The organism is Metapseudomonas resinovorans DSM 21078 (assembly GCF_000423545.1).
Lineage (GTDB): Bacteria > Pseudomonadota > Gammaproteobacteria > Pseudomonadales > Pseudomonadaceae > Metapseudomonas > Metapseudomonas resinovorans.
The window spans coordinates 1-55920 of record NZ_AUIE01000023.1 but is presented as its reverse complement, the minus strand read 5'-3'; the positions used below and the strand labels follow the sequence as shown (position 1 = coordinate 55920).

The following is a 55920-nucleotide window of genomic DNA, read 5'->3' as shown; positions in this document are numbered from 1 at the left end:
ATGACGCCCGTGCTGTTGGTGGCGGCCAGCACCACGAAACCCACGGCGAACCAGGGCAACAGCGGCGGCCGCTTGCTGCCGGGTTCGGCGCCACGGAGTCGGGTGATCATGGCGGCGCAGAGAATCACCGGCAGCAGCATGGCGACCCGCATCAGCTTGACCACCGTGGCGCTGTCGCCGGTTTCGTGGGACATGCTGTAGCCAGCGCCCACCACCTGGGCGACATCATGGATGGTGCCGCCGATGAACAGCCCGGCGTGCAGCGGCGACAGGCCAAGGGCCTCAGCAATCATCGGGTAGAGGATCATCGCCAGGGTGGACAGTGCCGACACACCGATCACGGTGAACAGCGTGGCGCGCTCTTTCTGCGGATGGCTGGGCAAAGCCGCGGCCAAGGCCAGGGCCGCCGACGCGCCGCAGATGGCAGTGGCGCCACCGGTGAGCAGGCCGAACAGGCTGTTGAAGCCAAGCAGACGCGCCGCCGCGACTGACACGAGGATGGTAACCACCACCAGTGCCACCACCATGGCGACCGGCTGCCAGCCGAGGGACGCGATCTGTTCCAGGGTGATGCGGATACCCAGCAGCGCCACCCCCACCCGCAGTACTTCGCGGGCGGTGAATTCGATACCGGCTTTGCACGCGCCTTCAGTCGCCAGGAAGTTCACCGAGAGACCCAGCAACAGGGCGAAGAGCATCACCGGAGCACCGTAGTGCTCGGAAAGGAAGGTGGCCGCCGCGGCGACCATGGCGCTGACGATCACACCGGGCATCAAGACCCGGGTACGCGATCCCAGCGCGGCTATTGCAGTTGCAGACATGCGAGAGTTTCCTGCGGCCGGGGCCGCGACAAATCGATAAAACAACGGCCTTGCTGCTGCTCCACCGCATAGGTGGCGACACCAAAACCGCTCACACCGGGGACGCAGCCCGTGACCAGGTCGAAGCGCAGGCCGTGGGCCGGACAATGCAGCAGGCGCCCGTCCAGCCGGCCCGAGAACAACGAGGCGCCTTTGTGCGGACAGCCTTCGTCGATGGCATAAAGCTCGCCGCCCAGGTTGAACAGCACCAGGGACTTCCCATCATGGCGAAACAGGCTGCGTCCACCGGCCGGCGGTACCTTTTCCGCTGGGACTTCCACCCGCTGGTTCATGCCGGGCAGGCCTCCGTCGTCTGACGCAGTTCCAGGGCGCGCTGCAGCTGGGCCAACATCAGCCACGGCGGCTGGGCACCGGCCAGGGATGGGCGCTGGTCGATCAGGAATGAGGGCACCGCCTGGTTCGCCGGGACAGCCTCGCGGCCGACGTAGGGACGGCCATCGTCATACAGCGCGCTTTCCAGACGCCGCGGGTCGTAGCCGCACTGGCTGGCCAGGCGCAGCAACAGCTCGCCCTGGCTGAGGTCCTCGCCCGCCTCGAAGTAACTGGCGAACAGGCGCTCCAGCAACGCGTCGACCTGCCGGGCACTGCCCTGCCCCATCGCCAGCTCCAGCAGGCGGTGGGCATTGGCGGTGTTGGGCATGGTCGTGATGCGGCGCAGGTCCATGTCCACATCAGCGTGGTACGCGGCTTCCTGCACCTGCTCCTGGCGCGCCCGCACCGCCGCCTCGCTACCGAGCCGCTGCACATAGAACTCCATGAAGGGCACGCCCTGCGCCGGCAGGTCCGGCAGCAACTGCACACCCCGCCAGCGGAGCTCGACGGGAACGTCCGGCCGGCTCTTGGCCAGGGTGCCCAGGGCCCGCTCAAGGTTGCGTTTGCCGATCAGGCACCAGGGGCAGATAAAGTCGAAGGTCATCTCGACTAACAGCGGTTTCATGGGCGCTCCTCGCTGGCCATCATCGGTGCCAGCTTCTGAATGTCCCGGTGGTAGTGACGCTTGCCGTACCAGAACACCAGGGCTGCAGCGACGCTGATCAGCGGAACGAACTGGAAGGCGCGGTCGAGGCCGACACTGTCAGCCAGTACACCGGTGATATACGGCCCCGGCGCCAGGCCCAACAGGTTGTTGGCCAGGGTCAGGGTGGCGAAGGCCGTACCGTGGATCGAATAGTGCGTGAGGTTGGCAACCATCGCGCCGGCCGGGCCGGATGTGCCGGTCGCCACCAGCATGGCCAGGCCGATGATCACCAGTTGCGGCAAGCCGGGCGCCATGCGGAAGGCCACGGACAGCAGCACGCAACTGATCAGGCAGTAAGCGATGGCCAGGGCGATCTTGCGGTCCGGGGCGTTGCGGCACAGACGGTCGCTGAGGATGCCGCAGACGATCATGCCGGCGCCGCCGGTGAGCACGATGATGGCCGAGACCACGCCGGCCTGGTCGGTACCCATGTGGTAGTAGCGGTTCAGGTAGCTGGGGAACCACACCATCACCGCCGCCCCCACAAAGAGCTGCAGGCCGCTGCCGACGTAGGCGCAGATCACCGAATGGCTGGCGAACAGTGTCTTGAGCGGACGACGGCACGGGAACTCGTCCGTGGCGCTGGCTGCCGGCAGCGGATTGCCGAGGCGCGACTGCTTGACCACCAGCGGATAGATCACCGCCAGCGCCATGCCGAAGAACGCCATGCCGGCAAAGGACCAGCGCCAGCCCAGCTTCTCGGCGAGGATGCCGCCGAGCGCCATGCCCAGCACCGAGCCAAACATGCCACCCGCCATGAAGGCACCGGTAACGGTGGCGCGCAATTGCCTGGGGAAGACGGACAGCACCACGGCGATGCCAACGCTGCCATAGGCCGCCTCACCCACGCCCACCAGGAAGCGGGCAATGAACATGTGCTCGTAGTTCTCCGCCAGGCCGCAGCCCAGGGTCGCCAGGCTCCAGAGCATGGCCATCAGCACGAGGCTCTTTACCCGTCCAAAACGGTCGGCCAGGAGTGACAGCGGGAAGGTCAGCAGGCCGACCATCAAGGCGACGATGCCGCTGAGCAGACCAAGCTGGGAGTCAGTCAGCGTCCACTCGGATTTGAGCAGCGGGAAGACCGCATTGAGTACCTGCCGCGACATGTAGTCGGAAATCAGCAGGCCAAACGTCAGGGCGAACACCACCCAAGCGTAGGTACGGGGGACGTTCACGGCCGAATCGTCGAACTCGGCGGTGGCAGTAGCATGGAAAGCCATTGGATTACCTTGAGTGTGCGTATTGTTGTTCTTGTCACGCTGAGTTCAGTAGGAAAACGGCCTTCGCGCGGCGCTTTTTCCTACTGAACCAAACTGGCGGAACGGCGGATCGCCGCTCCACCTGGGCCGACCTTGTGGGCCGGCCCTTGGTCTACGCAGGTCAGGCACGCATCGGGACGTGCTTCTGGCCCGGCTGGCGGTTCGGTGCCATGCCGTTCATGCGCAGGGTTTCTTCCACGTCCTTGTACTCCACGCCGATCTTGTAGATCTCGCGCGCTTCCTTGCCGCTGGCGATTTCGCGACCCAGCTCGTGGGCGATGCGCACGGTCTGCTGGATCTGCTGCACCGAGGTGAAGCGCTTGCCGTGCTGGTCGATGATGGTGTCCTCGATGCCGACGCGCGGGTGCAGACCCATGGCCAGGGCCATGGTGTTGAACGGCAGCACGTTCTTCAGCAGCGATTCGGCGGTGAGGGTGCCGCCATTCGGGGCGCGATGGATGAAGTTGAAGAAGTTGAACGGGTTGGGGCCGTCGAAGCCGCCGCCGATACCGATCCAGGTCAGGTTCAGCGGGCCCTTGTAGACGCCCTTGCGCACCAGGCGCTCAAGGGTTTCCAGGGCATGCATGCCGGTGAGCTGGAAGTGCGGCTGGATGCCATTGGCCATCAGGCGCTTGAGGTGCTCCTCGACCCAGGCCGGGCCGGCCGGCACGGTCATCTCACTGTAGGCGGCCTGGTAGACCGGGTTCTCCAGGGAGGTGCCCTTCAGGTACTCCGGATAGAGCAGCTCCATGATATTCATCTGGGTGGTGTTGATGGCCACGGTGACCTGGTCGGGCTTCGGCGTCAGCTCGGCCAGCATGTGGCGGGTATCGTCGGACAGCCACTTGGCCGCCTCGCCTTCACCCTCGGGGGCGAAGGAGATGGAACCGCCCACCTGGATGATCATGTCCGGCACGGCTTCGCGCACACCGGCGATCAGCTCGTTGAACTTCGACAGGCGCTTGGAGCCTGTGCCATCCAGCTCGCGTACGTGCAGGTGCAGCACGGTGGCGCCCGCTTCATAGCAGTCCACGGCCTTCTGGACCTGTTCGTCCATGGTCACCGGGATGTCTTCCGGGAAATCCGCCGGCATCCACTCGGGGCCATAGGGCGCCACGGTGATGACCACCTTTTCCATATTTTCCGGGTGCAGGGAATCGTCGAAGAATTGCATGGGAATGTCCTCGGTATGTTCTTGTTCAGTAGTCCCGGCCGGGTGATGTCCGGCCGGGCGGATCGGTGGTCAGTAAGGCGTGTCGCCGATGATCCCGGCACGTTCCATCTTGCGAACGCAGGGCGGGTAATCCATCACCGCGTAATGCTGGGTGGAGCGGTTGTCCCAGATGGCCACGCTGTTCTTCTTCCAGCGCCAGCGCACCTGGTACTCCGGGATGTAGGCCTGGCTGACCAGGTAGCGCAGCAGGTCGCTGCCGCCCATGCTGAAGTCCTGGCCGTAGCGGACATGTTCCGGCGTATGGAAGTTGGTGAAGTGCGTGGCGAAGGCGTTGACGAACAGCACCTTCTCGCCGGTTTCAGGATGGGTGCGCACCACCGGGTGTTCGGCATCCGGGTACATGGTCTTGAGGGCCAGACGCTTTTCAGCGGGCATGGCCGCACCGAAACTGGCCTCGATGCTGTGGCGGGCGCGCAAGCCCTCGATGCGCTGTTTCACATCCTCAGGAAGCTTCTCGTAGGCCAGCGCCATGTTCGCCCACATGGTGTCGCCGCCCACTGGCGGGCACTCCACGCAGCGCAGCACGCTGCCCATGGGCGGTGCGTCGCGCCAGGTGGCGTCGGTGTGCCAGGAGTTCTCGTAGCGGTCGTTGGGCTTGTCGGGGGTCTTGTAGATGCGCACCAGGCCGGGATGCTCCGGGTCGCTACCGGCCACCGGGTGGTCCTCCAGCTCGCCGAAGCGACGGGCGAAGGCCACATGCTCGGCGCGGCTGATGTCCTGGTCGCGCAGGAACAGCACTTTGTGCTGGAGCAGCAGCGCCTTGATCTCGGCGAACAGGCCGTCGTCGCGGGACGCATGACCCAGGTTCACACCGCTGATCTCGGCACCGATGGCGCAGGTGAGTTGCTCGACTTTCATGGTCAGCGGCCTCAGATGACGAAAATGGACGAACCGGTGGTCTTGCGCGACTCCAGGTCCCGATGGGCCTGGACCGCATCTTCCAGCGCGTAATGCTGGTTGATGTCGATGTTGATGCGGCCGTTGCCGACGTGGTCGAACAGCTCGCCCACCAGATCGGCCTTCTCAGCCGGATCGGCGATGTAGTCGGCCAGCGCCGGCCGGGTGATGAACAGTGAGCCCTTCATGGCCAGCAGCACCGGGTCGAAGGCCGGAATCGGGCCGGAGGCGGTGCCGACGCACACCAGAAGGCCGCGACGCTTGAGCGAATCCAGGGAGGCGTTGAAGGTGTTCTTGCCCACGCTGTCGAAGACCACATCGACACCGCGCCCGCCCGTCAGCTCACGTACGCGCTTGGCGATGTCTTCGTCGCTGTAGTTGATCACGTGGTCGCAGCCGTGGGCCCGGGCGACTTCCGCCTTGGCTTCGGTGGACACCGTACCGATCACGGTCAGGCCGAGCAGCTTGGCCCATTGCGAAACGATCAGCCCCACACCGCCAGCGGCAGCGTGCAGGAGGATGCTGTCGCCTTCCTTGAAGTCGTGGATGCGACGCATCAGGTAGGCCGACGTGAGGCCGCGCATGGTCATGGCGGCAGCCGTCTCGAAGGCGATGGTTTCGGGCAGCTTGATCAGCGGCGCCGCCGACACCAGACGCTCGGTGCTGTAAGCCCCGAGGGTGTTGAGGAAGCCGGTGTAGGTCACGCGATCCCCCAGGGCGACGTTGCTCACGCCCTCGCCCACTGCCACCACCACGCCGGCGGCTTCCACGCCGATGCCGTTGGGCAGCGGAATGGGATAGGTGCCATTGCGGAAATAGGTGTCGGCGTAGTTCAACCCTACGGCAACGTGCCGGATACGGACTTCACCGGGGCCCGGGTCAGCGACCTCGACCTCTTCGTAGCGAAGTACTTCCGGACCCCCGGTCTCATAGAAACGAACGGCTTTGGCCATGCCTTATTCTCCAATCTCAATTCTTGTAGGCGGGTCACGGACCCATGGATTGGACTCTAGGCATCCCCCCTATTGGCTGCTTCTCATAGGGCGTCAGGCGCTTCGCATTTCATGACAGGCCTGTCAGGCCGGCGAGGAAGCTGCGAGGCCCACGGCGGATTATTCGGCAGGAATCACTCGCGGCAGCGGCTGGAACTGGATGGGCTGGGTCCTGGTCTGCGTCAGGCTGTTTTCCACCTGCCCGGACAGGTGGATCACCCCGGCCATAACACCTACTTCCGGGTTGCGCATCAGCTCCAGCCACTCCTCGTCGAAGGCTTGGTTGAGGCTCTTGCGCAAGGTCGCTTCACGGTCAGTCCGCCCTTCTTCATTGAGCATCGCGCTGATGCCGGTGAAGCCGAGGGACAACACCGGGCCAGCCACGCGCCCCATGAAGCTGGTGGCGAAACTGGCGGCACCGCTGGTCGCCAGTTCCGATTCCAGTTGCTGGCTGGTGTCCCGGGTGATGCGCGACAGGCCGTCATCGGTGGCCCAGGCCCCGGCGCCACCCGGCGCATTGCGAATCCGCTCCATGAGCGAGGAATAAGCGGGCAGTTCCTCCAGCGGGTCAGCCTTCAGCACCTGGTAGAGGGATGCGCTATGGCCCGGTGGCGGCAACTCGATGGCTGGGATCTTCTGCAAATGCAGGGCGAACTGATCGCCGGGCACGCCGAAACGCTGGGGAATAACCTGCAGGCGCTCATCGAGCTGCTGGATGTAGGTTCGCGTGGCCTGCTCCATGATGTCGTCCGGATCGAGCTCCCGGGAAACCGGTTCCAGCACCTGTTCGTCATATTCCTCCTGCAGGTAGGCGGCCAGCCGGTTCACCGTTTCCTCGCGCTTGCCGTCGGAACTCAGGCGATACCAGCCCACCTTCATGCTCAGCCACTTGCGGGTCCAGAAACTGGAGAACCAGGGGAGGAATTCGCTATCGGTTTGCCGGTAGACCAGGTCCATCCAGCGTTCCATGGATTGCTCGGCATAGCGGCGAGCCTGGCTGGTGGCCGCCAGGGAAGCGGCGGCGATATCCCTGTCCACCCGGTTCCAGGTGGCCTGGGATACCAGCACGGGAGGTGGTTCGGGTTTCGACGCGCACCCGCCGACCGTCAGCGCAAGGATGACGATCAGCATCGAAAGCAGCGTACCCGGAGTTCCGAGGAGCCTGCCGGGCACCTGCTCCACTCGGATTCCAAGGGAAACTTGCGCAGCGCTCATGAGGATTCGCCCACCCGTGTGCCTTTCGGCCCAGGTTCTTTGAGTATAGGTACCCCGTCCCTCCCCCGTCCCGTTGTCGGACACGCTGCACCACGGAGCAAAAATGCCGCCGCGCGGTCTTAAGCGTCGCCAGGTCGAGCATCGCGATGAGCGCGTGGGCACTGGCCAACTCCAGCCGTATCGGAATCGAGGTAATGAAATGAAAACAGGCCCGTTCGTGGGTGTGTTTGTTCTGGTCGCAGCCCTTGCCGGCACTGTGCAAAGTGCCCAGGCCGACCACAGATGGGACAGGGACGACGGCAGGGTCGAGCAGTATCGCGATGGCCCCTGCCGGGTAAAGGAAATCACCGACCGCGGTTATTTCAGGAAAGTCATCCGTTGTCCGAACGGTCGTGGCAAGACCTGGCGACGCGGTGACTGGCACCGCGACTACCGCGACGGCGCCTGCCGGGTCCGCATCAGCGCCTCGCGCGAAGTATTCGACAAGGAAAAGGTCTGTCGCGGGCGGAACCATTACGACGACTGATCGCTCCGGGGCCGGCCAATCGCGCCGGTCCCATTCCCGCCTCAGATCACGAACAACTCCACGAATTGCTCCACCGGCATCGCCTCGAGCGCGGCCTGGTCCTTGCACTGGGCGAGGACCCCGGCGCAACGCTGGGGCGCGAAGCGGGTCGCCAGGCTGGCTTTGAACTTCTCTTCCAGCAAGGGCATCCCTTCGCTGCGCCGCCGGCGGTGGCCGATGGGGTACTCAACTTCTACCTTCTCCGTGCTGCGGCCATCCTTGTAGAACACCTGCACGGCATTGGCGATGGAGCGCTTGTCGGGTTCCAGATATTCGCGGCTGTAGCGCGGGTCCTCGATCACCTCCATGCGTTCGCGCAGGCGGTCGATGATCGGGTGGGCCTGATGGAATCCGTCTTCATAGTGCTCGGCGGTCAGGTCGCCGAAGGCCAGGGCGACCGCTGTCATGTATTGCAGGCAGTGATCGCGGTCGGCGGCATTGGCCAGGGCACCCTCCTTGGCGATGATGCGGATGGCCGACTCCTGGGTATTGATGACGATACGATCGATTTCGGTGACGCGGTTGCGTACCAGCGGATGCAGGCGCACCGCTGCCTCGCAGGCCGTCTGCCCATGGAACTCCGCCGGGTAGCTCACCTTGAACAGGATGTTTTCCATCACATAGCTGCCGAAGGGCTGGGGCAGGCTGAAACGGTGCTGTGCCGAGGGTTTGGTCGCCAGGTCCTTGTTGGTGTGGCTGAAGGACACGTCGTAAAAGCCCCATTGGGGCGCCCCCAGCACACCGGGAACGCCCATCTCGCCGCGCAGGGCGATATCCGCCAGGCGCACGCCCCGGCTGGTGGCATCTCCCGCCGCCCAGGATTTGCGCGAGCCGGCGTTCGGCGAATGGCGGTAGGTGCGTAGGGCCTGGCCATCCACCAGGGCGTGGGAAATGGCCGAGAGCAGTTGCTCACGGGTCGCTCCCATCAGCCAGGCGCACACTGCGGTGGAGGCCAGTTTGACCAGCACCACATGGTCCAGGCCGACGCGATTGAAGGAATTCTCCAGGGCCATGACGCCCTGTATTTCATGGGCCTTGACCATCGCTTCAAGCACCAGGCGCATGCTCAGCGGCGGCTCGCCACGCGCCACACGACGCTGGGACAGATGGTCGGCAACGGCGAGGATGCCGCCGAGGTTGTCCGAGGGATGCGCCCACTCCGCCGCCAGCCAGGTGTCGTTGAAGTCCAGCCAGCGGATCATGGCGCCGAGGTCCCAGGCGGCCTTCACCGGGTCCAACCGATAAGAGGTGCCCGGCACCCGCGATCCCTGGGGCACCTGGGTGCCCTCCACCAGCGGGCCGAGCAGTTTGGTGCACTCGGGGAAGCGCAAGGCCAGCAGCGCACAGCCAAGGCTATCCATCAGGCAGTTGCGCGCGGTATCCAGCGCCTCCGCCGACTCCACGCGGTAATCCAGTACATAGTCGGCGATGTCCTGGATCACCTGGTCGTAGGGCGGTCGCTGGTTCAGGTCGACGTTGCTGCTCATGGCCCAGCCTCCCGCTTGCCAAGTGGTCTGGACCTAGATTCCACCATCGCGCCATTCACCGATACCCGAGGCGACCGACGGCCAGCGCATCCTTCGCCGTTGTGCTGGGCTCAGGGGGAAGGCGCAAACCGGAGAGACCCCCGATGAGCAGCGATCCGAATGTCCGCACACCCGCCCCCAGGCCACAGGGGCCCAGCCAACCACCGGAACAGGTGCCGGCAGCAGACGTGAAACGCATCAGCGACAAGGCACCGAGCAAGGACAAGAAGCCGGATGATTGGGAGTGAAAGTTGGGGTAGCCCCTGATGGGTTTCGCTTCGCTCTACCGCATCCTACGACTGCCGATTCGGGGGGACCGGGCTTCACCGGTCCATCGGACACCGCGCCTCTGATGGGTTTCGCTTCGCTCTACCGCATCCTACGGCTGCCGGTTCGGGTGGGCTGGGCTTCACCGGTCCGCCGGGCGCCGCGCCTCTGATGGGTTTCGCTTCGCTCTACCGCATCCTACGGCTGCTGATTCGGGTGGGCTGGGCTTCATCGGTCCGCCGGGCACCGCGCCTCTGATGGGTTTCGCTTCGCTCTACCGCATCCTACGACTGCCGATTCGTAGGGTGGGCTTCAGCCCACCAACCAAGGTCAGTCAGCAGCCCGGGCGTTAGAACCCCACGCTGGCCTGCACGTACCAGGTACGCGGCTGGCCGACGTAGATGCCTGCGTTGTTGTCGCTGGAGCGGGTGAAGTACTGCTTGTCGAAGATGTTCTTCACACCTACCCCCAGCTTCAGATTGGACAGCTGCTCACCGAAGTCATAAGCGCCGCGCAGGTTCCAGGTCACGTAGCCGGGAATGTCACCGAACTGGCCGTCGGCGGTCGGCTCGGTGATGTAGTCGCCGGTGAAGTTCCCATTGGAGTCGATACCGGTGCCCGGTGCGCGCTGGCCGGACTGGGCGTAGCCATCGAAGTTGTAGGTCCAGCGCTCGACCTGATAACGCAACCCGACGTTGGCCACATGGCGCGAGTAGAACGGCAGGTCGCGGGTTTCGAAGCCCGGGATGTCGCCCTCGTAGGTGGCACGGGTGAAGGTGTAGGTACCGGTCAGGCTCAGGCCGGCGAGAATTTCGTCCAGGTTGTAGTGGCCCGACAGTTCCAGGCCCTGGTGCTTGGTGGCGCCCAGGTTGGTCCAGCCCACGTCGTTGCTGATGTACTGCAGTTCATGGTCGAAGTCGATGTAGAACAGCGTCGCTTCGCCGCCCCAGGTATCGCCGTTGTAACGCGTGCCCACTTCGTAGGTCTTGGCCTTCTCCGGCTCCAGGCCGTTGGCCGTGTTATCACCGATGCCGCCCTGGCCGATCTGGAAGTACTGCAGGCTGCCGAAGGAGGTTTCGTAGTTGGCGAACAGCTTCCAGGCGTCGGAGAGGTGGTACATGACGCTGATGGCCGGCAGCGGCTCGTTGTAGTCCTTGCTGCGGTTCTTCTCCTGCACTGGCAGGCCGTTGGTGCCGCGCACCGGGCGGTCATGCCAGTCGGTGTTGATGCTTTCGAAGCGGACGCCGGGGGTGATGGTCCAGTTGCCGACATCGATCTTGTCGTCGAGGTAGAAGGCGTTGGCCTCGGTGCCGCCGGTGCGGTCCTGATAGACATGGCCATCCGCCGACGGACCGGTGGTCGGCGTCGGAACGTTGTTCACCAGCTGCACCCGACTGGTCTCTTCGTGCATGGCTTCCTTCAGGTAGCGGTAACCGACGCCCACTTCATGGGTGCTGTCGCCGGCGAAGAAGATGCGCGAAACGCGCGGCTCGAAACCGTAGGTGTAGTAGCTGCGCGGGAAGGAACTGAGGAAAGCCTGGTCGCGGCTGGCGAGGTTGCTGCCCCGGAAGCTGTCGCTGTAGTAGGTCAGCACCTCGACCTGGGTAACGTCATCCACTTGGCGCAGGTACTTCAGCGAGACGTCCTTGCGGCGGCCGCTGAAGTTGTCCCAGTCGCGGTCGGACTGGAAGGGATTGTCGTCGTACTGCGCCTGGGTCAGGCCGCCGGGCATGTCGGCCGTGGCGTCGTAGTAGTGGAAGTTCAGCGAGATATCGTCCTGCTCGGTGGGCGCCCAGTGGGTCTTGAGCATGACGTCGTCGATATCGTTGCCGTTGTTGCTGTCGCGGTAGCCGTCGCCATTGACGCCCGAGTAGAGCAACGCGGCGCCGATGCCGTTGTCGGCAGTGCCGCCGATGAAGGCGCTGTTGAGGTATTTCCAACCACCGTGGGCGGTGTCTTCCATGGTGGTGGACACATCGCCGGAGAATTTCTCCGGGATGGCGCGGGTGACGAAGTTGATTACGCCACCGACGTTCTGCGGGCCATAGCGCACGGAGCCGGCACCGCGTACCACATCGATGCTGTCGAGGTTGCCCAGGGAGATGGGCGCCATGGACAGCTGCGGCTGGCCATAGGGGGCGAAGGCTGCCGGGACGCCGTCGATCAGCACGGTGGAACGGGGCGACAGGCGCGAGGTGAGGCCACGCACGCCGAAATTCAGGGCGATGTCGCTACCGCCGGTGCCGTTGGACTCCTGCACCTGGACGCCGGGGACCGAACGCAAGGCGTCGCGCACGTTCATCGCGCCCTTCTCGATCATGGCTTCACGGCGCACCACGGTGCGGGCGCCGGGGTGGTTCTGTACCACGGCATCCTCGGCCGTACCCAGCCAGTCACCGACGACGCTGATGCTGGACGCCGGGAGTTCCATGGCCGAGGCGCCTTCTTCGCTGGAAACCCGGCGCAGGATGGCGGTGCCGTCCGCCAGGTCGAAGGTCAGGCCGCTGCCGGCCAGCAACGCAGCGAGGACCTCTTCCGGCAACAGGGTGCCGTCGACAGCCGGGGCCGCCTTGTCGGCCACCAGATCGGGACTGAAGAAGAGCTGCAGCGAGGTCTGCTGGCCAAGCTGACCAAGGGCACCAGCCAGGGACTGGGCCGGGATGTGTACTTCCTTGCGCTCGGAGGCCGCGGCGCCGAGGCTGCCCACCGCCAAGGCCACCGCCAGGCTCAGGGACAGCCAGGGTTGGCTACGAAGGGGCTTGCGAGAGGAGGCTGGCGATACCGCGTGGTGCTGTACTTCGTTATTCACGTTCGTCCGGTCCTGAAAGAAAGCGCCCAGCCATGCGCTGGGCGTGAAGAGTCGGACGAGAAGACGAACGAGACGAAAAAAACCTGAATCTAAAACGGAATAATTTCGTTTGAGCCGTCAGAAAGGGTTCTGACCTTGACCGGCAGGATGCGCGGCAAGGCCGTCAGCAAGGCATTGGTGTCGTCCGAGCGGAACACGCTGGAGAAGCGCAGGCTCGCGACTTCCGGGGCAACCCGCAGCGGTCTTTCCCGGTAGCGGGACACCTCTGCCGCGACCTCGGCCAAGGGCACATCGTTGAAAATCAGCTTGCCCTCGCGCCAGGCAGTGATGGCCTGGACGTCGATGCGCTGCACCGGTCCGATGCTGCCGTCTGCCCCTACCCGCACGCCATCTCCGGCCAGCAACGGCCGGCTTGCCGCGCCCTGCCCGCCTGCCACCAGCACCTGGCCCGACTCGACTGCCACGCGCATCTCCTGCGCGTCATGGCGGACGTTGAAGCGGGTGCCGGTGACCGTCACACGGCCGGGCCCGGCTTCCACCACAAAGGGCCGCGCTTTGTCCGGTGTCACGCTGAACATCGCCTCTCCGGCATCCAGCTGCACCAGGCGGCGGTCATCACCGTAGAGGACGGTGACGCGGGTCCGGCCGTTGAGGTCGAGCGTCGAACCATCCGCCAGCGTGACCTGGTGGCGCTCACCAAGTTGGGTGACAAAGGTGTCGCCGCGCAGAGAAAAGGGATCGAACAGGTAGGTCGCCCCACCCGCCAGCACCACACTGGCTGCAGCCGCCAGCGCGCCCTGCAGGAAACGCCGGCGCGACGCTACCGGCAAGGCTCGAACCTCCGCCGTGCAGAGCGCGCGCAGGCGTTGCTCGGGGATCAGGTCGGCAGCGCTCCACATCTGCTCGAGCAACCGGTACTCCTCACGGTGCAACGTATCCGCCTGCAGCCAGGCTTCGAAGCGGCAGCGCTCCCCGGCGCTCTGCTCGGGGTCGCGATTGCGGCTGAACCAGTGGGCAGCCTCGTCTCGTACGTTGCAGGCGTGCGTCATCGTTGCGCCGTCCAGGTGGCGGGAATCAGGCTGCGGTGGTTGTCCATGGATCGGGTCTTGGTGCCCTGTCTGGTAGGTCCGGCTCATGAAGCGCTCAAGTCCAGGCGCTCACGCAAATGGCGAAGGGTGCGGATCATATACCGCTCCACCATATTCTTGGATAACCCCAGGCGCTCGGCAATTTCCGCCTGGCTCAGCCCTTCCAGCTTCTGCCAGATGAAAACCTGCCGGCAGTTCACGGGCAACTCGGCCAGCACCTTCTCGATGGAATCGGCAAGCTGCACGGCGTGCATATAGGCCTCGGGGTCGTTCCTCCCCTCCTCGTCCTGCCCGGCCATGCCCAGCTCCAGCTGGGCGCGGCGCTCCTCACGGCGGAACTGGTCCACGGCGATATTGCGCGTGGTCTGGTGCAGGTAGGCGCGGGGTTGCTGGACGTTGCCCTGGTCGGTCTCCAGGACGCGCACGAAGGCGTCGTGGGCCAGATCCTCGGCGCGATGGCGATTCCTCAGCCGGCGCGTCCACGTGCCGATGAGTTCTTCATAGTGTTCGAAGAAGCCATGATTGCGCTGAGGCATCTGGGGATAGGAAGGGTCGGAAATCGAAAGGCGCGAATGATAATAGCTTGCAAGTATTCCCGCAATTTCCCCTTCCCCGCTTCCAGTCGCCAGCCGACGAAACCACCTTGCCTGCCCATATGGAGCCCATGCACCTTTGCGGGTATCTTCTCCTGCCGTCGCCAACTGCCCCACAGGAAGTGCCTGTTCCATGAGCCGTACCACCCTCCAGGCCGCTGTCTTCTGTCTTGCCGCTCTCTGTTCGGCTGCCACCTTTGCCAAGGTGGAAGTCCAACCCGTCCAGCACACCAAGGCGGGCCGGATTCTCGCCGTGCAGATTTCAGAAGACATCGCTCCCGGCGACTACGAAGCCCTGATGAAAGGTTTGCGCGCCAACGCCGGCAAGTTCGACCGCAAGCTGGTGTTGCTGGACAACATCGGCGGCAGTGTGACCGAAGCCATCCGCATGGGCCGCCTGCTGCGGGAAACCGGCTTCGATGTGATGGTCCCTACCGACGGCGTGTGCCAGGGCAGCTGCGTCTACCTCCTGGCCGCCGGCCGCAACAAGACCGTGCGCGGCTACGTCGGCCTGCACCGCCCCTACTTCCCCCACGGCGATTCCGCCCAGGTTGCCCCCGTCGGCAGCCGCTACAGCCCGACCGCCTACCTCAGGGAAATGAACGTCCCCTTGAGCCTGCTGGACGAGATGAACAGCATCGAACCAACGCGCATGCGGGTGCTGACGAATGATGAGCTGGCGAAATACCGGTTGAACTGACGGCGGCCACCCTATGGGGCTGCTGCGTGGACTTGCCTATGCCCCCTATAAGGTGGCATCGCGGATGCAGCTAGCCAGGTCGACGTGTAGGAGCGAGCTTGCTCGCGAAACATCGTGCTCGGGCTGTTCGCGAGCAAGCTCGCTCCTACAAACAATCCGATTTCATCCTGCAAATCAGCGGACGACCCAGTCCACCAGGGCAGCGGCAAGGAACAGGCCCAGGCCGAAGACGCTGTGATTGGCCAGGCTGCGCAGGCAGTTCTTCATCGGTATGGGTGTTTTGCTGGCGAAGAGGCCGGCGCCCATGGCCGGCTGCATCACCAGCAACGGCGCGGCGACGGTGCCCATGCCTACCAGCACGGCGGGCAGCAGGGTTGGGCTGGCGGTCCAGCCGATGCCGACGAGCGCCACCAGCAAGCCCGCGAAGCCAACGCCGATGGCGTAGTGGGTGAACCAGCCCAGGGCCAGCTCACCCGGAATGGGTTCCGCCCTGGCGATGGCTTCGTGGGAAAAGCGACCACGGAGCAGGTGGCCGACCCAGCGACCGATGAAGGCGAAGTTGAGGGTCTGCACGCCCATGCGCTTGAGAACGATCAGCCAGATGTCCATGACGGCGGTGGCGCCGATACCGATGCAGGCCACTGTGATGATGACGTTGGGAATATTCATGTGAGCCCCTTGTGCGTTGACGATGGGAGGTGTCGGGGCCACTCTAGAAGTTGAAGTCAACTTCAAGTCAAGGGATCACAGATGGACATTGCCGAGGTCGCCAGACGAACGGGCTTACCGTCATCGACACTGCGCTACTACGAGAAGAAAGGGCTGATCACCTCCCTCAGCCAGCAAGGGACCAGGCGCTGGTTCGCCCCCGGCATCCTCGACCAGTTGGCGCTGATTTCACTGGGCCAGGCGGCTGGGTTGTCGCTAGATGAGATCCGCTCGATGTTCTCGCCCAACGGCACGCCGAACATCGACAGGCACCTGTTGCTTACCAAGGCCGATGAGCTCGACGCCCTGATCAAACGCCTGAAGGCCATGAGCAACGGCTTGCGCCATGCGGCGGCCTGCCCCGCTCCGAGTCATTCGGAATGCCCGACCTTCAAGCGGCTGCTGCAGGCGGCCTCCTCGGGGGCCATCGAACGTCGCTGGAACAAGCCTGCACCCACAAGCCGGTAGGCGGCTCGTCGGCGGACTGTTTAGATCAACCCAAGCGTCAGCGCCTTCAGCGTCGCCGCCGCGCGGGTCGAGCAATTCAGCTTGCGGAATACGCTCTCGACATGGGTTCGCACCGTGCTCGGGCTGATGCCGAGATCGCGCGCCACTTCCTTGTTGCTCGCACCCGAACTGATGCGCCGAAGTATCTCTGTCTCCCGCTCGGACAAGGTGCCGCTGGCGGTCTTGCACAAGGCAGCAGAGCGCTCTCCACGGGCGGCGGCAATCACCGCCTGGCATGCCCTCGGATCGAAACGCCCCTGCCCCGCTTCAGTCTCCAGCAACCGTGCAGCCTCGCCGTCGCTGAATGCCGGCCGCCATGGACGTTCGGCCCGCAAGGCCTGCCAGGCCAGCGCCGCAGCCAGCAGGCGGTGGTCAGGCTGCAAGGAGTCACCACTGAAGGCGCGGAAGTAGCCACTGCCATCCAGCCGTTCATAGGCATGGGCGGCCAGTTGGCCGGGGACTGCCAGTCCGCCGATCTGACTGCACGCGCGCAAGGTCCAGTAGGGCACCAGCCGCACCTGTTCCTGGTCGCCAGCAAGCAGCGGGCCCGGCGTGTTCCAGATACGGTTGGGCACCGCCGCGCGGCCGATGCCGTGGATGAGCGCGGCCCGTCCCAGCTGCTCGACGCTACCCGACGGCAATCCCCACAGCCTGGCGGCTTCGCGCACCAGATCGGCTGCCTGGCGTGAATAGCCGGTAAGCCAGGGCAGCTTGAGGTCGATCACGTCCCCCACCAGCGTCAGCGAGACCTGTGCGTCGCTGCCCAGTGCATCTGACGGGAAATCTTCGGGTAGATGCAGGGCCTCCAGCCAGTCGGCGGCATGGCGCAGCAGTTCAGCCGCCAGGGATGCCGGGTAGCGGCGATCCCCCTGGGAAGCGATCCACTCCAGCGCCGAGTCCAGGCCATGAACCCGGGAGAGAATTTCCAGGTCACCCGCCAGCACCACCTGATACACCACCTCCGGCACGTCGGGATGGCGCAGACCAAGCGGATTGCCCTGGCCATCGAACTGCTCGAATACGTGGCGCAACCCCAGCTCGACATCGGCGTTCAAGCCCAGCGTGCGGGCGATATCACCGGACACCTCGCAATGCACTTCGGCCAGGGGCGCGGACTTGCGCATCGCGCGAAGCCCGGACGGCCCCAGCGTCTGGCTGAGCATCGCACGGCGACCGCCGACATCATCCCCCAGCAGGTGCATGAAGCCCTCGGCGTTAGCCGTGCAGCCTGACCAGCGCAGCAGCGCCACCTGACGCGCGACGTCCGCCCGTACATCGTCGCCACCACAGGACTGCGCCAGGAGGCCAGCGAGGCGTGCGGTACGTCGGGATTGGTCGATGGGCTGGCCCATGCTCAGATCCCCCACCATCGCCAGGGCCAGGATGGCGTCCCCCAGTGCAACGCAGTCGGTGTCCATCAGATTCCTCTCCACGGATTCGCTCGCATTCTCGCCGACCTGCCTCGGATAAACGACCGATACCGGCACACTCGGGCAATCCCGACACTAGGCACTCCCAAGCACAGGAGATCCCACCATGTCCAAACCCAAGACCCTCGCCCTGGCACTCGCCATGGCCACCTCCCTCTTCACGCTCGGCAGTCAGGCCGCCACTGCGACCCCCTCGGTCGTGATCGTCCACGGCGCTTTTGCCGACGGCTCCGACTGGGCCAAGGTCGTGCCACTGCTGCAAGCCGAAGGTATCCGGGTAACCGTGGTGCAGAACCCGTTGACCTCGCTGGCCGACGATGTGGCCGCCACCCAACGCGTGCTGAACAACCAGGAAGGCGACGTGGTGCTGGTCGGGCACTCCTGGGGCGGCACGGTGATCAGCCAGGCCGGTGCCGACAAGAAAGTGCGTAGCCTGGTCTATGTCGCGGCCTTCGCGCCCAACGCCGGGCAGAACACCAAGGAACTCTACGAGGGCTACCCCTCGCCGCGCGGCGTGAGCCAGATCGCGCCCGACAAGAACGGTTTCCTCTATCTGACGCCGCAAGGCATGGCCACCGACTTCGCCCAGGACGTATCGCGCGAGCAGGCCGCCGTGATGGCCGCCACCCAGGGGCCGATCCGCGCGGCGGCGTTCGAAGAGAAGACCAGCATCGCCGCCTGGAAAGGCAAGCAGAACTGGTACGTCGTGGCCAGTCAGGACCATATGATCCAGCCGGACCTGCAGCGTGACTTCGCCAAGAAGATTGGTGCCAGCGTCACCGAACTCGACTCCAGCCACGTTCCGCAGCAGTCACGCCCGGATGAGGTGGCCAAGGTGATCATCCAGGCCGTGCAGAGCGCTCATTGATCCGGATGCGACACGGCCGCACCTGAGGCGCGGCCGTGTCGGTATTGCGCCCCAGGGAATGCTGCCGTGACCTCGATACCGGTCTGTCACGCTCAAGTGAAGTCATGGAACGTGACGCTCAAGGCCCCGAGTTGCTGCCGTAGAAACCCGGTACATCGTTGGCGCACTACTGCAACCGGCTGGGCGGCAGGTCCGACCAAACACGGTCACGCGTGTTGAGCAGGCGCCACGCGGATACCCCATTCCGACCTTTTACCCGAATCAACAGCGCCATCCAGGGTGCATCAGGTCGACGATCAGTCGGGTGGTTGCACAGTCGTGCGGGTTCAAGCCCGGCAGAGATGCGAGCGACCACCCTTTCGCTCGCGTCTTCCCGATGCAGAGGACCGCGCGGCGCTCAGAACACCGCAAGGGTGTAGCTGAGGATCAGCCGGTTCTCGTCAATGTCGGTACGGTAGTTGGAGCGCGCCGTAACATTGCGCACACGTACCGAGACGTTCTTCAGGGGACCGCTCTGCACGGTGTAGCCGATGTCCAGGTCGCGCTCCGAATCCTTGCCCTCGAAGCTGCCGGTTTCGACGTTGTCACCGCGGATGTAGCGCACGCCGGCAATCAGACCAGGAACTCCGAGGGCAGCGAAGTCGTAGTCGTAGCGCACCTGCCAGGAGCGTTCTTCGGGCGAGGCGAACTCGTAGGTGGGCACCTCGTTACCCAGCGGTGAGACAGTGACGAATGTCCGTGGGAAGCCCTGCTCGCCGAACATCGCCTGGTAGCCCAGATAGAAGGTATGGCCGCCGCGTCGCGCAGACAGCAGCGAGTAGAACGCGCGGTTGTCTATCTCGCCGATCCGCTCCTGGCCGTCCTCCGAGGAGTCGAAATAGCCAAGGTTCGCGCCCAGTGTCCACCGACCCAGGGGCTCGCTGTGTTTCAGGCCGAGGAAACGCTGGTTGTAGAGGTCTTCCAGTTGGCCGTACCAGGCACTCAGGGTGGTCCGGTTCTGATTGAAGGCGTAGTCGCCGCCGGCATAGTTGAAGCGATCGGAGGTCATCAGACGGGCCTGGGCATCTCGCCGAGGGGCGAAGCCCACGATGGCGCCGATTGCTTCGTCCCCCGCCTCGCTGCGGATGCTGGTGGAACGCAGTTGGCCGGCCTGCAGCGTCAGCCCGGTGATCTCTGCGGTGCTGATGGCCACGCCCTGGTAGGTGTTGGGCAGCAGGCGGTTGTCGGTCAGGGCCAGCACCGGGACATTGGGTTGCAGCTCACCCACCTTCAGTTCCGTTTTCGAGACTCGCACCTTGGCCGTCAGGCCCAGACGGCTGTAGTCGTCCGGTGCGGTCTCGCCATAGGCGCCGGGCAAGAGTCCCGTGCCCGCGCGGTCAGGGCTACTGTCCAGTTTCAGGCCGAGCATGCCGATGGCGTCGACGCCGAAGCCCACCGGTCCGGACGTGTAGCCAGACTTCAGGTTGAGGATGAAGCCCTGGGCCCACTCCTCCGCCCTGGACTGCCGGCTCGGGCCGACGATGTCGGAAAAGTCGCGGCTGAAATAGTAGTTGCGCGCGGTAAGGGTGGCCGTGGAGTCGGCGATAAAGCCGCCCTCCTCTGCCTGGGCGCCCAGTGGCAGCACGATGACGGTGGCGACGGCCAGCAACGAGTGCGGTTGCTTCGTATTGAAGGTCATGAGGTGTTCTCTTGTTCTTGTTGGGAGCTGGCAGCCCCTGTCGCTGCGCCTTGGGCAGGCACAGGCCAGGGGAAGTCATGATTCATGCAGGCAGCGTCCGGCCCGGTTCAGGGGTGGACGCTGTGATTCGGGATTGATCAGGTGGGCGTTGACTCGAGCGGCTTTTCAGCCACGCAGCCGGTCTGGCCCGGACGGTGCCAGAGGAACACCAGGATGGCCGCAGCACCGATCAGGCCGGGCAGTGCAAAAGCCAGGAAGCTCGCCTGGATCGGCAACTGCGCCGCGTGTAGCGCGCCACCAAGCAGCGGGCCGATGATCGCGCCAATGCGACCAATTCCCATGGCCCAGCCTAGGCCGGTGGAGCGGATGTGCGCCGGGTAGAACTGCACGGCGCAGGCGTTGGCGAGAATCTGCGTACCGATGGTGCAGGCGCCGGCCACGCCGATCAGCAGGTACAGCACCGGCAGCGGCGATTTCAGCGCAAGCAGGCTGAGCGACAGCGCGCCGAGGGTGAAGAAAGCGAACAGCACACGACCCAAGCCGATGCGGTCACCCAGCCAACCGCCACCAATGGCCCCGAAGATGGCACCGAAATTCAGCACCAGCAGGAACGCCAGGCTGGAGTTGAGCCCGTAACCGGCGGAGTTCATCAACTTGGGTAGCCAGGAACTCAGCGCGTATACCATCAACAGGCAGCAGAAGAAGGCCGCCCAGAGCATTAGCGTGTTCAGCGAACGTCCGTCGTGAAAGAGCTGGGAGATGGCCACCTTACCGGCCTGTCCCTTGGCCGGGATGAGCTGGTCACCGGCGTTCGGACGGTACTCGGGCACGGCCTGTGCCAGCAGGGCCTGGGCACGATCGAACTGCCCCTGGCGCACCAGGAAGTTGAGCGATTCCGGCAACTGGCGCACCAGCAGCGGCAACACCACGAGCGGGACCACGGCAATGAAGAAAACCGACGGCCAGCCCCAGCTGGGCATCAGCAGCATGCCCAGCCCTGCGGACAGCATGCCGCCCACCGAGTAGCCGCTGAACATGATGGCGACCAGGGTGCTGCGAATTTTCCTGGGGGCGTATTCGTTCATCAGCGCCACTACGTTGGGCATGACCCCACCGATGCCGAGCCCGGCAATGAAGCGACAGATCGCGAACTCTTCCGGCGTGCGCGCAAAGCCGTTGATCACGGTGAAGCCGCTGAACAGGATCACGCAGGTCATGATCGTTTTGCGCCGTCCGATGCGGTCGGACAGCGGGCCGAAGAACAACGCGCCAAACATCATTCCCACCAGCGCACAGCTACCGAGCATCCCCGCCTGGAGCGCGGTCAGGTTCCAGGTCTGCATCAGTGCGGGCAACACCACGCCGTAGATGACCAGGTCATAGCCGTCGAAGATGATGATCAACGCACACCAGAACAGTACGCGTGCATGGAAGGCATTGAAGCGGGCCCCGTCGAGCAGGGCGGAAACGTCGATCGTACGCATGGCATGGCTCTTCTTGTCGTTGTTATAGAGCCGGGGCCAGCATCGAGGCCGACCCCGGTGAAACGCGGCGAAATCAGGCGCAGTTGCTCAGCGTCGCCCAACCCAGGCGTGCACGGGCTTCGGCCACGTCGGCAACCAGGTCATGGTTCCACAGCCAGTCGAAGCGGCTGGCGAGGGTAGCGCCCAGGGAATGCTCGTTGTCCCCGATAGCCGGGTCGCGCAGCTCGTACAGCTCGCCCGCTTCCCAGGAAGTGCGCTGTACGCGGCAGGCGCGAGGACGGCGCAAGGCGTCGTAGGCCGCCAGCAACTCGCCGAGGTTGCCCTGGCTCACTTGCGGGTCGCCCAGCAAGCGAGCCAGGAAGTAGGCGTCTTCCAGGCCCTGCCCGGCCCCGGCGCCCTGGTGCGGCAGCATGGCGTGAGCCGCATCGCCAATCAGCGCCACGCGGCGATGCACGTAGCCGGGCAGTTCGGCCAGGTCGTGCAGCGCCCAGTGCGTCGGCGCGGGGATGCATTCCAGCAGGATGCGTGCAGCATCGCCCCAGCCTGAGAAGGCTTCGAGCATCTCGCGCTGGCTGGCCTCGCGTACCCAGGGGGCATCCTGGGGCCAGGTTGGCGTGGGATTGCTGCGGTCGGAAACGAAGGCCACCACATTGATGATGCGGCCCTGCTTCACCGGGAAGGTCAGGATGTGGCCGTCGAGGCCGAGGTACATCTGCGGCACGTCCACCAGATGCTCATCGACACCGGCGGCGCGATAGGCCTCACGCAGGCGCAGGCTGTCGATCAGGCCACGGTAGGCGCAGGTGCCGCTGAAACGCGGCGCGGCCGGCGCGGCGCCAATGCCGTCCAGCACATGGCTGCGAATGGCGGACTTGATGCCGTCGGCGGCGATCAGCAGGTCACCCCGGTATTCACTGCCGTCGGTGAACTGCACGCGGGCCTCCTGGCCCTGCTGCTCCACGCGGACAGCGCGCTTGTTGAACCGGGCCACCCCCTCGGGCAGCCGGCTCGCGAGCACATCAAGGAAGTCCGCACGGTGTACCGAAGACTGCCCCACACCCTGGGCCACGCTGGCGCCGATGTAGCCGGCATCGCTGCTGCGGCGCCACTCGAACCACACGTCCTGCCAGGGTTCCGGGGTGCGGTCGGCAACCTGCCCGTAAGGCTCGGCCAATCCCAGGCCGGCGATGGCCCGGACAGCGTTGGCGCCGAAGGAAACGCCCGCGCCCACTTCACCGAAGGCCGGAGCGGACTCGAACAGTTGAACGTCGAGATGGGAGTGGCGGCACAGATCCAGTGCCAGGGCGACGCCGGAGATACCGCCGCCGATGATTCCGACGCGCAAGGCAGGCTTCTTGCTCATGTTCGTACCCGTGATGGTGTTGTTGTTGGAGTGGAACCATCATGGCGAACCTGGGAATATTGATAAATGCACCAACCTGCATACAGACTATTACGACTGTGAATATTCCTCTCGACTCTCCCGCACCGCGAGACGCCCCATGGACCTGCGTGACCTGGACCTGAACCTGCTGGTGGTTTTCAACCAGTTGCTGATCGACCGACGCGTCTCGACAGCCGCTGACAACCTGGGACTGACCCAGCCGGCCGTCAGCAACGCACTCAAGCGCCTGCGTACCACCTTGCAAGACGATCTCTTCGTCCGTACCTACCAGGGCATGGAGCCTACTCCCTACGCGGCGCAACTGGCCGAGCCGGTGTCACTGGCAATACATACCCTGCGCGAGGCGCTGAGCCGGCAGGACAGCTTTGACCCGCTGACCTGCGAGCGTACGTTCACCATTGCCATGACCGACATCGGAGAAATCTATTTCACCCCGCGCCTGATGGACGCCCTCGCCCGCCTGGCACCGAAATGCCGTATCAGCACCGTGCGCAACACCTCGGTGACTCTGATCGAGGCGCTGCAGAACGGCACCGTCGATCTCGCCGTGGGGTTGCTACCCAACCTTCAAGCAGGCTTCTTCACGCGCCGACTGTTCCACCATCGCTACGTGTGCATGTGCCGCAAGGACCATCCGGTCAATCGCCAACCGCTGACCCTGGAACACTTCTGCGCCTACGGCCATGTGCGCGTGGTCGCGGCCACGACTGGGCATGGCGAGGTGGATACCCACATGGCCCGCATTGGGATCGAGCGAGACATCCGTCTCGAGGTCCCTCACTTCGTCGCCGTCGGCCATATCCTCCAGCGCACCGACCTGCTCGCCACCGTGCCCGAGCGCTTTGCCGAATCCTGCATCGAACCCTTCGGCCTAATCGCCCTGCCCCACCCGGTGCAGCTACCGGAGATCGACATCAACCTGTTCTGGCATGCGAAGTACCACCGGGACTCCGCCAATCGCTGGCTAAGACAGTTGATGTTCGAGCTGTTTTCAGACTGAGAACGAGACAGCTGGGCGATCGTACCGCCCCTGCCCAGTGACTGACTTGCAGCCTGCTTGCTCAGACCCGGGCGGACCCGGCGTGCATGTGCGCAATCACAGCATCGCTGCTTTTGCCGGAGGCGTCTTCTTGCGTGGGGGCCGGACGGTCGGGGGTGCATCGGCGACCTCTTCCGGGTCCGGGAACGAATAGAGTTCCGCCCTGGAAAAGGTCGGCAAGCGCGGTGCGCGTTCGGGGGATTTTGCGGGGTCCGGGAGTGTCTGGACCCTGATCGATTTGTCGCTACAGCTTGAAATGCTCATGGTGCTCTCGCTAAAGCCCGGACTACTGCGGGCCAGTTCAATGAGCATTGCAGAGCGCGGAGCCGGCGTCGGTACGCTAACGCACTCATGCCCTGTAGGGCACAAGGTTCAAGCCTTGGGACCCTGATGGGGTGGCGTTTCATCGCTCTGCGGCACGCGTGCCGCCTCGTTCGCTTCCTCGGCACTGCGCAACAGCAGCTCGCCAGGCGTTTTCAGGGGAAGCGGGCCTCTGGAATGACGTTTGCCGGGTTTTCGAGGCAGGTTGGGATCAATGTAGGTGTGCATGACGACCTCAGGGACGAATGCGCTGCAGGATTGCAGTCGCTCGCATCAATCATTGCAGGTCCGGCGAGTCCTCTCGGTGCGCCAGCCCACAGAGGGCTAAGTGCCCTAGCGCACCGACTGCGCGCAGCCAGCCTGAGAGCATGTTTGCAGCACGCCATTGCGCCTGTGAGGAGCTGACATGACCGCCGAAGCCGATAGCCAAACCCCTGATACCGTCGATGCCGCTGCGCAGGAACTTGATAGCCTCGCGCGTAAACAACGAACACACGCCCTCTACCACTTCCTCGACAGGGTCGACGCCATCATCAAGAACCGCTGCGCGCTGATGCCGGAACGACAAGCCGAGGGCAGAGTTCCAGGCGAACAGCGCTTGCCGCAGGAGAACCAGCCCCCTCAGTCCTTCGGCTGTTCCATCACCCCACGTGGTGATGACGAACTCACCGACATCACTCCTGTCGAGGCTCCCGGGCGCTGATCCCCAGCGCTCGGCGGCCTTCCCGGCTACAGCCCGCATCTGCGCAACTCAACAGCGCTATGCGCGATGGCGCACCGACCGAACACCCTGCTCCTGAGATGATGATTGCGATGAGCGCTCGCCCGTTCGCGAGTCCCGCCATCCAATGATCGAGGCCAGACAATGAGCAGGGTTCTTGCAGACATCATCAAGGGCAAATGGCGAGAGCTGGTGGGTACCGCCAGGGTCGTCTGGGATGAACTGACAGTGGCCGAGTTGATTGGCTCCGAAGGCGATACCCAGAAGCTGGCCAACCTGATCCAGGAGCGCTACCAGATGACGCATGAAGAAGCCGAGAAGCAAGTGATCAGCTTTTTCGAGAGAAGCCGCACCCTCTGACAGCAAACTCCAGCCAAAGGCCAGCCTGGTAAAGGAGATGAGCATGATTACCGCGTACTTCGTCGTGGCGAGAGGCTCCGGCAACATCATCCGGATCACCCGACGCGAAAGCGTGCCAGACGATACACTCACCGTGATCAACGTGCCGGTGTCGACCGCCAGCCTGATGCGCTATGAGGACTTCCTCGCCCGCGGCGAGGACCTGATCAGCCTGCAAAGCGTCACCCGGCTGGTCAAGGCCGACAATCGCAACCATCAGAATTCCTGCCGGATCATCTGATCTGCAGGCCGCCCCTCAGTTGCATAGGGCAGCAGGCGGTCGGTTTCTTTCTTCACCACGGCATAGCACTCGCAGCTCAGTGCCTCGAGCCTGGGACGGTCGAGTACCGTGATGTGCCCGCGGCTGTACTCGATCACACCAAGCTTCTGCAGCTTGCCCGCGGCATCCGTGACGCCTTCGCGGCGCACACCAAGCATGTTCGCGATCAATTCCTGGGTCATCGTCAGGTGGTTGCTCGGCAGGCGATCCAGCGACAACAGCAACCAGCGGCACAACTGCTGGTCGATCGAATGGTGCCGGTTGCAGACCGCCGTTTGTGCCATCTGGGTAATCAATGCCTGGGTGTAGCGCAGCATCAGGAGCAGCAGCTCCCCGTGGCGATTGACCTCGGTTTTCAAACGCTGCCCTTGCAGCCGGTAGGCGTGGCCGGCGCTCTGCACGATGGCTCGGCTCGGTGTGCTTTCACCCCCCATGAACACCGCCAGGCCAATCAGACCTTCATTGCCGACCACCGAGATTTCCGCCGAGGAACCGTTTTCCATCACATAGAGCAGGGAAACGATCGAGTCCGTGGGGAAATACACATGCCGCAAGGTGTCACCCGACTCATACAAGACCTTGCCGAGCGGCAGGGGTACCAGTTCGAGCTGCGGGATCAGGCGTTGCTGAACCTCTTCCGGCAATGCGGCGAGCAGGTGATTCTGCAATGGCGAAGGCGTGCGCGGCATAGAGGTCACCCATGAATCGAGCACCTGAAAGGGCCTCGTCCTTGTAACGATAGGACAACAGGATGACCCCTGGGTGAGCCACCGGACGCAGGGTGTCCGGTGGAGGCTTTCCTGCTTCGTACCAGCCGACCGGACGCCTGGCCGCACCCTGTTATTCCAAATGCGTTCACCGTCGCTTCGCGGTGCAGCCGACAAGGGATAACCCCTGGTCCGGTTTACCGACAAAGGCAAGTAATTGCCGGCCAGAAGGTAGATAGTGGACGTCTACCCACCTCACGATCGGGCCGAGGTCAACATGAAACGAAACTTCCCCGCGCACGTTGCATGGAGCGAAGCACGCATGAACGGCGACCACGCCCTGGCATTCGTTGCTGTCAAACCGCACAGCCCGGATACCGAAGCGAGCTTTCATCTCGTCTATGACCGGGCCAACTTTTCCCGACTCTCCGAAGCGCGCACCGCCGCAGAGCGTGCTCTGAACAAAATCCTGAGCTTCGACGCACGCGACGCGCCCGTATTCAGCTCACCGGAATGCTGACCAACACCAGCCCGGGGCATCGGTCCGGGGCGGCATAATCCCAACCCCGCACAGACAGATGGACCTGGTGATGTGGATCGATCAAGGCAGCGCGAGAGGTACCTCGCCGCTGCCCTGCCGTCACCTGCCAACCTTACAGGCCTACGCCGGTTTCATCAGCGCGGCCGTGGTGGACCTTATGGCTGACTCATAGCTGCCGAGGCCACGTTTCCACAGCCCGCTCGTGCGGGTTTTTTCTGGGAAAAAACTCGGCAATCGGTTTCGCTCGGGACGTTCCAGCAACAGTTGACTCAGACAGACTCCGTCAATCGCGCCGCACCAGCTTGGGCCGGAACATGACCAGCGCGATCGCCAGGAACAGGAGAATGTGGATGAGCCCCCCGATGTAGAACGATGTGAGCACGCCCAGCGCCCACACAACCAACAAGACGATCACGATAGCTTCGAACATGTTCAATCTCCTTACTCGGCCCGGCGCAGACCCGCTTCCATGCAGGTTGCGGCCGAAGTCACGGAGCGGTCTGTACGGCAACGCACTCATGACAAGCCGCTGACCACCCCCACGAGGCACGCGACCTGACGGCGGCCTCGACTGCAATCAGTCCGGCTTGCGTGCCCTACCGAACAGACCACCGCCAGCGCTAGGCGCCAGAGTGCAGCATGCGCGCAGTCAGCAGACTTCCCGCTCAACCCCACGACGTCCGTGAGCTGCAAGGCAAAAGGAGGCGGCCATGGTGACCAACCGACTGCTCAGCGGCATCCCGGGGCGGGAACGTGACCGGATCCTGAACCGTTGCGAATCGGTAAACCTGGACTTCGGCCGCACGCTTTGCGAGGCAGATCAGCCCTACAGTCACGCTTACTTCCCGCTTACCGGGTTCATCTCGCTGATAGCGAAGCTGGACGCCCATCGCCCCCTGGAGATGGGGCTGATCGGCAGCGAGGGCATGCTGGGCGTAACGCTCCTGCTGGGCGTTCGCAAGGCGCCGAACCGAGCGGTGGTGCAAGGCGCCGGTATCGCCTGGCGAATTACGGCCCCGCAGTTTGCACGCGAGCTGGGCGAGTGCCCTGCTCTGCAGCGCCGAATGAACCGCTACCTCTTCGTCTTGATGGCACAGTTGGCGCAAACGGCCGCCTGCACGCATTTCCATCAGATCCAGCCACGACTGGCTCGCTGGTTGCTGATGACCCAGGACCGCGCGCAGGCCGATCATTTCCACCTCACCCATGAGCTTCTTGCCGACATGCTCGGGGTACGCCGCAGCGGCATCACCGTGGCGGCGGGGGCGTTGCAGCAGAAACACCTCATTCACTACACCCGCGGTGAAATCACCATCCTCGATCGCACCGGGCTAGAGGCGGCTGCCTGCGAATGCTACGGCGCAGTGACGGACTGCTACAGCAGGCTGCTTGGCTGAACCTGGCACCCTTGGGGCGGTGCCTGACGGGAAGCGGTAACGTCAGCTGGACTTGTCCTTCTTTCTCACGAAGTCCAGATAGAAGCTCACCACCGCAAACAGAAGAATCAGGGAAACCACCAGCAAGCCAGCCTCAGTGCTGCTCATCACACACTCCAGTCAAGACTCGGCCGACATCCTGCGCCGAATGATCCAGGTGAATCCGCGGGCGGATAACCGCGCACGCCAATGACCCTGGCCTCACGAGAAGACCCAGGTGAAAAGCCTTCCTCGCCTACGCCCCTGCGAGCCAACCTCCCCTGAAGGCCTAGGGCGAGCCGCGCGGAAATCTCGGGCCATTCGCTGCAGGAACAGCACCATCACGCCGCCCAGCAGCAGCATTGCCAGCACCAGGGCCGGATACGCCAGCCACCAGGGCACACCGGTGGTCATCATGCTGAACTCGGACATGCCGCCGATGCTGGCAATCAGGTTCAGGGGCAGGAACACCACGTTGATGTGGGTCAGCTTGCGCAGCATTTCGTTCATGGTGTTGTTGGCCAGGTTGCCGCGGGCATCCATCAGCCCGGCGAACACCGTCGAGTAGATTTCCGCCTGCTTGTAACACTGGGTGTTCTCGATGATCAGGTCATCGATCAGCGCCACCACTTCCGCGCCGAAGTGGTGCTTCTCGGCGTGGTTGCGCAGGCGCGAGAGCACCGTGCCGTTGCTGTGGATGGCGTTGATGTAATAGATCAGGCTCTCGCTGAGGTTGAACATCTGCACGAGATGGTGGTTCTGCATCGAGCTGTTAAAGCGCTGCTGCAGCTCGCGGGCGACCATCTTGATCACCTTGAGGTGACCCAGGTAGTGGTGGATGTTGTGCAGCAGCATGTCCAGCAGCACATCCAGCGGCGTGTGCAGATCGTGGCGGACACCGAGGCCTCGCATCTGCGAGTCGTCCGGAGCGATCACTACCAGGCGCTCGGCGTTGAGCAACAGGCCGAACGACGACACCTCGAAGGAGAAACTGTCGCCACCGGAGTAGTTCTCCGGGCGTTTCCAGATCAGGAACAGGCTGTCTGGGTGGAACTCGATGCGCGACACCTCGTCGGGGTCCAGCGCCGAGGCCAGGGCATGCTCATCAAGGTGGAACCTGCTTCGCAGCAGGTCGCGCTCGGCGGTGTCCGGATTGACGAAGAGCAGCATCTGGCTGTCCTGGTCTTCGCTGGGATGCAACGCCCCTTGGGCGAGTTGGAAGCTTTTGATCATTGGGACTCCCCTGATCCGGGCCAACGTGCTCTACCAGGTCTGTCCCCGGCGCTTCAGTTCCAGGCGGCGGACGAACTCCTCCAGCACCAGCGAATAGAGGTCGTCCTGCAGGTAGGCATCCTCGATGCCGGCGTCGAGATTGGGGTTGTCGTTCACTTCGATCACCACCACCCGGTCGTCCGCCTGCTTGAGGTCAACGCCATACAGGCCATCACCGATCAGGTTGGCGGTTTTCACAGCCAGGTCCACCACAGCGCGAGGCGCCTCGTGTACCGCCATGGTCCGGCATTCGCCGTTGACCTCGGCACCTTCGGCCTTGTGGTTGAAAATCTGCCAGTGCCCCTTCGACATGAAGTACTGGCAAGCGAAGATCGGCTTGCGATTCAGAATGCCGATGCGCCAGTCGTAGTCGGTGTAGAGGAACTCCTGGGCCAGCAGCAGCACCGAGTGCTCGAACAACTGCGCCGTCGCCCTGAGCAGTTGTTCCTGGTTTTCCACCTTGATGACCCCGCGTGAGAAGCAGCCGTCGGGAATCTTCAGCACCAGCGGGAAGCCCAGGCGGTCGCCCACCTGTTCCAGTTCCAGGGGGTTGTCCTTGTAGAGGATTTCGCTGGCCGGCATCGCCAGTTTATTGCTGCGCAACAGGTCGGTCAGGTAGACCTTGTTGGTACAGCGCAGGATCGAAGTCGGGTCATCCATCACGACCAACCCTTCGCTTTCGGCCTTCTTGGCGAAGCGGTAGGTGTGGTTGTCCACGCTGGTGGTCTCGCGAATCAGCAGCGCGTCGTATTCGGCAAGGCGCGAGTAGTCCTTCTTCTCGATCAGTTCGACATCGATGCCCATGTTCCGGCCAACGCGAATGAAACTGTCCAGGGCCTTGGCATTCGAAGGCGGCAACGGCTCGTCAGGGTCGTGCAGGACGGCCAGGTCATAACGCGCCAGGCGCCTGGAACGCGGTACGCGCCAGATCTTGCGGCTGAAACCATCCAGCGCGTTGGCAAACTGATCTTCCTGATCCTCACGCAATTTGTGCAAGGCACCGGACTTTATTCCGGAAATCTGCCAGCCATCGGCCTTGCGGAATTCGACCAGCAATATCGGACAGGGAAATACCTCGAACAACTGACGGGCAATATCCTGCAAAGGCTCCATATCCGTCCGACCAAAGTAAAGACTTAATGTAAACCCTTCGGTACTTGCATACGGGTGTTTGACCAGCGCCTTTTCAAGCGTCTTTTCAAGATCATCAAGCGCCAGGCCATAGAGCGACTTCCGGGTAAGTTCACTGATTGTCCTGACCGACGGAATCACCTTGTGACCTCGCGCTTCAGCCAGCAGCGAACAATAGTAACCATGCCCCAGGTACTTGTAGTTACGGCACAAATTGATGACCTGGACGCGTTTTCCGGACTCATTCTCGCGCGGCTGCTCTAGGTATTCCTGAGCGGTCAGTACATCTTCGCTCGGAAAGTATTTCGCCCAGTCTTCTTTGCGCTCGACAATAATCACCAACTGACTAGAACTCTTTTCATCATTCGCAATATATGCTTTACCGTCTATTGCCGGAGCCGGACTTTTGCTCAATACTCCGCGCAAATCAACCTGTGCCGATGCCATCTCTCTGTGACCCGTTGAAGAACAAGTGCCTAACTATTAAGCACGGACCTTCTTAAAAGTCTCGTTCCATTACGAAAGTTTTACGGCGATCCCCATGGACTTTATATTTCGCAATGCCAGACCCGATGACCTCCCGTCCTTGTTGGGCCTGGAGAACCAGTGTTTCGAGCATGATCGGCTGTCGCCCCGCAGCTTCCAGTGGATGATCAGCCGAGCCCACGCCAGCCTGATCGTCGCCCAGAGCCAAGGCCGGTTGATGGGGTACGCACTGCTGCTGTTCCACCGCGGCACTTCACTGGCCCGGCTCTACTCCATCGCCATTGCGCCCGACGCCCGCGGCCAGGGACTGGGCAAACGTCTGTTGGCGGAGGCAGAGCAAAACGCCCGCGAGCACGACTGCGCCTATCTGCGGCTTGAAGTGCGCCCGGACAACCCGGCGGCCATCAGACTCTACGAAGGGGTTGGGTATCGGCGCTTCGCCCTGATCAACGACTACTACGAAGACCACGCAGACGCACTGCGCTTCGAGAAGCGCATCATCCAGCGACCGGCCAGCGCAGCGCGCCAGGTGCCCTATTACCAGCAGACCACCGACTTCACCTGTGGCCCGGCCTGCCTGCTGATGGCCATGGCCGCCCTGCAGCCCGGACGAGCGCTGGCAAGGCGCGAAGAGGTGCAGCTCTGGCGGGAAGCCACCACCGTGTTCATGACCTCGGGGCACGGTGGCTGCAGCCCGCAGGGGCTCGCCCTGGCCGCCTGGCGGCGGGGCTTTCGCGTGAGCTTGCAGGTCAGCGTTGACGGGCCACTGTTCCTCAGCGGCGTACGCAGCGAGAACAAGAAGGACGTGATGCGCCTGGTCCATGAAGAGTTCTGCAATGAACTCCAGCACAGCGATGTGCAACAGGTGCGCAGCAGTCAGCTCGACATCCCACGCCTGTTGGCCGAGGGCGGCCAGCCCCTGGTGCTGATCAGCAACTACCGCCTGACCCGCGCCAAGGCACCCCATTGGGTGCTGGTCACCGGCTGCGACGAGGATTTCATCTACCTGCATGACCCGGACATCGACCACAGCCGTCATCGCCAGGCCCTCGACTGCCAGCATCTGCCGGTGAGCCATGCAGAATTTCAGCGCATGAGCCTGTTCGGCGGCAACAAACTGCGGGCTTCGGTCATTCTCCACGACACGCACCAGGCCAACGGCCCGAACCATGGGTAGCGACAGGAACGCCCTTGGCTCAATCGCCTTCTGGACCGGGGCGAACTCAGGCTGCCGTTCTTGAACGGGTTTGCATGCCTTCCCAAACCCGAGGTTCACGGCAGCCGATAGAAGCCACCTAGCTGGCAGCTCCTGAGTCGCGTAGCTGAACCTGCGCAGCAGAGAGCTTCTGCCTCTCTCTGAGCAGGCAGACAACGAGTGCTGTTACACCGATGCAAAAGAAATAGAGCGCTTGAGGGCCGATATGGTCCATGAGCGCTCCTGCAACCAGTGGGCCGATGGTCGCGCCGATGCCGAACGTCATCAACAGCACGCCTGCTACGGAAACACGCAGCTCTGTTTCGAGATTGTCATTGGCAAGGGCCACGCCAAGCGGATACAGACTGAACTGCAGGAAGCCTACGACAGCACCGGCAAACATCACCCAGCCCAGCCCTGGGGCATCCAGAAAGGCCAATGGCAGATAGGCGATGGAGAGCAAGGCGGCGGTCAGTCGGATCAAGGTGACACGGGAATAGCGGTCCGACAGTTTCCCAAGCGGAAGCTGGGCTAACAGTCCCGCTGCGATGCTGGCGGCCATGAACTGGCCAACCTGCGCTGGTGTGAATCCCAGATGCGCCGCAAAGATCGGCGTCAAGCCGTAGAGGCAACCGTTCAGCAGTCCCGACGCGAGAATGGTGCCCAACGCCTGGGGCAAGCGGCGCAGATAAAGCATGGGTTGCACCCGCACCTGACTGATGGCGCTGGGCTGCATTCCCCGGTGCATGACCATGGGCACCACGCCAATGGCGAAAGCGATGGACACACCGGTCAAGGCTGCCGCATCGAGCCCATTGCCGAGGCTGAGCAGCAGTTGTCCGAGCATCATGCCGACGTAACTGGCCACCATGTAGATCGACAGGGCACCGCCTCGGCGGTCGACCGGTGCGCAATCGTTCAACCAGCTCTCGATGACCATCAGCTGACACATCATCGCAGCCCCCACGATGAACCTCAGCGCAAGCCAAAGTGGCAGCCAATCACTCAATTGGTGGCTGAGCACCGCCATGACGATCACACCCGCGCTCACCACAAAGGCGCGGGGATGGGAAACGAGGCCAATCAGCCAGTAACCGATTCGGCCTCCAATCACCATGCCCAGCGCATTGGCGGCCATCAGGGCGCCGCCCCAGAGTTCAGCCACCCCCGCAGCGTTCAGGCGCAAGGCCAGATAGGTCATCAGCAAGCTTGAGCCCAGCTGCATCAGTAGCGCTGCAGCGTAAATCGTTCCGAACGCCTTGGTGAGTGCGAACACGTTGAGCCCTGGATGAGTTGTGGTGGGAAATCAGGCAAGCCCGTGGCGCTGCTTCCAGTCACCGGGGTGCACGACATAGCCGAACAGCGCATGGCCGCCATAGATGAGCTCGGTCCCTTCCGGAATCCAGAGGAGCTGGCCGGGCTCCACCCGATAGAGTTCGCCGTTGGCCTTGAGCTCGAAACAGCCTTCGATGACGAAAATCACTTCGTCATACAGCAAGGTCCAGGCAACCTCCGCGCCCTCCCAGCGGGCAAAGCCGATCCCAAGATTTGGAGATACCTCGTTGCTGAGTGCCCGGGCCACACTGGCGCCTCCAGGAGGCCCGCCGCGATGGGTGAAGGTCAGGTCCCGGTGATCGACAAGAAGTACCGGCCCTTTACCACCTGGAGCAGTCGTCATATCTCGCTCCTGCTGTTCCAGGCCGCCCAGCGAATGCGTGTCTTGACCCCCAGGCCAAGGAACGGCTCCGGCGGATTGAGCGAAGGCATGCCCGTCACTGCCTGGATATCGCGCAGCTGACTGGAGTCGGCACCTACGACCCTGTCCGCCAGCAGCGCCCCGGAGATGGTGCCCCAGGCTGCGCCGACCCCGTTGTCGCACGCTGTGGCGTAAACGCCCTCGCTCAATTGGCCGAAGAAGTTGGTGAAGTTGCGCGATATCGCATAGGTTCCTCCCCAGGTATGGGTGAAGGGAACATGGGCAAGTTGCGGGTAGCGGGCGAGAAACGCTTTTCGATGGTCGTCGCGAATTTGAAAGCGCGTCTTCTCGTCGACACTGCGGCCATATCGCGGCACGTGCTTGTAGGTATTGCGAATGATGAGGCGACCATCCTGGGTCATTCGCACCGTGGTGCCTGCATGGTCGGCTGGCGTCAGGCCCCAGTCGAGGGACGCGCCGATGGCTTCCAGCTCGGCGCTCTCCAGCGGACGAGTCCAACTGGCAAAGGTCATCACGGGAAGCAGGCGATTACGCAAGTAACCGAACTCTTGGGTGAAGATGCTGGTGCCCAGCAATAGCCGTGGCGTGCGGATGATCCCCTGGCTGCCATGCAAGACCCAACGTCCCTGGGCATCCTGCTCCAAACGCTGGATGGGCGACTCTTCGAGAATCTCGACGTTCTCTGGCAAGGAAGCGCCCAGCCCGCGCACCAGTGCCGCCGGCTGCATCAGGTAGCAGCCCGGTGTGAAGATGGCGCGACTGTAATAGCTGGTGCCGAGTACAGCCGAAAGCTCCTCTCGCTCAACCCGTCGATAGGGTTCGCCGAGGTCGGCCATCAACTTCTCGAAATGATCGAGGTACGCCAATCCACGCTCGCCTACAGCGCCCTGATACTTGCCGGCATGGGACCACTGGCATTCGATGCGGTGTTGGCCAATCAGCGATTGCAGCTGATCGATAGCCGCCCGATTGAGCCCCAGTAGACGCTGCTTATGCTGCGGGTCCGGATGCTCCAGGGCGAACTTGTGCGGCAAATCGATGACGAAACCGGAGTTGCGGCCTGACGCGCCGTACCCGATGCGCTGGGCGTCGACGAGCAGGATGCGGGCTTGCGGCAGGTGCTCAGCCAGGCGTCGCGCCGCCGAGAGCCCTGCGAAGCCCGCGCCGATCACTACATAGTCGGCCTTCTGCTCGCCAACCAGGCGCGTGCAGGGAAGAGGCTCGGGCAGCGCGGCATACCACCCACAGCTGCGGTCATCATTGGGCAGGTTGACAATACTGTTCATGGTCAGGCCCTCAGGCCACGTTCTGTTGGATGTCCTGGCAGCTCTGCAGCCAGGTATTACGTTTCGACTGCGCCTGCCGTCCGAGAAGGACGAAGCCGCGCATGGCACCGGCCGCGTCATGGAAGGCTGCACTCAGTCCGTCCGCAGTTACTTCGCAGCGCCACTGTCCCTCGCATTCGACAGGTGGCGGCAGCAGGCAAAGCGGTGCCGCCGGCGTCTTCACCGTCACTGGCGCCAGTGGGTAGCTGACAAGGCTCGGCTGTCCCAGCAGGGTCTTGGCCAGGGCGCGTATGCCTTCGTTGATCGGTGCGAGATAGGGCAACAGCTGCCCGTTGATCTCAATGCAGTCACCCAGCGCATAGACGCCCGGCTGCGAGGTTTGCAGATGTTCGTCGACCTTGATGCCACGCCCGCACGCCAGGCCTGCCTCAAGCGCCAGCTCCAGGTTGGGCCGCAAGCCGACGGCGGACAGCACGAGGTCCGCCTCGAAGCGCTGGCCGTCGGCCAGGGATAGCTGATAGCCATCGGCCCCCTGCTCGATGCGCTGCAAGGTCGTGCGCAAATTCCATTGCACACCGAGGGCGGACAACGCTTCCTGCAATTGCAGCCCGGCGGATTCCGGTAACAAGCGCTCCATCGGCCAGGCACCCAGGCCAATCACGCGCACCTGGTAACCGCTGCTCGCCAGGTCATTGGCGAACTCGCAGCCGATGAGCCCATCGCCGAGGATCGCGACACGACGCACGCCCGCCAGCCGTTCACGGAACTCCCGATAGTCCTGGAGGTTGTTGACGCTCAGCAGCGCCTCGGCACGGCCCTCTATAGGCAACCGCACCGGCGAGGCCCCGCTGGCCAGCACGAGCTGTCCATACTCCATTTCGCCGAGACTGGTGTGCAAACGGCGCGCCTGGGTATCGATTCGCTCGACCCGGCAGTGGGTGTAGATACGGATGCCCAGTCGCCGCTCCAGCGCCAAGGGGCTTTCCGTCGCCAGCGCCTCGGCGCTGCGCCCTTGCGCCAAGGCGATGGACAGCGCCGGCTTGGAGTAGATGTGCCCGGTTTCCTGGGTGAGCACACGAATATCCAGTTGCGGGTTGGCCTTGCGCAGTTCCTGGGCCAGGCCGTAACCGGCATGCCCGCTGCCAATGATGACCACCGGCTGGGCTGGAATAACTGCGGCAAGGGGCTTCACCACGGCCGGTGGGGTCGCCACCGCAGTCACGGGCTCGCTGATTTCGATCATTTCGAAGTCGGACTTGCCCACTTTGCAGTCGGGGCAGAGCCAGTCCTCGGGGACGTCCTCCCAGCGGGTACCGGGGGCAATGCCGTCGTCCGGCCAGCCCTGGGCCTCGTCATAGATCAGGCCACAGATAATGCAGAGCCATTTTTTCATCGCCGCATCCCCCTTCATTCGCCCTTGATGCGCAAGGCCAGGTTTTTGGTCCGCACGTAGCTGTAGAGGGCCTCCTGGCCTTTCTCCCGGCCGAAGCCGGAAAGCCCTACTCCGCCGAATGGCGTCTCGATCCCGCCGGCATACCACTCATTGATGAATACCTGTCCGGCACGCAGGCGACGTGCACAACGCAAGGCCCGGTTGAGATCCTGGGTGAAGACGCCGGCGACCAATCCGAACTCGGTGCCATTGGCAATGGCGATGGCCTCCTCCTCGGTATCGAAGGGAATTACCGCAAGTACCGGCCCGAACACCTCGTCACGGGCAATTTCCATATCCGGGGTAACGTCGCGGAAAACCGTAGGCGCCATGTAGTGCCCGCGCATTCCGCTGATTGCCTCGCCGCCGGTTGCGAGCACTGCGCCCTGTTCCACGGCACGTCGGCACATGGCCTCGATGCCTTCGAGCTGGCCGGCGGAAATCACCGGCGTCAGATCTGGATTGTCCTGGCCGAGTCCGACGCTCAACCCTTCGGCCATGGCAGTCACCTCGGTGACTACCTCGTCGTACACGGAGCGGTGTACGAGCAGCCGCGACATGGCCGAGCAAACCTGGCCTGCGTTGAAAAAGATGCCGCTCTTGACGCTGGCGAGCAGTTGCTCGCGATCAGCATCGGGGAACACCAGCGCAGCGGACTTGCCACCCAGCTCCATGACGCTGGGAATGGCGTGCTCTGCCGCCACACGCAGAATGCTCTGGCCCGTGGGGACAGAACCGGTGAAGACGATCTGGTCGACATCGCCATGCCCGGCCATGTAGGCCCCCACTTCCCGGCCGCGGCCGCAGATGAGGTTGACCGCGCCACGCGGAAGCCCGGCACGATCAATGGCTTGTAGCAGGACGCAGAGCCCCAATGGGGAAAGTTCCGGCGACTTGATCACGACCGCGTTGCCTGCAGCCAAGGCCGGTGCCAGCGACCGGGCACAAATGGAAACCGGGAAGTTCCACGGCACGATCTGCAGCGACACACCCATCGGATCGTAGACAGTGAAGTCCATGTAGCCGTTGCCGAGAGGAATCGACGTCCCCTCGATCTTGTCCGCCATGCCGGCGTAGTACTCGAAATAGCGCGCCGCCTCGACGAACTCGTCGCGGGCATCACGCAGGCTCTTGCCGTTCTCCTGGCAAAGCACCCAGGCGCCTTCCTCGGTCACTGCGCGGATCTGTGCGGCGATTTCCAGCAGCCAGGCAACTCGCTGGGCAGGTCGCGCGCGGGTCAGCTCGCCGCTGTCCGCACAGCGACGCGCTGCCTGGATAGCGCGCTCCGCGTCGCCAATACTCGCTTGGGCGACAGTGGCCACCCGTCCGGTCGTCCCGGGATTGTTCACGGTGATGCGCTGCTCATTGTCGGTCCACTGACCGTCGATGAAGTTCAGCCAATGTGAGGCGATCGAATGCATGGCGGCCACCTCAGGCGTTCTGTGCGCAATCAAGCAGCTGGCGCGCAGCCCACTTGTGGAAGTAGTGGGTCGGCAGGTCCATCTCCGGCGAGAACGCGCCACCGTTGTAGCCGGGGGAGTTTCGACCTTTCTGCATGCCCTCTACCGATGCGATGTCTTCGGCGAACACCACACGCCAGGACTGCATGACGGCATTGCGCGCCGCTTCGAAATGGCCATCCAGTGCCTCGTCGCCTACATAGAAGAGACGCAGGTGCTCGACGGTCTTACCCGGTGCAATCGGCTCCAGCATCATCGCGAAGGCATGGTCGGCCTGGATGCCCAGCAGGACGTTGGGGAAGAAGGCCACGTACTCGGCGGTGCGCAGGCGATCCTTGGGCCAGGACGGGAAGATCGGCAGGTGCGTGCCAGCAACATCGGAGAGGTTGTAGGCGTGGCTACCCTGGCCGGCGAACTGATCGAACATGATGTTGTAGTGATCTTCGAGACGGGAATAGCTGTTCAGGCTCGGGTGTACCCACGGCAGGTGATAGGCCTCGCAGTAGTTCTCTACCGCCAGCTTCCAGTTGCAGTTGACCTCGATGCTCATGGCGCCGCTGTTGGCTTCGCGTCGCATCAGCCCCATGCCATCAGCACCGAGGAACTGCGTCCAGCGCTCGGTCAGCGGCGCGAGTTGCTCTTCCAGGACGGGAGCATCGCCAGACAGATTGATGAAGACCATATCCATCCAGATCGTACTGCGCAGAGCCTTCAAACCATGTTTCTCGCAGGCGAAACGGTCGTCCTTGTGCTGATTGATGCCGCCCACATGCGGCGTTCCCTTCAAGCCACCGTTCAGGTCGTATGTCCAGGAGTGATAGGGGCAACGAATCACGCCCTGAACCTCGCCGGCCTCCTGTACCAACTTCACGCCGCGATGGCTGCAGACGTTGTGAAATACCTGAACCAGGCCTTCGCGGTTGCGCATCAGCAGCAGCGGCAGGCCCATGAAGTCCACTGGTTTGACATAGCTGTTCTTCGGCAGATCGCTCGCGAAGCCAATGCAGGCCCAGTTGCGGCCGAGCACCTGGTCGCGCTCCAGCTCGAAATAACGGTGGTCGGTATAAAATTCGTTCGTCAGTCCATGAGCTTCATGGATGGGAGCCAGGACGGTTTCCAGGGCATGGGTAGGGATGATCTGGGATGCAGTCATTGTTTTTCTCTCTCTTGTTCTGTTCGCAAGGACGGTTTGCACGGCTAGCTCGGCCTGGTGCTTGGCGCCGAGTTTCGACAGAGAGAGAAACGCCGACAAACGATTTTATTCAGCGTTATTTATTAGTTTTAATCATTAATTATTTTCTGTTTACTGCGAACCAGATCGCTGTTCGAAATCCACTCTCATTGAGCTTTAGCGCCAACGAATTAATGCGCTTTGGTAATGAATTGATGATGAGAAATGAGTTGTCGCAAGTTCTACGTTGACCCATTTTGTCGGCACGCCCGTGGCCCAAAAGCCCATGGTGATCGATGGGTACGCCTGACCCATTGGCGATGGATTCGCCAGCCCAACTCAGTCAAATCCTCAAACCCTTGAACAAGAACAAGAGGGGATAACAATGCGTGCAGAATCAGGCCTGTTAAAGGGCCTCAATCCCACCGTGACGGTCACTTCATTGGTCGCCGTCATTACCTTCGTGCTTTTTTGCGCCCTCTTTGCCGAGAGTGCGAGCGCTGTCTTCCAGTCCACTTCCGACTTCATCCTGCAGAACTTCAAATGGTTCTACCTGGCGTTGGTCAGTGGCGTGCTTGGGCTGCTGATCTACCTGATGTTCAGCCGCTACGGCCAGATCAAGCTGGGACGCGATGAAGACGCGCCCGAATTCAGCTTCGGGTCCTGGATTGCCATGCTGTTCAGTGGCGGGATGGGAATCGGCCTGATCTTCTGGTCTGTCGCCGAACCCATGTGGCATTACGCCGGCAATCCGTTCGCGACGGGATTGACCGATGAAGCCGCCACCACGTCGATGCGTATCACCCTCTTCCATTGGGGCCTGCACCCGTGGGCAATATTCACGGTTGTCGGCCTTGGGCTCGCCTACTTCGCCTATCGAAAGGGGCTGCCGCTGACCATGCGGTCCATCCTCTACCCGCTGATCGGTGACCGCATCTACGGGCCAATCGGCCATGTGGTGGACATACTCGCCGTGGTCATCACCGCGTTCGGCGTTTCGCAGTCCCTCGGCCTGGGTGTGGTGCAAATGAACACAGGGCTCAGCCAGGTGTTCGACCTGCCTATCAGCCTGGGTGTGCAGATAACCCTGATCGTGCTGATCAGCATGGTGACCACCCTGTCGGTCATGGCCGGTGTCTCCCGGGGGATGAAGCGCCTGTCTGAATGGAACATGCTGCTTTCCGTCGTTCTTGTCGCGCTGGTCCTTTTGCTGGGTCCCACCCGCTACATCCTCAACCTGATGCTCGAGAGCACCGGTGACTATGCCCAGAACATCGTGGGCCTGAGCTTCTGGAGCGATGCCCAGAAAGATAGCGGCTGGCAGAACTGGTGGACCGCCTTCTACTGGCCGTGGTGGATGACCTGGGGTCCATTCGTGGGTCTTTTCATCGCTCGAATCTCCAAGGGTCGCACCATTCGCGAGCTGATCGCTGGCGCCTTGGTGGTTCCCACCCTGGTCACCATCGTCTGGATGTCGGTCTTCGGCGGCGCTGCCTTGAAGAGCGAGCAGGCCGATCGCCAACTTCATGAACAACGCGTGGCGAGCGGTGAGCTTCAAGGCGAGCAAGCAAAGTTCGAGGGCGGAACGGTACTCCTGGCCACCAAGGAAGAAACCACAGCGGCCATGTTCACCCTGCTGGAGAAAATCGACGGCGGCATGATTGGCAAGTCCCTCAGCATTCTGGTGTGCATCCTGCTGGCAACCTACTTCATCACCTCTGCCGACTCCGGCACCCAGGTGCTATGCACACTGAATTCGCTGGGCAGCGCCAATCCACCTCAAAGCATCCGACTGCTTTGGTGCGTCATGGAAGGCGCCATCGCTACCGGCTTGCTACTGGCCGGTGGGCTCAAGGCCATTCAGATGGCCAGCATCGCCGCGGGCCTGCCAATTGCTGCATTCATCCTGCTACTCAGCTACACCCTGCTACGCAGCCTGCGTCAGGAGATGGCTGGCGTGCTGCCTGAGTTACCCCCTGGCAGCCGCAATCCCACGCAGGAGTTTTCCCGGGAGGGTGTCTCGCATATTGGCGGACCAGTGCCGGGCGGGGCCCTTGATCTCGGTTTGACTGCGCAAAAGGCCGGCTGACACTGGCTGGATAGAGCCACCTGAAAGCATCGAAGCCGACAGCCACAAGCTGCCGGCTTCGGTCGTTCTGGGCTTCACTCACCCCGCACTGATGGCAAAGCCATCAGCCAATCCCGAAATAACCGCACACTTTGACGTGGGCCGCGTTCGCTCGGAGATTCAAGCAAGCAGAACTTAGCATCTGTCTGAAGGATGACGTCATTCGGCCTGACCAAAGCGCCCGTGCTTAGCGGTTCATCCACCAGGTTGCCCCACGCCAGAGCGACACCTTGTCCACTGATCGCCGACTGGATAAGCATGCTGTAGCTGTTGATATTGACCCGGTGTTTCGGGGTCAGAAGCTCATACCCCAGACGCTTGAACCATTCCGGCCACCCAATCCAGTCCCGCTGCGAATCTTCGAGCCATAGCCAGGTACAGGACGAGAGCCCATCAACGGATCGCAGTTGCGGGTGCTTCTCCAGATAACCCGGGCTGCATACGAGGAAAATCTCTTCCGAAAACAGCGGAGTGACCTCCATTCCTTTGGGAGGCGTACCGCAGTAGTAGAGCGCCAGGTCGCTATCGAGCCTGGAATAGTCCTTCACATGGTCATGAGCAATGATGCGCAGGTCGATGTCTTCGTGCTGGCTCTGGAATTCCGCGACCTTGGGCAGTAGCCAGAGCGATGCCATAGCCGTACTGGTAGCAACGGTTACCTGCTGATCGCCTCGCCATTGACGAATCTCGCCGGTCGAACGGGCCAGGTGCAGCATGCATTCACGCACCGTTTCGTAGTACTGACTCCCGGTTGGAGTCAGGCTCATGCTGCGCGTCGTTCGGGTGAACAACGCCTTGCCAAGATACTCTTCGAGCAGACGAACCTGACGGCTGATCGCGCCCTGTGTGACGTTCAGCTCTTTGGCTGCGATCGTAAAGCTCAGGTGACGCGCAGCGGATTCAAAGGCAAGCAGGCTGTTAAGCGGCGGAAGCGGTTGGATTTTCACGGTTTGACGCACCCATCCATTCCTTTTTTATAAGTTCGTCATTTTAACGGGCCGCCTTGGGTTTAGGTGCGCCAGCGGAACAAAATGAACTGAGTATTTTGCCTCGCATGCGGATTGTGGTTGCCCGCACGTTCGCACCTCTGCTGTTGTGTTGAGAACGTACCCGCGAGGTGGAATTGACTTGCGTCTTCGGCCGGAAGCGACACAGTGGGTAAACCTCTACACCGAGTACTCCGCCCCCTGTTGGTGCAAAATAGTGCCCACTAGAACTTTGCTAGCCTGGATTGTGAGTCCAGCCCCTGTCGCGTAATGCAGCGAAACGAGGACCGATATGAAAGCCGATTTTGAGCGGATTGATGCCCCTGAACCCGAGATGCCGCGTGATGGAAGTCACCACAGGTCCCACCAGCCGTCGGTGGTGACAGCATGATCGAGGTAACCGAGGTTTCAATTGCCGAACTGCGTGCCGCGCTCGAATCCGGTCGGACGACTGCGGTTGAGCTGGTCCAGGCCTATCTCGCCAGGATCGATGCCTATGATGGCCCCGACACACCCACGGCCCTCAACGCGGTGGTGGTTCGCAACCCCGATGCGCTGAAGGAAGCCGAGGCGTCCGACGCCCGCCGGGCCCGGGGCGAAACGCTGGGGCCGCTTGATGGCATCCCCTACACCGCCAAAGACAGCTACCTGGTGAAGGGACTGACTGCGGCCTCCGGCAGTCCGGCATTCAAGGACCTGATCGCCTATCGCGATGCGTTCACCATCGAACGACTTCGCGCTGCGGGAGCGATCTGCCTGGGCAAGACCAATATGCCGCCCATGGCGAACGGCGGCATGCAGCGCGGGGTCTATGGCCGCGCGGAAAGCCCTTACAACGCGAACTACCTCACCGCGCCCTTCGCGTCGGGTTCGTCCAATGGTGCGGGCACCGCAACCGCGGCCAGTTTTGCGGCATTCGGCGTTGCTGAAGAAACCTGGTCGAGCGGACGCGGGCCTGCATCGAACAATGGCCTGTGCGCCTATACGCCTTCGCGCGGGGTGATCTCGGTGCGCGGCAACTGGCCGCTGACGCCGACGATGGATGTCGTCGTGCCCTACGCCAGAACCATGGCCGACCTGCTCGAGGTACTGGACGTCGTAGTGGCGGAGGACCCGGACACGCGTGGCGACCTGTGGCGCCTGCAGCCCTGGGTGCCGATCCCAAGCGTTGATTCGGTACGCCCCGCGTCCTACCTGGAGCTGGCCAAGCAGGCCGAAGCCCTGGCGGGCAAGCGTTTCGGCGTGCCGCGCATGTTCATCAACAAGGACCCGGATGCCGGCACCAGCGAAGCGCCGGGCATTGGTGGCCCGACCGGGCAACGCATCAACACTCGCCCGTCGGTGATCGCGCTCTGGGAAGAGGCGCGCAAGGCCCTGGAAGCCGCCGGCGCCGAAGTGGTCGAGGTCGACTTCCCGCTGGTGTCCAACTGCGAGGGCGACCGGCCGGGCGCACCGACCGTGTTCAACCGCGGCCTGGTATCCAAGGAATTCCTCCATGACGAACTGTGGGACCTGTCGGCCTGGGGCTTCGATGATTTCCTGAGGGCCAACGGCGATCCCAAGCTGAACCGTCTTGCCGACGTCGACGGTCCGAAGATCTTCCCGCACGATCCGGGCACGCTGCCAAACCGCGAAGGCGACCTGGCCGCAGGCATGGACGAATACGTGCGAATGGCCCAGCGCGGCATCAAGCAGTGGGACCAGATTCCCACGTTGCCCGATGGCCTGCGCGGACTGGAGCAGACCCGCCGCATCGACCTCGAAGACTGGATGGATCGCCTGGGGCTCGACGCTGTGCTGTTCCCGACGGTGGCCGACGTGGGCCCGGCGGATGCCGATGTGAATCCCGAGTCTGCGGATATCGCCTGGAGTAACGGTGTCTGGGTCGCCAATGGCAATCTGGCCATCCGGCACCTGGGCGTCCCCACGGTAACCGTGCCGATGGGCGTGATGCCGGACATCGGCATGCCCGTTGGGCTGACGTTCGCCGGTCGTGCGTACGATGACTCGGCGCTGCTTGGTTTCGCTTCGGCGTTCGAGTCGACGGGGACCAGGCGATTGATTCCACCGCGAACCCCACCGCTGCAACGCGGCTAGATAGGGAGCTGGCGGGATGGGCGCGGTACAAGCCCATCCCTCAGCGAGCAACCGGCGTTTTGCTTATCCGACTTTGAACTGAGTGCGGCTGCGAAACTGCCCGGGGGCTATATCGAATTTTTCGCGGAAGCAGCGATGAAAATGCGGGAGCGTGGCGAATCCACTGGCGACCGCTATTTCAATGAGGGATTTGTTGGTGTGCTGCAACAACTGGCGTGCGTGAGTAAGGCGCAACTCCAGGTAGTACCGCGGCGGAGTTGCCTTGACGTAGCGACGGAAGAGGCGCTCCAGGTGTCGCCTGGAGATGCCCGCATGCCGGGCGATTTCGTCGATCTCTATGGGGTCTTCGATATTGCTGTGCATCAGCTCCAACGCGAGCTTGAGGGTTCGCGGCAGGGTCGGGTCGAAGTCGATCGACACCACGGACACATCGACGACTTCCCGCATCTTGTCGCAGCCCAGCACCTCCTCCACAGCATTCAGCAGCTCCTGACCAGCGCTGTGCCCGACCACCTCCAGCATCATGCCCAACGAGCTGTTCGCGCCGGCGCAACTGATCCGCTTGCGGTCGAGTACGTGGGAATGGGTGGTCACCCTCACCTTGGGAAAGAGTTCGGCCATCATTGCCCGCCCGTCAGGGTGGAATGCGCAGTCATGGCCATCCAGCAGCCCCGCCTCGGCAAGGAAGTAACAGCCATTCCAGAGCCCTCCAAGCACTGAACCCGCGGCGTCAGCGTGGCGCAGTTTCGCCCGCAGCAGGGGGTCGCTCTCGAGGCGGACACGGAAACCGCCACACACCACGATGATGTCCTGGTGTTTTTCGTCCAGCTCCGACAGGGGGCAATCGGCGGCAATGGCAATCCCGAGGTCGCTCAACACCAGGTTGCTCTCACCCCCGACCACCTGCACCTCGAACACGGGCGTCGAACTCATCAGGTTGGCGGTAACCAGGGCGTCTACCGCGCCGGTAAACGCCATCATCGAAAAATGCTCGCGCAGGACGAAGGACACGCGGCGGACCGACGTCGTCAACCCGGCACGGCTGGCCCTATCCAGATGTGCCAGGTTCTTGCTCTTCAACACGCTCTCGAATGACGTTCTCATCTCTCGACTCACAGGCGCTCAGGCACCACCCGACAAGGCTGCATCGAACAGCAGCGCAAACAGCTTCGCACAGTCCGGGCTGTCAGGCAGTGCCGCAACCGTCTCTGCAATTGCCCTTCGCGACGCATCCCCTACTCGAAGGCGGCGTCCTCGAACATCGGCTCCGATGGCTCGATCAGGGCATACGTCCCGGTCACCTTGCAACGGCGTTTGCGGCGTTCGTGCCACCTACTCCTCGAAGCGACTCGTGGGGTCACGATCGCGGTCGTAGTGCCTCGTGAGAGGGAACGGCGGCAACCAGGACTCGCGACGGACGGTCCAGCTTTCATAGGTTGGCCTTAGTTGGTCGGGGGCATCCAGGGTGCCCAGGTTCACTTCGATCTCGTCTGCGGTGCGGGCGAAAACGGACGAGCCGCAGCGAGGACAGAAATACCGCCCGGCGTAGTCGCGTGTTTCGCCATCGATCGTCACCGCGTCCTGCGGGAACACGGCAGATGCGTGAAACAGGGCGCCATGATGTTTGCGACAGTCGAGGCAGTGACAAAGGCCGACCCGGTAGGGGAGCCCCGAGGCCACAATCCGGACGGCGCCACAAAGGCAACCGCCTGTGAATCGGTCCATGCTGCGTCTCCTCTGCTATCTAGCCGTCGGGATGCTGGCAACGAACCTCGCCGGGTGCCCATTGAAGCTGTGCCAGCCATTTCCGCTGCTTGTGAAAATAGCAGCCACACCGTTGCAACGAGTGGCTATCGGCCTCGCCTCATCGCCATGGCTGGCTTCGTGACGAGCTTGAACCGCACGGCATTACCCAATCAATCGCCTATCGGGTGGTGTTCATGCAGTTTCACCGGGTCTTCCTTGCGCCCGCGAGCGATAGACCGGCCCTTCCGGGATCGCCGGCAAGGGCCAGGACGGGGCCCGATCAGGCCGCCGCGTAAACCACCAGTTCCACCAGCATCTCCTCGCGAGCAAGGCCCGCCACGACCACGGCAGCGCGGTTCGGGTAGGGGGCGGCGAAGTATTCGGCGTAGACCGCATTCACCGTGGCCAGGTAGCTGCGGTCAGTGACGTAGATGAGCACCTGGGTCACCGCGTCCAGGCCCAGCCCGGCGCAATCCAGGGTGTGCTTGAGGTTGTCCAGGGTCTGCCGCGCCTGCGCCTCGATGCCCCCTTCCACCACACGCCCTTCGACATCGATGGGGATCTGCGCCGTGTACAAGGTCCCGTTACCGATCACGGCCCACTCCAGCGGGGCCTTGGACGGGTACAAACGGGTGCTGACTGCCTGTTTCATTGAACTCTCCAGGGGGAAGAAAAAAGGGAGGGACAAGCCCTCCCAAGGGACTAGACCTGCTGCTCGCGCGCCAGGCGGCGGGCGATCTGTGGGGCGTTCCAGAGCGCGGGGAGGATCAGCAGGGACACCGGCACGGCGGTGATGACGATGAAGGACTGCAACGCCGTGACCCCGCCCGAGCCGATGGTGATCAGCACCACCGCAGCCAGCCCCATGCCGATGCACCAGAAGGCGCGCAGCCACTTCTTCGGCGAGTCGTTGCCAGACATCGCCATGGCCACGGTGTAGGCCATGGCATCGCCGTTGGTGGCCACCGAGATGAAGCTGAGGAACAGGAACAGCGCCGACACCAGCCCCGCCAGCGGGAGGCTCTGGGTCACGCCCAGCAACATGGCCTCGGGCTGGGTGCCGTGGGCGGTGACGGTGCCGGGGTTTTGCAGCTCCAGGCCGATGCCGGTGCCGCCGACCACGGTGAACCAGAACATGGTGACCAGCGGCGCGATGACCGACAGGGTCATGATGATCTGGCGAATGCTGCGGCCCCGGGAAATCTTGGCCACGTACAGGCCCATCATGGGTGCATAGCCGATGAACCAGCCCCAGTAGAACACGGTCCACCAGTCGAGCCACTTCGGATCGGCGCGGTACAGGGTCATCGGCAGGAAGTTTTCCAGTTGAATGCCGAACGCCACGGGGAAGCCCGAAAGGATGAACAGGGTCGGGCCGGCCACGATCATGAACAGTGCCAGGCCGATCATCAGCCAGACGTTGATCTCGCTGACGAAACGGATGCCGTTCAGGCCCACCAGGCAGGAGGTGGTGTACATGGCCGTCACCAGGATGATGGTGATGGACTGGGTCAGCAGGTCATTGGGCAGGCCCCAGACGGCTTGCAGTGCATTGCTGATCTGCAGGCCGAGGAAGCCGATCGGGCCGATGGTGCCGGCGACGACCGCGATGATCGAGGCGGCATCGGCGAGGTTGCCGATGGGTCCCTTGAGTGCGCGCTCGCCCAGCAGCGGATACAGCAGCGTGCGAGGCGCCAGCGGTAGGCCCTTGTCGTAGTGCAGGTGCATCAGCACGATCGCCAGCAGGCTGCCGAGCACCGCCCAGGCGAGGAAGCCCCAGTGCACGAAGGACTGGGCCAGGGCCAAGTGGCCGGCCTGCTCGGTGTTCGGCTGCACACCGGCGAACAGCGGCGGCGGACTGGCGAAGTGCATCAGCGGTTCGGCAGCCGCCCAGAAGGCGCCGCCACCGGCCAGCAGTGCACACATGATCACAGCGATCCAGTTGAAGGTGCTGGTTTCCGGCTTCCGGTCGACGCCACCCAGGCGCACCCGGCCGCACTTGCTGAAGCAGATGCCCAGGCTGACCAGGAAGGTCGCCAGCATCAGCACCTGCCAGTAGAGTCCGAAGACTTTCGTCGACCAGGCGAACAGCGTGTTGACCAGCGCCGAGACGGCGTCGATGTCCACCAGCGCCGCCACCAGGAAACTGAGCAGGAAGCCACCGCTGATGACGAACAGCGGCCAGTCGATGCCTTGCAGTGCCGGGTGCTTCATCGGCGTGCTGCCTATGGTCTGGGTCGGGAACACTTTCATGATGCCTCCAGGTTGTAGCTTAGGCCCCGCCGGCATGCGGCACGCGCGGGGCGAATGACCAGGGGTTCGAAACGACGAGGGTCGTTTCGTCAACGCAAGGGGCGCATGTCGCGCGCGCCCCCTGGAGGCAGCGGGTGATGGTGGTGTGCGGGTGGGCACAGGCCAGCTCCACGGCGGGAGTTGGACGAGGCTCTGTTCTTGTTTTTGTTCATGGCGTCCTCACGGGGTGGGTAGATCAGTTCTGCGGCGCGGTGCCGCGTTCCAGCAGGTTCAGCCAGTTCAGGCCCATGATTTTGCGCACCTCGTCCTCGGCGAAGCCGCGTTGGCGCAGGCCCTGGGCGATGACGGGGAAGTCGCGGCTGTCACGGAACCAGTGCAACGGGGCCGGCCAATCGGCGTTGTCCGCCGAGCCTTCGCCGTAGTCCTTGGCCTTGCTCCAACGGCCATTGCGCATCCACTCCAGCACTTGCAACGGCTGCTGCTGGCAGAGGTCGGTACCGATGCCGATGTGGTCGATGCCCATCAGATCGGCGGTGCGCGCGACCATGTCGCAGAACTCGTCGAGCCGGCAGGCCGAACCGCCGCGCAAGTGGAAGGGATAGGTGCTGAAACCGAGCAGCCCACCGGACTCGGCGATACCACGCAGCACCGCATCGGACTTGTTGCGCTTGGCTGCATGGAAGCTGGTGGGGTTGGCGTGGGAGATGATCACCGGCCGGCTCGACAGCTCAATGGCTTCCAGGGTGCTGCGCTCGGCGCTGTGGGACATGTCGATGAGCATGCCGACGCGGTTCATCTCTTCGATCACCTGGCGGCCGAAGCGGCTGATGCCATTGTCCTCGCGCTCGTAGCAGCCGGACGCCAGCAGGCTCTGGTTGTTGTAGGTCAGTTGCATGATGAAGACGCCGAGCTGGCGGAAGACTTCCACCAGGTCGATGTCGTCCTCGATGGGCGAGCAGTTCTGGAAGCCGAAGAAGATTCCCACCCGTCCTTCCTGCTGTGCCAGGCGGATGTCCGAGGCCTGGCGCACGGGGCGGATCAGCTCGGGAAAGGCCTCGAAGCGGCGGTTCCATTCGCCGATGCGCGACAGCGTCTCGCGGGCGGTTTCGTGGTAGGCGATGGTGGCGTGGACGGCGCTCAGGCCACCTTCCTGCATCTGCCGGAACAGCTCAGGGCTCCAGTTGGAGTACTGCAGGCCGTCGATCATCAGAAGCTCTTGCATGGCGCTCTCTCCCTCAGGGACGCACGTAGACGGTCTTGACCACCGTGTAGAAGTCGCGGGCGTATTGCCCCTGCTCGCGCGGGCCGAAACTGGAATCCTTGCGGCCACCGAAAGGCACGTGATAGTCGGTGCCGGCGGTGGGCAGGTTGACCATCACGCAGCCGGTATTGGCCCGGCGCTTGAAGTCGCTGGCGTATTTCAGCGACTGGGTCATGATCCCGGCGGTCAGGCCGAAGCGCGTGTCGTTGAGGATGGCCAGGGCCTCTTCGTAGTCCTTCGCCTTGATGACGCAAGCGATGGGCCCGAATACCTCGTCGCGGTTGATACGCATGTCGTTGCGGGTGTCGACGAAGAGCGCCGGGCGCATGTAGAAGCCCTCGTGCTCCTCGGCAATGCGCTCGCCGCCGCAGACCAGGCGCGCGCCTTCGGCCTTGGCGTCTTCGATGTAACGCAGGTTCTGCGTCAGCTGACGTTCGTCGATCACCGGGCCGATCTGCACGCCCTCGTGCAGCGGATGGCCGACCTTGAGCTGTTTGATTCGCTCGATCAGCGCCTCGACGAAGCGGTCGTGAATGCCCTCGGTGACGATCAGGCGGGACGACGCCGTGCACTTCTGGCCGGTGCCGAAGAAGGCGCCGTTCACCGCGCACTCCACCGCCAGCGCCAGGTCCGCGTCGTCGAGCACCACCAGGGCGTTCTTGCTGCCCATTTCCAGTTGGCAACGGACGAAGTTGGCGGCCGTTGCGGCGGCGACCCGGCGGCCGGTTTCAACCGAGCCGGTGAAGCTCAGGGCATTGATGCCGCTGGAGTGGATCAGGCGCTCGCCGACTTCGGCACCGCTGCCCATCACCAGGTTGAAGGTGCCCACCGGAAGGGCCTGCCGGGAAATGATCTCGGTCAGCGCCCAGGCGCTCGCCGGCACGGCATTGGCCGGTTTGAACACCACGGCGTTGCCGAAGGCCAGGGCCGGGGCGATCTTCCAGGCGGCGGTGGCCATCGGGAAGTTCCAGGGGGTGATGATGGCGACTACGCCGACCGGCTCGCGACGGACTTCGATCTCCACGCCGGGGCGCACCGAATCGGCCGTCTCGCCCATCTGCCGCAGGACTTCGGCAGCGTAGTAGTGGAAGAACTGCCCGGAGCGGTAGACCTCGCCGACACCTTCGGCCAAGGTCTTGCCCTCTTCCCGCGACAGTTGCTCGCCGAGTTCCGACTTGCGGGCGATAAGTTCGTTGCCGATGGCCATGAGCACCTGGTAGCGCTCCTCCAGGCCACTGCGGGCCCAGATGGCCTGGCCGGCTGTGGCGGCGGCAAGCGCCTGATCCACCTGAGCGGCATCGGCCTGGGTGTAGTGGCCTATCACGTCGTCGACGTTGGCCGGGCTGCGGTTGGCAACACTCGCGGCACCTTCGACCCAGGCGCCACCGATGTAGTTGTTGAAGATCTTGCTGGGCATGTGCACCTCCGTTCTCGCTTTGAGCGCATGGTAGGTGCCGTCTCAGATAAACTAAAATTAGTTGTGAATATTGATTGATAAGGAAAACTTACCATGCTGCCGGACCTGAAGATCGTGCAGTTGCGCCATTTCGTCTGGGTCGCCGAGCTGCAGGGCTTCCACGCCGCGGCTGAACGGGCGCACCGCACCCAGCCGGCGATTTCGCTGTCCATCCGCGACCTGGAGGGCAAGCTGGGCCAGGCCGTGTTCGAGAAGCGCAATGCGCGGGTCACCAAGCCCGAGCTGACCCCCTTCGGCGTGCAGTTCCTGGCCTATGCCAAGGAGCTGATCGAGCACCACGACCGCGTGGTGCGCGACATGAGCCTGATCGCCCAGTACAAGTCCGGGCACCTGCGCATCGCCTCAGTGCCCTCCATCGCCAGCCGCCTGCTGCCGGATATCCTCACGCGCTTCATTGGTGATGCCACCGACCTGCACGTCAGCCTGTTCGACGATAACTCCGAGGCGGTGCTGAACATGGTGGAGAACCAGCAGGTGGACTTCGGCATCTCCAGCCTATGGGAAGCGGAGAGCGACATCCGCTTCATTCCCATCTGGGAAGACAGCATCGGCGTGGTCTGCCACCAGAACCACCCGCTGGCCGGCGAAGCGCAGCTCGGCTGGCAGCAACTGCGCGGAGAGCGCCTGATCGCCAACGGCACCTCGCGCCTGCTGGCCGGCACCCGCGCCGAGGAGCTGGTCAGCGACTCGCAGTTCTATATTTCCAACATGATTTCCTTGCTGGCCATGATCGAGGCCGGCATGGGCATCACCACCCTGCCCCGCTTCGCCTTCCCGGCCGAGCCCGGCCAGTTGCGCTTCATTCCCCTGGCTGACCCGCTGGTGACCCGCGACATCGGCATCGTGCGCCAGGCCAACCGTTCCCTGCCGGTGGCCGCCCAGGCCCTGTTCGAGTTCATCCTGCGCGACAACGAACTGGACCCGGAGGAATGGCAATAACCCGACTGATCGACGAAGCCATTTGAATAAGGCTTCCTTATCAAACGATAGGGCGATCTGAATTGCTCCGCGGGGCCTGCTGTCCCACCATCGGCGGCAGATCAATAACAAGCCGCCGCCCGAAAGCCAGCAGGCAACGGTGCGCGGTGAACGCCAGTTGAGGGCCCCAGAATGAGCACCCCTTCGATCGTGGAATCCGGCCTGCCCGAGGCCGCGACTCCGTACATGCGCCCTGCCCACCTGGTCATGGACCTGGAGCGGCTCGGCAGCCTGCACCAGAGCCGCCTGAGCTTCATGCGCAGCCTGGTCCGCCGGATCATGCGCGAGCAATGGCAGATCGAGGCGCCGCGCTTCGAGCTGGATGCCGATGGCTACGGCACAGTCATCTACCGCATCCGTACCCGCGGCGACCTGTTCAGCTTCGTACTCTTCTCCCAGTACCTGGCGCCGGAAAAGCGCAACGACCGGGTCATCGCCAGCGAATGGGACCTGACCATGGCGCTCTGCGAAGGCGAGGTGGACGAGGCCTATGTCGACTACCTGCGCCAGAACGTGCCGCTGCAGGAAGCGGGCCGGCTCGACGCCAAGGTGATGGTGCTGTCCCGCGCCAACCGCAGCGTGCGCAACTTCGACAGCGTGGTGGAGGCCCTGAGCCAGGGGCGCCAGCCCGATGTGGCGCAGATCGCCCGGGTCGGCTACCTCTACCGCACCACCGCCGTCTATGGCAGCGGCAAGCTGGGCATGGCCGACTGGGAAAAAGTCAGCCGCAAGCACCCGGATTTCGCCCGCCCGTTTGCCGCCGAAATGTTCACCTGTTTCATGCTGCGCAACTTCAGCCTGCAACAGGCCGAACACATTGCCCGGCGCCGCTCACCGGAAACCGCCGTGCCCTTCGCCCCGGCCCTCAAGCGCTACTTCGGCATCGGCAATTCCACCGGCCTTGGCATGGCGCCCTACCTGATCAACCACCCGCAACTGATCAGCCGCTGGATCGAAATGCGCGAACTGGCGCTAGCGCGCATCCTTGCCGGCGCCCCAACGGCCGCGCAACTGGCCCGCCTGCCACAACTGCTTGAACGTGCCATCCGCCATCTCGAGCAAACCTTTACCGAAGACGAATGGCAGACCGGCCACAACCAGCGCGTCCTGGCTGACCTGCTGGCCCTGCGCGCCGGGCTCGACCTGCAACCGCTGCAGGCCTGGCAGTCCCTGCAGGACTGGGCCCACAAGCGCGCCAGCCTGCAAGGGCAGGAGCTGATCAACTGCATCCTCCTGGAACTGCACCCGGAGCTGGTAGACGAACTGGAAGACCGTCTCGCCCTGCCCGAGCAACTGGAACTGAACCCGGAAATGTCCGCCAGCCGGCTGAAAGAACTGATCGAGACAAGTTACGACTGGGCCCTGGCAATCGACTTCAGCGCGGAGGGTGCCCAGGAAACCTTCTGGTACCGCTCCGAAGAAAAGCAGGAGCCGCGACTCGGCAGTTGCAGCCTCGATGACGGTCGGGACAAGCAGATGCCCCTCGGCATCGGCTACCTGGTGCAGCAGTGCCACCAACGCCTCTCCGAGTACCTGGCGCAAAACCCCGCCCACAAGGTCGCCCATTTCCTGCTCCGTCATCCGGAGCAACGCGGCATCGTCCGCCGTATCCAGACCATGGCCCGCACCCACTACGGCGAGATCCGCGCCAACCTGCTGGACCGTGACGTGCTGCCCATGCACCTGCTGCGCTGCAAGCTGTCGTTCTTCGGGGTGAGCAAGTTCGACCCGCGTTCGCGCCTGTGGGTGCGCAACACCATGTTCCAGGGCGCGCCCCTGCTGGAGGACATCGGCCAGCCCTTCGACGATGACTGGTTCCTGCCGCTCGCCCCTACCCAGGAGAACGCTTGATGCTGATTTCCGCCAATGAACTCAAGGCCCTGCTCAAGCGCGTGTTCGAGGGCATGGGCTATGCCCTGGGCACCTACGAAGACGCAGCGGCCCTGGTGGGCTGGCTGCACCTGCACGGCGAAGATGGCCTGGGCGAACTGGAGCGGGCGCTGGACCTGGTAGCCGACCGCGAACGTCCAATGGCCGAACTCATCGCCGAAGGGCCGGCCACGCTCACCGTCGAGTGTCATGGCCGCAGCGCCCTCAACTGCTTGCCGGCGCTACTGGAACTGGCCAGCGTCCAGGCCCTGGAGCAGGGACTGGTGCGCGTCGACTTCCTTCACTGCCACAACCGCAAGTTCGTCCTTGGACTGCTGACAGCGTGCGCGCGGCAGGGCCTGTGGGCACAGGCCTCCTGGGATAACGGCCACGGGCCAGTCCAGCGGCATGTGGCGTGGATCGACGCCGGCGATGCAAACCCGACCTACCAGACGTACCAACTCGCAGCTGACGCGCCCCTGGCGCAACGGCAATCACTGAGCCTGACGCTTGGTATCCCGAGCGACCCGCAGCGCCTGACCGAGCCCACCCCAGTCCAGTACGACCGACGCGTCTCCCCGGCGGAGTTCGCCCTGGCCGGTGAGCAGGCCCTGGAGAACGGCATGGAGGTTTCCCCCGCCCTGTGGCAACGCCTCAACGGGTTGGCCGAGGCCGTACTGGTGGAGAACTCCGAGCGCTCGCGCAGCGGTGCCGGCGGACGCTGAGCACCAAGAGGAAAACCGGCCCGGACACCCATGGCACGCGTGGTGGTCCGGGTCGTGCTGGCAACTGCCGAGTGCCGAGCCTAGTCAGCGGTATTTGTGACGGCTTGCAATCGAAATCACTCCACGCAGCGAGTAGAACCCCACCAACTTCGAAACTTGCTCGCTGCGAGCAGCATTGGCGCTACCCGAAATCAATAAGAGTGTGATCCAGACAATCAACTGTTTCATGACACGTCCTTGTCTTGAGCAGGCTCTACCACGAGTCATAGTGAATCCCATGCTTCTCGATATAGGCCCTGGATGTAGCAGACAAAGGTCTATGTCGTCCTTCTGATGTCCCGTCATAGGGACCTGCCTTTACCACAGTGCCCTGCACCCGTGCGACGTCGATAGCAGACAGGCAGGCCCCCATAAGCCAGACCCTGGCAATACCACCCGGCGCCAGGCCGATCGACAGCATGTCGCGATAATCCTCGCGCCACTGGCCTCTGGCCGCACAATAGCCTCTCTCAGGCTTCACCATCGCCAGCCGGGTGGCCTCGGGAATCACGATGTAAACCTCTTAGGTTTGCGGCTCGGCCAGCGACTGCCAGCGCACGTAGAGCAAGCGTGGCAGGTCGGCGCCCAGCACCTGCTTGCCCTTTCCAGCACCGGGCCGCTCCGGCCAGCCGCGTGGGTCGGTACTATTCAAATTCTTCGGCGT

General features: G+C 63.3%; 53 protein-coding genes and 1 pseudogene (1 of these 54 only partly in view). 17 read left to right on the top strand and 37 right to left on the bottom strand.

Features of this window, described 5'->3' with window-relative positions; translation table 11 throughout:
* The 8 genes from G559_RS0116760 to G559_RS29045 all read right to left on the bottom strand — a co-directional run.
* A protein-coding gene (locus G559_RS0116760; RefSeq protein WP_028629337.1) for a YeiH family protein crosses the window boundary here: on the bottom strand, window positions 1-821 show its 5' portion. It extends 190 nt beyond the left edge of the window; 821 of the gene's 1011 nt are visible here — the first part of the coding sequence; its start codon is at window positions 819-821; its stop codon lies beyond the left edge, outside the window.
* On the bottom strand, window positions 803-1153 hold the full coding sequence (locus G559_RS0116755; protein WP_028629336.1) for a Rieske (2Fe-2S) protein: 351 nt from the start codon (window positions 1151-1153) through the stop codon (window positions 803-805). The genes G559_RS0116760 and G559_RS0116755 overlap by 19 nt, the downstream gene beginning before the upstream one ends.
* Entirely contained in the window at window positions 1150-1818 is a 669-nt protein-coding gene (locus tag G559_RS0116750; protein WP_028629335.1) for a DsbA family oxidoreductase, read from the bottom strand. Before G559_RS0116750 ends, G559_RS0116755 begins: the two co-directional genes overlap by 4 nt.
* Complete coding sequence (locus tag G559_RS0116745; RefSeq protein WP_028629334.1) at window positions 1815-3119, bottom strand: MFS transporter; 1305 nt, start codon at window positions 3117-3119, stop codon at window positions 1815-1817. Before G559_RS0116745 ends, G559_RS0116750 begins: the two co-directional genes overlap by 4 nt.
* A 160-nt stretch (window positions 3120-3279) precedes the next feature.
* Entirely contained in the window at window positions 3280-4332 is a 1053-nt protein-coding gene (locus G559_RS0116740; protein ID WP_028629333.1) for a BKACE family enzyme, read from the bottom strand.
* A gap of 69 nt (window positions 4333-4401) precedes the next feature.
* Entirely contained in the window at window positions 4402-5250 is an 849-nt protein-coding gene (locus G559_RS0116735) for a TauD/TfdA dioxygenase family protein (protein ID WP_028629332.1), read from the bottom strand.
* 11 nt (window positions 5251-5261) lie between these two features.
* Window positions 5262-6242 carry a quinone oxidoreductase family protein gene (locus tag G559_RS0116730; RefSeq protein WP_028629331.1) on the bottom strand — a complete coding sequence of 327 codons (981 nt, stop codon included), beginning with the start codon at window positions 6240-6242 and terminating at the stop codon, window positions 5262-5264.
* A 159-nt stretch (window positions 6243-6401) separates the two neighbouring features.
* Window positions 6402-7496, bottom strand: coding sequence for a hypothetical protein (locus tag G559_RS29045; RefSeq protein ID WP_245586512.1), 1095 nt, complete (start codon window positions 7494-7496; stop codon window positions 6402-6404).
* Window positions 7497-7599: 103 nt separating this feature from the next.
* Here G559_RS29045 and G559_RS0116720 point away from each other — a divergent pair, with 103 nt between their 5' ends.
* Window positions 7600-8022, top strand: coding sequence for a hypothetical protein (locus G559_RS0116720; RefSeq protein ID WP_245586511.1), 423 nt, complete (start codon window positions 7600-7602; stop codon window positions 8020-8022).
* Window positions 8023-8063: 41 nt separating this feature from the next.
* Here G559_RS0116720 and prpD read toward each other — a convergent pair whose 3' ends face one another.
* Window positions 8064-9548, bottom strand: coding sequence for a 2-methylcitrate dehydratase (prpD, locus tag G559_RS0116715; protein WP_028629329.1), 1485 nt, complete (start codon window positions 9546-9548; stop codon window positions 8064-8066).
* A 143-nt stretch (window positions 9549-9691) separates the two neighbouring features.
* On the opposite strand from prpD, the gene G559_RS30695 reads away from it, so the two are divergent.
* On the top strand, window positions 9692-9835 hold the full coding sequence (locus G559_RS30695; protein WP_003454081.1) for a hypothetical protein: 144 nt from the start codon (window positions 9692-9694) through the stop codon (window positions 9833-9835).
* 368 nt (window positions 9836-10203) lie between these two features.
* On the opposite strand, the gene G559_RS0116710 is transcribed toward G559_RS30695, so the two are convergent.
* The 3 genes from G559_RS0116710 to G559_RS0116700 form a co-directional block, all read right to left on the bottom strand.
* Window positions 10204-12591, bottom strand: a complete 2388-nt coding sequence (locus tag G559_RS0116710; RefSeq protein ID WP_051246742.1) for a TonB-dependent siderophore receptor — start codon at window positions 12589-12591, stop codon at window positions 10204-10206.
* 161 nt (window positions 12592-12752) lie between these two features.
* Entirely contained in the window at window positions 12753-13712 is a 960-nt protein-coding gene (locus tag G559_RS0116705; RefSeq protein WP_028629327.1) for a FecR family protein, read from the bottom strand.
* Between the two features lie 83 nt (window positions 13713-13795).
* The gene (locus G559_RS0116700; RefSeq protein WP_028629326.1) at window positions 13796-14287 is read right to left on the bottom strand and encodes a sigma-70 family RNA polymerase sigma factor; all 492 of its coding nucleotides are present in this window, start codon (window positions 14285-14287) and stop codon (window positions 13796-13798) included.
* A gap of 190 nt (window positions 14288-14477) precedes the next feature.
* Here G559_RS0116700 and G559_RS0116695 point away from each other — a divergent pair, with 190 nt between their 5' ends.
* Window positions 14478-15044 (top strand): COG3904 family protein, encoded by a 567-nt coding sequence (locus tag G559_RS0116695; protein WP_028629325.1) that lies wholly within the window; start codon window positions 14478-14480, stop codon window positions 15042-15044.
* A 174-nt stretch (window positions 15045-15218) separates the two neighbouring features.
* Here G559_RS0116695 and G559_RS0116690 read toward each other — a convergent pair whose 3' ends face one another.
* Window positions 15219-15713, bottom strand: coding sequence for a DUF2938 domain-containing protein (locus G559_RS0116690; protein ID WP_051246708.1), 495 nt, complete (start codon window positions 15711-15713; stop codon window positions 15219-15221).
* Window positions 15714-15794: 81 nt separating this feature from the next.
* Here G559_RS0116690 and G559_RS29040 point away from each other — a divergent pair, with 81 nt between their 5' ends.
* Complete coding sequence (locus tag G559_RS29040; RefSeq protein WP_036997513.1) at window positions 15795-16220, top strand: helix-turn-helix domain-containing protein; 426 nt, start codon at window positions 15795-15797, stop codon at window positions 16218-16220.
* 20 nt (window positions 16221-16240) lie between these two features.
* On the opposite strand, the gene G559_RS0116680 is transcribed toward G559_RS29040, so the two are convergent.
* Window positions 16241-17677, bottom strand: a complete 1437-nt coding sequence (locus tag G559_RS0116680; RefSeq protein ID WP_036997510.1) for an HD domain-containing phosphohydrolase — start codon at window positions 17675-17677, stop codon at window positions 16241-16243.
* 118 nt (window positions 17678-17795) lie between these two features.
* Between G559_RS0116680 and G559_RS0116675 the strand changes: the two genes are divergently transcribed.
* Complete coding sequence (locus tag G559_RS0116675; protein WP_028629322.1) at window positions 17796-18557, top strand: alpha/beta fold hydrolase; 762 nt, start codon at window positions 17796-17798, stop codon at window positions 18555-18557.
* 397 nt (window positions 18558-18954) lie between these two features.
* On the opposite strand, the gene G559_RS0116670 is transcribed toward G559_RS0116675, so the two are convergent.
* The 3 genes from G559_RS0116670 to salA all read right to left on the bottom strand — a co-directional run bounded on the left by G559_RS0116670 (window position 18955) and on the right by salA (window position 23082).
* Window positions 18955-20235 (bottom strand): OprD family porin, encoded by a 1281-nt coding sequence (locus tag G559_RS0116670; protein ID WP_028629321.1) that lies wholly within the window; start codon window positions 20233-20235, stop codon window positions 18955-18957.
* A 137-nt stretch (window positions 20236-20372) separates the two neighbouring features.
* Window positions 20373-21719: an MFS transporter gene (locus tag G559_RS0116665; RefSeq protein ID WP_028629320.1), complete on the bottom strand. Its 1347-nt coding sequence runs from the start codon at window positions 21717-21719 to the stop codon at window positions 20373-20375.
* A gap of 73 nt (window positions 21720-21792) precedes the next feature.
* On the bottom strand, window positions 21793-23082 hold the full coding sequence (salA, locus tag G559_RS0116660; protein WP_036997507.1) for a salicylate 1-monooxygenase: 1290 nt from the start codon (window positions 23080-23082) through the stop codon (window positions 21793-21795).
* A gap of 139 nt (window positions 23083-23221) precedes the next feature.
* On the opposite strand from salA, the gene G559_RS0116655 reads away from it, so the two are divergent.
* Window positions 23222-24124, top strand: a complete 903-nt coding sequence (locus G559_RS0116655; protein ID WP_028629318.1) for a LysR family transcriptional regulator — start codon at window positions 23222-23224, stop codon at window positions 24122-24124.
* Window positions 24125-24535: 411 nt separating this feature from the next.
* Here the strand turns inward: G559_RS0116655 and G559_RS30450 are convergent, their stop codons facing one another.
* Window positions 24536-24712 (bottom strand): hypothetical protein, encoded by a 177-nt coding sequence (locus tag G559_RS30450; protein WP_155945736.1) that lies wholly within the window; start codon window positions 24710-24712, stop codon window positions 24536-24538.
* Window positions 24713-24890: 178 nt separating this feature from the next.
* Here G559_RS30450 and G559_RS30445 point away from each other — a divergent pair, with 178 nt between their 5' ends.
* The 3 genes from G559_RS30445 (at window position 24891) to G559_RS0116635 (ending at window position 25845) form a co-directional block, all read left to right on the top strand.
* Window positions 24891-25187, top strand: a complete 297-nt coding sequence (locus tag G559_RS30445) for a hypothetical protein (RefSeq protein ID WP_155945735.1) — start codon at window positions 24891-24893, stop codon at window positions 25185-25187.
* 162 nt (window positions 25188-25349) lie between these two features.
* Complete coding sequence (locus G559_RS0116640) at window positions 25350-25565, top strand: CsbD family protein (protein WP_028629316.1); 216 nt, start codon at window positions 25350-25352, stop codon at window positions 25563-25565.
* 43 nt (window positions 25566-25608) lie between these two features.
* Window positions 25609-25845: a hypothetical protein gene (locus G559_RS0116635; protein WP_028629315.1), complete on the top strand. Its 237-nt coding sequence runs from the start codon at window positions 25609-25611 to the stop codon at window positions 25843-25845.
* On the opposite strand, the gene G559_RS0116630 is transcribed toward G559_RS0116635, so the two are convergent.
* Window positions 25821-26573 (bottom strand): Crp/Fnr family transcriptional regulator, encoded by a 753-nt coding sequence (locus tag G559_RS0116630; protein WP_028629314.1) that lies wholly within the window; start codon window positions 26571-26573, stop codon window positions 25821-25823. The genes G559_RS0116635 and G559_RS0116630 overlap by 25 nt on opposite strands.
* Window positions 26574-26868: 295 nt before the next feature.
* Between G559_RS0116630 and G559_RS0116625 the strand changes: the two genes are divergently transcribed.
* Window positions 26869-27111 (top strand): hypothetical protein, encoded by a 243-nt coding sequence (locus tag G559_RS0116625; RefSeq protein ID WP_081668097.1) that lies wholly within the window; start codon window positions 26869-26871, stop codon window positions 27109-27111.
* A 304-nt stretch (window positions 27112-27415) separates the two neighbouring features.
* On the opposite strand, the gene G559_RS30440 is transcribed toward G559_RS0116625, so the two are convergent.
* Entirely contained in the window at window positions 27416-27562 is a 147-nt protein-coding gene (locus G559_RS30440; RefSeq protein WP_155945734.1) for a lmo0937 family membrane protein, read from the bottom strand.
* Between the two features lie 280 nt (window positions 27563-27842).
* On the opposite strand from G559_RS30440, the gene G559_RS0116615 reads away from it, so the two are divergent.
* A complete protein-coding gene (locus G559_RS0116615; protein ID WP_036997505.1) occupies window positions 27843-28529 on the top strand; it encodes a Crp/Fnr family transcriptional regulator in 687 nt (228 codons plus the stop codon).
* A gap of 240 nt (window positions 28530-28769) precedes the next feature.
* On the opposite strand, the gene G559_RS0116605 is transcribed toward G559_RS0116615, so the two are convergent.
* Together G559_RS0116605 and G559_RS0116600 are read right to left on the bottom strand one after the other, a co-directional pair.
* Window positions 28770-29780 carry a magnesium transporter CorA family protein gene (locus G559_RS0116605; protein ID WP_028629311.1) on the bottom strand — a complete coding sequence of 337 codons (1011 nt, stop codon included), beginning with the start codon at window positions 29778-29780 and terminating at the stop codon, window positions 28770-28772.
* A gap of 30 nt (window positions 29781-29810) precedes the next feature.
* Window positions 29811-31397, bottom strand: coding sequence for a RimK family protein (locus tag G559_RS0116600; RefSeq protein WP_028629310.1), 1587 nt, complete (start codon window positions 31395-31397; stop codon window positions 29811-29813).
* A gap of 94 nt (window positions 31398-31491) precedes the next feature.
* Between G559_RS0116600 and rimI the strand changes: the two genes are divergently transcribed.
* Window positions 31492-32613, top strand: coding sequence for a ribosomal protein S18-alanine N-acetyltransferase (gene rimI, locus G559_RS0116595; protein WP_028629309.1), 1122 nt, complete (start codon window positions 31492-31494; stop codon window positions 32611-32613).
* A 118-nt stretch (window positions 32614-32731) separates the two neighbouring features.
* Here the strand turns inward: rimI and G559_RS0116590 are convergent, their stop codons facing one another.
* The 6 genes from G559_RS0116590 to G559_RS0116565 are packed head-to-tail and all read right to left on the bottom strand — an operon-like array spanning window position 32732 to window position 39679.
* A complete protein-coding gene (locus tag G559_RS0116590) occupies window positions 32732-33907 on the bottom strand; it encodes an MFS transporter (RefSeq protein ID WP_028629308.1) in 1176 nt (391 codons plus the stop codon).
* A gap of 30 nt (window positions 33908-33937) precedes the next feature.
* Entirely contained in the window at window positions 33938-34309 is a 372-nt protein-coding gene (locus G559_RS0116585) for an ethanolamine utilization protein EutQ (protein WP_028629307.1), read from the bottom strand.
* Window positions 34306-35634, bottom strand: a complete 1329-nt coding sequence (locus G559_RS0116580; protein WP_081668096.1) for an NAD(P)/FAD-dependent oxidoreductase — start codon at window positions 35632-35634, stop codon at window positions 34306-34308. The genes G559_RS0116585 and G559_RS0116580 overlap by 4 nt, the downstream gene beginning before the upstream one ends.
* A gap of 10 nt (window positions 35635-35644) precedes the next feature.
* The gene (locus G559_RS0116575; RefSeq protein WP_028629305.1) at window positions 35645-37027 is read right to left on the bottom strand and encodes an FAD-dependent oxidoreductase; all 1383 of its coding nucleotides are present in this window, start codon (window positions 37025-37027) and stop codon (window positions 35645-35647) included.
* 14 nt (window positions 37028-37041) lie between these two features.
* Window positions 37042-38487 carry an aldehyde dehydrogenase family protein gene (locus G559_RS0116570; protein WP_028629304.1) on the bottom strand — a complete coding sequence of 482 codons (1446 nt, stop codon included), beginning with the start codon at window positions 38485-38487 and terminating at the stop codon, window positions 37042-37044.
* A 10-nt stretch (window positions 38488-38497) separates the two neighbouring features.
* Window positions 38498-39679 (bottom strand): aromatic ring-hydroxylating oxygenase subunit alpha, encoded by a 1182-nt coding sequence (locus G559_RS0116565; protein WP_028629303.1) that lies wholly within the window; start codon window positions 39677-39679, stop codon window positions 38498-38500.
* Window positions 39680-40082: 403 nt separating this feature from the next.
* On the opposite strand from G559_RS0116565, the gene G559_RS0116560 reads away from it, so the two are divergent.
* The gene (locus G559_RS0116560) at window positions 40083-41786 is read left to right on the top strand and encodes a BCCT family transporter (protein WP_028629302.1); all 1704 of its coding nucleotides are present in this window, start codon (window positions 40083-40085) and stop codon (window positions 41784-41786) included.
* Between the two features lie 74 nt (window positions 41787-41860).
* On the opposite strand, the gene G559_RS0116555 is transcribed toward G559_RS0116560, so the two are convergent.
* The gene (locus G559_RS0116555) at window positions 41861-42772 is read right to left on the bottom strand and encodes a LysR substrate-binding domain-containing protein (RefSeq protein ID WP_028629301.1); all 912 of its coding nucleotides are present in this window, start codon (window positions 42770-42772) and stop codon (window positions 41861-41863) included.
* A gap of 426 nt (window positions 42773-43198) precedes the next feature.
* Here G559_RS0116555 and G559_RS0116550 point away from each other — a divergent pair, with 426 nt between their 5' ends.
* On the top strand, window positions 43199-44908 hold the full coding sequence (locus tag G559_RS0116550) for an amidase (protein ID WP_028629300.1): 1710 nt from the start codon (window positions 43199-43201) through the stop codon (window positions 44906-44908).
* Window positions 44909-44971: 63 nt separating this feature from the next.
* On the opposite strand, the gene G559_RS0116545 is transcribed toward G559_RS0116550, so the two are convergent.
* The 6 genes from G559_RS0116545 to G559_RS0116520 form a co-directional block, all read right to left on the bottom strand.
* Window positions 44972-46012, bottom strand: a complete 1041-nt coding sequence (locus G559_RS0116545) for a GlxA family transcriptional regulator (RefSeq protein WP_036997504.1) — start codon at window positions 46010-46012, stop codon at window positions 44972-44974.
* A 228-nt stretch (window positions 46013-46240) separates the two neighbouring features.
* Window positions 46241-46633, bottom strand: a complete 393-nt coding sequence (locus G559_RS0116540) for a GFA family protein (protein WP_028629298.1) — start codon at window positions 46631-46633, stop codon at window positions 46241-46243.
* Between the two features lie 301 nt (window positions 46634-46934).
* Window positions 46935-47306: a RidA family protein gene (locus G559_RS0116535; protein WP_028629297.1), complete on the bottom strand. Its 372-nt coding sequence runs from the start codon at window positions 47304-47306 to the stop codon at window positions 46935-46937.
* 50 nt (window positions 47307-47356) lie between these two features.
* Window positions 47357-48907, bottom strand: a complete 1551-nt coding sequence (locus G559_RS0116530; RefSeq protein ID WP_036997503.1) for a BCCT family transporter — start codon at window positions 48905-48907, stop codon at window positions 47357-47359.
* Between the two features lie 235 nt (window positions 48908-49142).
* On the bottom strand, window positions 49143-50129 hold the full coding sequence (locus G559_RS0116525; RefSeq protein WP_028629295.1) for a dipeptidase: 987 nt from the start codon (window positions 50127-50129) through the stop codon (window positions 49143-49145).
* A 13-nt stretch (window positions 50130-50142) separates the two neighbouring features.
* A complete protein-coding gene (locus G559_RS0116520; RefSeq protein WP_028629294.1) occupies window positions 50143-51585 on the bottom strand; it encodes an aldehyde dehydrogenase family protein in 1443 nt (480 codons plus the stop codon).
* 93 nt (window positions 51586-51678) lie between these two features.
* On the opposite strand from G559_RS0116520, the gene G559_RS0116515 reads away from it, so the two are divergent.
* From G559_RS0116515 to G559_RS0116505, 3 genes are all read left to right on the top strand, one after another.
* Window positions 51679-52584 carry a LysR family transcriptional regulator gene (locus G559_RS0116515; RefSeq protein ID WP_028629293.1) on the top strand — a complete coding sequence of 302 codons (906 nt, stop codon included), beginning with the start codon at window positions 51679-51681 and terminating at the stop codon, window positions 52582-52584.
* Between the two features lie 171 nt (window positions 52585-52755).
* Window positions 52756-54474: a hypothetical protein gene (locus G559_RS0116510; protein WP_028629292.1), complete on the top strand. Its 1719-nt coding sequence runs from the start codon at window positions 52756-52758 to the stop codon at window positions 54472-54474.
* Window positions 54474-55217: a DUF3726 domain-containing protein gene (locus G559_RS0116505; RefSeq protein ID WP_028629291.1), complete on the top strand. Its 744-nt coding sequence runs from the start codon at window positions 54474-54476 to the stop codon at window positions 55215-55217. Before G559_RS0116510 ends, G559_RS0116505 begins: the two co-directional genes overlap by 1 nt.
* Window positions 55218-55301: 84 nt before the next feature.
* On the opposite strand, the gene G559_RS30435 is transcribed toward G559_RS0116505, so the two are convergent.
* Both G559_RS30435 and G559_RS29035 read right to left on the bottom strand, forming a co-directional pair.
* Window positions 55302-55445: a hypothetical protein gene (locus G559_RS30435; protein ID WP_155945733.1), complete on the bottom strand. Its 144-nt coding sequence runs from the start codon at window positions 55443-55445 to the stop codon at window positions 55302-55304.
* Window positions 55446-55470: 25 nt separating this feature from the next.
* Window positions 55471-55920, bottom strand: a pseudogene (locus G559_RS29035) (DUF2931 family protein); the annotation flags it as partial.

What these genes read in the sequence shown, in the direction of transcription:
- G559_RS0116690 (WP_051246708.1), bottom strand. Translation starts at nt 15,713, where the DNA reads ATGAATATTCCCAACGTCATCATCACAGTGGCCTGCATCGGTATCGGC.
- G559_RS0116615 (WP_036997505.1), top strand. Translation starts at nt 27,843, where the DNA reads ATGGTGACCAACCGACTGCTCAGCGGCATCCCGGGGCGGGAACGTGAC.
- G559_RS0116745 (WP_028629334.1), bottom strand. Translation starts at nt 3,119, where the DNA reads ATGGCTTTCCATGCTACTGCCACCGCCGAGTTCGACGATTCGGCCGTG.
- G559_RS0116575 (WP_028629305.1), bottom strand. Translation starts at nt 37,027, where the DNA reads ATGAAAAAATGGCTCTGCATTATCTGTGGCCTGATCTATGACGAGGCC.
- G559_RS0116705 (WP_028629327.1), bottom strand. Translation starts at nt 13,712, where the DNA reads ATGACGCACGCCTGCAACGTACGAGACGAGGCTGCCCACTGGTTCAGC.
- G559_RS30445 (WP_155945735.1), top strand. Translation starts at nt 24,891, where the DNA reads ATGACCGCCGAAGCCGATAGCCAAACCCCTGATACCGTCGATGCCGCT.
- G559_RS0116740 (WP_028629333.1), bottom strand. Translation starts at nt 4,332, where the DNA reads ATGCAATTCTTCGACGATTCCCTGCACCCGGAAAATATGGAAAAGGTG.
- G559_RS0116515 (WP_028629293.1), top strand. Translation starts at nt 51,679, where the DNA reads ATGCTGCCGGACCTGAAGATCGTGCAGTTGCGCCATTTCGTCTGGGTC.
- G559_RS0116580 (WP_081668096.1), bottom strand. Translation starts at nt 35,634, where the DNA reads ATGAACAGTATTGTCAACCTGCCCAATGATGACCGCAGCTGTGGGTGG.
- G559_RS0116695 (WP_028629325.1), top strand. Translation starts at nt 14,478, where the DNA reads ATGAGCCGTACCACCCTCCAGGCCGCTGTCTTCTGTCTTGCCGCTCTC.
- G559_RS30440 (WP_155945734.1), bottom strand. Translation starts at nt 27,562, where the DNA reads ATGTTCGAAGCTATCGTGATCGTCTTGTTGGTTGTGTGGGCGCTGGGC.
- G559_RS30435 (WP_155945733.1), bottom strand. Translation starts at nt 55,445, where the DNA reads ATGAAACAGTTGATTGTCTGGATCACACTCTTATTGATTTCGGGTAGC.
- G559_RS0116560 (WP_028629302.1), top strand. Translation starts at nt 40,083, where the DNA reads ATGCGTGCAGAATCAGGCCTGTTAAAGGGCCTCAATCCCACCGTGACG.
- G559_RS29040 (WP_036997513.1), top strand. Translation starts at nt 15,795, where the DNA reads ATGGACATTGCCGAGGTCGCCAGACGAACGGGCTTACCGTCATCGACA.
- G559_RS0116605 (WP_028629311.1), bottom strand. Translation starts at nt 29,780, where the DNA reads ATGATCAAAAGCTTCCAACTCGCCCAAGGGGCGTTGCATCCCAGCGAA.
- G559_RS0116600 (WP_028629310.1), bottom strand. Translation starts at nt 31,397, where the DNA reads ATGGCATCGGCACAGGTTGATTTGCGCGGAGTATTGAGCAAAAGTCCG.
- G559_RS0116630 (WP_028629314.1), bottom strand. Translation starts at nt 26,573, where the DNA reads ATGCCGCGCACGCCTTCGCCATTGCAGAATCACCTGCTCGCCGCATTG.
- G559_RS0116640 (WP_028629316.1), top strand. Translation starts at nt 25,350, where the DNA reads ATGAGCAGGGTTCTTGCAGACATCATCAAGGGCAAATGGCGAGAGCTG.
- G559_RS0116545 (WP_036997504.1), bottom strand. Translation starts at nt 46,012, where the DNA reads ATGAGAACGTCATTCGAGAGCGTGTTGAAGAGCAAGAACCTGGCACAT.
- G559_RS0116750 (WP_028629335.1), bottom strand. Translation starts at nt 1,818, where the DNA reads ATGAAACCGCTGTTAGTCGAGATGACCTTCGACTTTATCTGCCCCTGG.
- G559_RS30450 (WP_155945736.1), bottom strand. Translation starts at nt 24,712, where the DNA reads ATGCACACCTACATTGATCCCAACCTGCCTCGAAAACCCGGCAAACGT.
- G559_RS0116635 (WP_028629315.1), top strand. Translation starts at nt 25,609, where the DNA reads ATGATTACCGCGTACTTCGTCGTGGCGAGAGGCTCCGGCAACATCATC.
- G559_RS0116505 (WP_028629291.1), top strand. Translation starts at nt 54,474, where the DNA reads ATGCTGATTTCCGCCAATGAACTCAAGGCCCTGCTCAAGCGCGTGTTC.
- G559_RS0116670 (WP_028629321.1), bottom strand. Translation starts at nt 20,235, where the DNA reads ATGACCTTCAATACGAAGCAACCGCACTCGTTGCTGGCCGTCGCCACC.
- G559_RS0116570 (WP_028629304.1), bottom strand. Translation starts at nt 38,487, where the DNA reads ATGCATTCGATCGCCTCACATTGGCTGAACTTCATCGACGGTCAGTGG.
- G559_RS0116530 (WP_036997503.1), bottom strand. Translation starts at nt 48,907, where the DNA reads ATGAAAGTGTTCCCGACCCAGACCATAGGCAGCACGCCGATGAAGCAC.
- G559_RS0116510 (WP_028629292.1), top strand. Translation starts at nt 52,756, where the DNA reads ATGAGCACCCCTTCGATCGTGGAATCCGGCCTGCCCGAGGCCGCGACT.
- G559_RS0116525 (WP_028629295.1), bottom strand. Translation starts at nt 50,129, where the DNA reads ATGCAAGAGCTTCTGATGATCGACGGCCTGCAGTACTCCAACTGGAGC.
- G559_RS0116520 (WP_028629294.1), bottom strand. Translation starts at nt 51,585, where the DNA reads ATGCCCAGCAAGATCTTCAACAACTACATCGGTGGCGCCTGGGTCGAA.
- G559_RS0116625 (WP_081668097.1), top strand. Translation starts at nt 26,869, where the DNA reads ATGAAACGAAACTTCCCCGCGCACGTTGCATGGAGCGAAGCACGCATG.
- G559_RS0116675 (WP_028629322.1), top strand. Translation starts at nt 17,796, where the DNA reads ATGTCCAAACCCAAGACCCTCGCCCTGGCACTCGCCATGGCCACCTCC.
- salA (WP_036997507.1), bottom strand. Translation starts at nt 23,082, where the DNA reads ATGAGCAAGAAGCCTGCCTTGCGCGTCGGAATCATCGGCGGCGGTATC.
- G559_RS29045 (WP_245586512.1), bottom strand. Translation starts at nt 7,496, where the DNA reads ATGAGCGCTGCGCAAGTTTCCCTTGGAATCCGAGTGGAGCAGGTGCCC.
- G559_RS0116585 (WP_028629307.1), bottom strand. Translation starts at nt 34,309, where the DNA reads ATGACGACTGCTCCAGGTGGTAAAGGGCCGGTACTTCTTGTCGATCAC.
- G559_RS0116665 (WP_028629320.1), bottom strand. Translation starts at nt 21,719, where the DNA reads ATGCGTACGATCGACGTTTCCGCCCTGCTCGACGGGGCCCGCTTCAAT.
- prpD (WP_028629329.1), bottom strand. Translation starts at nt 9,548, where the DNA reads ATGAGCAGCAACGTCGACCTGAACCAGCGACCGCCCTACGACCAGGTG.
- G559_RS0116655 (WP_028629318.1), top strand. Translation starts at nt 23,222, where the DNA reads ATGGACCTGCGTGACCTGGACCTGAACCTGCTGGTGGTTTTCAACCAG.
- G559_RS0116735 (WP_028629332.1), bottom strand. Translation starts at nt 5,250, where the DNA reads ATGAAAGTCGAGCAACTCACCTGCGCCATCGGTGCCGAGATCAGCGGT.
- G559_RS0116700 (WP_028629326.1), bottom strand. Translation starts at nt 14,287, where the DNA reads ATGCCTCAGCGCAATCATGGCTTCTTCGAACACTATGAAGAACTCATC.
- G559_RS0116680 (WP_036997510.1), bottom strand. Translation starts at nt 17,677, where the DNA reads ATGGACACCGACTGCGTTGCACTGGGGGACGCCATCCTGGCCCTGGCG.
- G559_RS0116535 (WP_028629297.1), bottom strand. Translation starts at nt 47,306, where the DNA reads ATGAAACAGGCAGTCAGCACCCGTTTGTACCCGTCCAAGGCCCCGCTG.
- G559_RS0116755 (WP_028629336.1), bottom strand. Translation starts at nt 1,153, where the DNA reads ATGAACCAGCGGGTGGAAGTCCCAGCGGAAAAGGTACCGCCGGCCGGT.
- G559_RS0116730 (WP_028629331.1), bottom strand. Translation starts at nt 6,242, where the DNA reads ATGGCCAAAGCCGTTCGTTTCTATGAGACCGGGGGTCCGGAAGTACTT.
- G559_RS0116720 (WP_245586511.1), top strand. Translation starts at nt 7,600, where the DNA reads ATGCCGCCGCGCGGTCTTAAGCGTCGCCAGGTCGAGCATCGCGATGAG.
- rimI (WP_028629309.1), top strand. Translation starts at nt 31,492, where the DNA reads ATGGACTTTATATTTCGCAATGCCAGACCCGATGACCTCCCGTCCTTG.
- G559_RS30695 (WP_003454081.1), top strand. Translation starts at nt 9,692, where the DNA reads ATGAGCAGCGATCCGAATGTCCGCACACCCGCCCCCAGGCCACAGGGG.
- G559_RS0116540 (WP_028629298.1), bottom strand. Translation starts at nt 46,633, where the DNA reads ATGGACCGATTCACAGGCGGTTGCCTTTGTGGCGCCGTCCGGATTGTG.
- G559_RS0116550 (WP_028629300.1), top strand. Translation starts at nt 43,199, where the DNA reads ATGATCGAGGTAACCGAGGTTTCAATTGCCGAACTGCGTGCCGCGCTC.
- G559_RS0116565 (WP_028629303.1), bottom strand. Translation starts at nt 39,679, where the DNA reads ATGACTGCATCCCAGATCATCCCTACCCATGCCCTGGAAACCGTCCTG.